The organism is Erythrobacter aurantius (genome assembly GCF_023823125.1).
GTDB lineage: Bacteria > Pseudomonadota > Alphaproteobacteria > Sphingomonadales > Sphingomonadaceae > Erythrobacter > Erythrobacter aurantius.
Genome location: NZ_CP090949.1, coordinates 1,255,151 through 1,309,098, shown reverse-complemented (window position 1 = coordinate 1,309,098; position 53,948 = coordinate 1,255,151). Strand labels below are relative to the sequence as shown.

General features: G+C 62.6%; 58 protein-coding genes, 3 tRNA genes and 2 riboswitches (2 of these 63 running past the window's edge). Of the genes, 26 read left to right on the top strand and 35 right to left on the bottom strand.

The features are described 5' to 3' along the window. On the bottom strand, positions 1–2 hold a 2-nt sliver of the coding sequence (locus L1K66_RS06205) for a hypothetical protein (protein ID WP_252260091.1). The gene continues 343 nt to the left of window position 1, outside the view; just 2 of its 345 coding nucleotides fall inside the window; its start codon straddles the left edge of the window (only 2 of its three bases are visible, at positions 1–2); its stop codon lies off the left edge, out of view. Further along, the gene (gene clpX, locus L1K66_RS06200) at positions 2–1,264 is read right to left on the bottom strand and encodes an ATP-dependent Clp protease ATP-binding subunit ClpX (RefSeq protein WP_034952219.1); all 1,263 of its coding nucleotides are present in this window, start codon (positions 1,262–1,264) and stop codon (positions 2–4) included. Before clpX ends, L1K66_RS06205 begins: the two co-directional genes overlap by 1 nt. A gap of 126 nt (positions 1,265–1,390) precedes the next feature. Here clpX and L1K66_RS16435 point away from each other — a divergent pair, with 126 nt between their 5' ends. After that, positions 1,391–1,516, top strand: a complete 126-nt coding sequence (locus L1K66_RS16435; RefSeq protein WP_256471493.1) for a hypothetical protein — start codon at positions 1,391–1,393, stop codon at positions 1,514–1,516. 11 nt (positions 1,517–1,527) lie between these two features. On the opposite strand, the gene clpP is transcribed toward L1K66_RS16435, so the two are convergent. Further along, entirely contained in the window at positions 1,528–2,232 is a 705-nt protein-coding gene (clpP, locus tag L1K66_RS06195; protein WP_252260090.1) for an ATP-dependent Clp endopeptidase proteolytic subunit ClpP, read from the bottom strand. A gap of 74 nt (positions 2,233–2,306) precedes the next feature. Continuing rightward, the gene (locus L1K66_RS06190) at positions 2,307–3,653 is read right to left on the bottom strand and encodes an acyltransferase family protein (RefSeq protein WP_252260089.1); all 1,347 of its coding nucleotides are present in this window, start codon (positions 3,651–3,653) and stop codon (positions 2,307–2,309) included. Between the two features lie 174 nt (positions 3,654–3,827). Here L1K66_RS06190 and L1K66_RS06185 point away from each other — a divergent pair, with 174 nt between their 5' ends. Then, the gene (locus L1K66_RS06185; RefSeq protein ID WP_252260088.1) at positions 3,828–5,360 is read left to right on the top strand and encodes an amidase; all 1,533 of its coding nucleotides are present in this window, start codon (positions 3,828–3,830) and stop codon (positions 5,358–5,360) included. A gap of 21 nt (positions 5,361–5,381) precedes the next feature. On the opposite strand, the gene tig is transcribed toward L1K66_RS06185, so the two are convergent. Beyond that, on the bottom strand, positions 5,382–6,944 hold the full coding sequence (tig, locus tag L1K66_RS06180) for a trigger factor (protein ID WP_252260087.1): 1,563 nt from the start codon (positions 6,942–6,944) through the stop codon (positions 5,382–5,384). Between the two features lie 66 nt (positions 6,945–7,010). Continuing rightward, positions 7,011–7,095: transfer RNA gene (locus tag L1K66_RS06175), tRNA-Leu, on the bottom strand. A gap of 133 nt (positions 7,096–7,228) precedes the next feature. On the opposite strand from L1K66_RS06175, the gene L1K66_RS06170 reads away from it, so the two are divergent. The 3 genes from L1K66_RS06170 to L1K66_RS06160 are packed head-to-tail and all read left to right on the top strand — an operon-like array spanning position 7,229 to position 9,510. Then, positions 7,229–7,534, top strand: coding sequence for a DUF3297 family protein (locus L1K66_RS06170; protein ID WP_034953168.1), 306 nt, complete (start codon positions 7,229–7,231; stop codon positions 7,532–7,534). A gap of 51 nt (positions 7,535–7,585) precedes the next feature. Next, positions 7,586–9,034 (top strand): ribosome biogenesis GTPase Der, encoded by a 1,449-nt coding sequence (der, locus tag L1K66_RS06165; RefSeq protein ID WP_252260086.1) that lies wholly within the window; start codon positions 7,586–7,588, stop codon positions 9,032–9,034. After that, entirely contained in the window at positions 9,031–9,510 is a 480-nt protein-coding gene (locus tag L1K66_RS06160) for a DUF2721 domain-containing protein (protein WP_084155563.1), read from the top strand. The genes der and L1K66_RS06160 overlap by 4 nt, the downstream gene beginning before the upstream one ends. Positions 9,511–9,513: 3 nt before the next feature. Here L1K66_RS06160 and L1K66_RS06155 read toward each other — a convergent pair whose 3' ends face one another. Continuing rightward, complete coding sequence (locus L1K66_RS06155) at positions 9,514–10,095, bottom strand: NAD(P)H-dependent oxidoreductase (protein WP_252260085.1); 582 nt, start codon at positions 10,093–10,095, stop codon at positions 9,514–9,516. A 66-nt stretch (positions 10,096–10,161) separates the two neighbouring features. On the opposite strand from L1K66_RS06155, the gene L1K66_RS06150 reads away from it, so the two are divergent. Then, a complete protein-coding gene (locus tag L1K66_RS06150) occupies positions 10,162–10,749 on the top strand; it encodes a TetR/AcrR family transcriptional regulator (protein ID WP_252260084.1) in 588 nt (195 codons plus the stop codon). A 77-nt stretch (positions 10,750–10,826) separates the two neighbouring features. Here L1K66_RS06150 and bfr read toward each other — a convergent pair whose 3' ends face one another. After that, positions 10,827–11,309 (bottom strand): bacterioferritin, encoded by a 483-nt coding sequence (gene bfr / locus L1K66_RS06145; protein ID WP_252260083.1) that lies wholly within the window; start codon positions 11,307–11,309, stop codon positions 10,827–10,829. 161 nt (positions 11,310–11,470) lie between these two features. Then, the gene (locus tag L1K66_RS06140) at positions 11,471–11,674 is read right to left on the bottom strand and encodes a (2Fe-2S)-binding protein (protein ID WP_252260082.1); all 204 of its coding nucleotides are present in this window, start codon (positions 11,672–11,674) and stop codon (positions 11,471–11,473) included. Between the two features lie 145 nt (positions 11,675–11,819). On the opposite strand from L1K66_RS06140, the gene L1K66_RS06135 reads away from it, so the two are divergent. Then, positions 11,820–12,584: a hypothetical protein gene (locus L1K66_RS06135; RefSeq protein WP_252260081.1), complete on the top strand. Its 765-nt coding sequence runs from the start codon at positions 11,820–11,822 to the stop codon at positions 12,582–12,584. On the opposite strand, the gene L1K66_RS06130 is transcribed toward L1K66_RS06135, so the two are convergent. From L1K66_RS06130 to L1K66_RS06120, 3 genes are all read right to left on the bottom strand, one after another. Then, a complete protein-coding gene (locus L1K66_RS06130; RefSeq protein ID WP_252260080.1) occupies positions 12,573–13,862 on the bottom strand; it encodes a DUF418 domain-containing protein in 1,290 nt (429 codons plus the stop codon). The two genes, L1K66_RS06135 and L1K66_RS06130, sit on opposite strands and share 12 nt — an antisense overlap. 86 nt (positions 13,863–13,948) lie before the next feature. After that, a complete protein-coding gene (locus L1K66_RS06125) occupies positions 13,949–15,064 on the bottom strand; it encodes an SPOR domain-containing protein (RefSeq protein WP_252260079.1) in 1,116 nt (371 codons plus the stop codon). Between the two features lie 46 nt (positions 15,065–15,110). Beyond that, the gene (locus L1K66_RS06120) at positions 15,111–15,248 is read right to left on the bottom strand and encodes a hypothetical protein (protein WP_252260078.1); all 138 of its coding nucleotides are present in this window, start codon (positions 15,246–15,248) and stop codon (positions 15,111–15,113) included. Between the two features lie 112 nt (positions 15,249–15,360). Between L1K66_RS06120 and L1K66_RS06115 the strand changes: the two genes are divergently transcribed. The 3 genes from L1K66_RS06115 to L1K66_RS06105 all read left to right on the top strand — a co-directional run bounded on the left by L1K66_RS06115 (position 15,361) and on the right by L1K66_RS06105 (position 18,218). Then, a complete protein-coding gene (locus L1K66_RS06115; protein WP_252260077.1) occupies positions 15,361–16,086 on the top strand; it encodes a ParA family protein in 726 nt (241 codons plus the stop codon). Between the two features lie 15 nt (positions 16,087–16,101). Continuing rightward, a complete protein-coding gene (locus L1K66_RS06110) occupies positions 16,102–16,671 on the top strand; it encodes a type II toxin-antitoxin system HicB family antitoxin (RefSeq protein WP_252260076.1) in 570 nt (189 codons plus the stop codon). A 65-nt stretch (positions 16,672–16,736) separates the two neighbouring features. Beyond that, positions 16,737–18,218 carry an SPOR domain-containing protein gene (locus tag L1K66_RS06105; RefSeq protein ID WP_252260075.1) on the top strand — a complete coding sequence of 494 codons (1,482 nt, stop codon included), beginning with the start codon at positions 16,737–16,739 and terminating at the stop codon, positions 18,216–18,218. Positions 18,219–18,297: 79 nt separating this feature from the next. Here the strand turns inward: L1K66_RS06105 and L1K66_RS06100 are convergent, their stop codons facing one another. Both L1K66_RS06100 and L1K66_RS06095 read right to left on the bottom strand, forming a co-directional pair. After that, positions 18,298–19,533: a dihydroorotase gene (locus L1K66_RS06100; protein WP_252260074.1), complete on the bottom strand. Its 1,236-nt coding sequence runs from the start codon at positions 19,531–19,533 to the stop codon at positions 18,298–18,300. Continuing rightward, the gene (locus L1K66_RS06095) at positions 19,530–20,546 is read right to left on the bottom strand and encodes an aspartate carbamoyltransferase catalytic subunit (protein ID WP_252260073.1); all 1,017 of its coding nucleotides are present in this window, start codon (positions 20,544–20,546) and stop codon (positions 19,530–19,532) included. Before L1K66_RS06095 ends, L1K66_RS06100 begins: the two co-directional genes overlap by 4 nt. A gap of 152 nt (positions 20,547–20,698) precedes the next feature. On the opposite strand from L1K66_RS06095, the gene sppA reads away from it, so the two are divergent. Next, positions 20,699–22,594, top strand: coding sequence for a signal peptide peptidase SppA (gene sppA / locus L1K66_RS06090; protein WP_252260072.1), 1,896 nt, complete (start codon positions 20,699–20,701; stop codon positions 22,592–22,594). A 110-nt stretch (positions 22,595–22,704) separates the two neighbouring features. Beyond that, positions 22,705–22,779, top strand: a tRNA-Val gene (locus L1K66_RS06085). Positions 22,780–22,896: 117 nt separating this feature from the next. On the opposite strand, the gene L1K66_RS06080 is transcribed toward L1K66_RS06085, so the two are convergent. The 4 genes from L1K66_RS06080 to L1K66_RS06065 form a co-directional block, all read right to left on the bottom strand. Beyond that, the gene (locus tag L1K66_RS06080) at positions 22,897–23,421 is read right to left on the bottom strand and encodes a hypothetical protein (protein ID WP_252260071.1); all 525 of its coding nucleotides are present in this window, start codon (positions 23,419–23,421) and stop codon (positions 22,897–22,899) included. Positions 23,422–23,534: 113 nt separating this feature from the next. Then, complete coding sequence (locus L1K66_RS06075) at positions 23,535–24,023, bottom strand: hypothetical protein (protein ID WP_252260070.1); 489 nt, start codon at positions 24,021–24,023, stop codon at positions 23,535–23,537. 42 nt (positions 24,024–24,065) lie between these two features. Next, a complete protein-coding gene (locus tag L1K66_RS06070) occupies positions 24,066–24,668 on the bottom strand; it encodes a hypothetical protein (protein WP_252260069.1) in 603 nt (200 codons plus the stop codon). 134 nt (positions 24,669–24,802) lie between these two features. Then, a complete protein-coding gene (locus L1K66_RS06065; protein WP_034953154.1) occupies positions 24,803–25,594 on the bottom strand; it encodes a hypothetical protein in 792 nt (263 codons plus the stop codon). 233 nt (positions 25,595–25,827) lie between these two features. Between L1K66_RS06065 and L1K66_RS06060 the strand changes: the two genes are divergently transcribed. After that, a complete protein-coding gene (locus L1K66_RS06060; RefSeq protein ID WP_252260068.1) occupies positions 25,828–26,916 on the top strand; it encodes a helix-turn-helix transcriptional regulator in 1,089 nt (362 codons plus the stop codon). Positions 26,917–27,080: 164 nt separating this feature from the next. On the opposite strand, the gene L1K66_RS06055 is transcribed toward L1K66_RS06060, so the two are convergent. The 4 genes from L1K66_RS06055 to L1K66_RS06040 all read right to left on the bottom strand — a co-directional run bounded on the left by L1K66_RS06055 (position 27,081) and on the right by L1K66_RS06040 (position 30,141). After that, a complete protein-coding gene (locus tag L1K66_RS06055; RefSeq protein WP_252260067.1) occupies positions 27,081–28,046 on the bottom strand; it encodes a hypothetical protein in 966 nt (321 codons plus the stop codon). A 138-nt stretch (positions 28,047–28,184) separates the two neighbouring features. Next, positions 28,185–28,802 (bottom strand): hypothetical protein, encoded by a 618-nt coding sequence (locus tag L1K66_RS06050; protein ID WP_252260066.1) that lies wholly within the window; start codon positions 28,800–28,802, stop codon positions 28,185–28,187. A gap of 83 nt (positions 28,803–28,885) precedes the next feature. Continuing rightward, positions 28,886–29,623: an anti-sigma factor family protein gene (locus L1K66_RS06045; protein ID WP_252260065.1), complete on the bottom strand. Its 738-nt coding sequence runs from the start codon at positions 29,621–29,623 to the stop codon at positions 28,886–28,888. After that, positions 29,620–30,141 carry an RNA polymerase sigma factor gene (locus L1K66_RS06040; protein WP_034952165.1) on the bottom strand — a complete coding sequence of 174 codons (522 nt, stop codon included), beginning with the start codon at positions 30,139–30,141 and terminating at the stop codon, positions 29,620–29,622. Before L1K66_RS06040 ends, L1K66_RS06045 begins: the two co-directional genes overlap by 4 nt. A 225-nt stretch (positions 30,142–30,366) precedes the next feature. Between L1K66_RS06040 and L1K66_RS06035 the strand changes: the two genes are divergently transcribed. Continuing rightward, the gene (locus L1K66_RS06035; RefSeq protein WP_252260064.1) at positions 30,367–31,773 is read left to right on the top strand and encodes a S8 family serine peptidase; all 1,407 of its coding nucleotides are present in this window, start codon (positions 30,367–30,369) and stop codon (positions 31,771–31,773) included. A gap of 72 nt (positions 31,774–31,845) precedes the next feature. Here the strand turns inward: L1K66_RS06035 and L1K66_RS06030 are convergent, their stop codons facing one another. The 3 genes from L1K66_RS06030 to L1K66_RS06020 all read right to left on the bottom strand — a co-directional run bounded on the left by L1K66_RS06030 (position 31,846) and on the right by L1K66_RS06020 (position 35,340). Continuing rightward, positions 31,846–33,666 carry a glycosyltransferase gene (locus tag L1K66_RS06030; RefSeq protein WP_252260063.1) on the bottom strand — a complete coding sequence of 607 codons (1,821 nt, stop codon included), beginning with the start codon at positions 33,664–33,666 and terminating at the stop codon, positions 31,846–31,848. An 11-nt stretch (positions 33,667–33,677) separates the two neighbouring features. Beyond that, positions 33,678–35,048, bottom strand: coding sequence for a tetratricopeptide repeat protein (locus L1K66_RS06025; RefSeq protein ID WP_252260062.1), 1,371 nt, complete (start codon positions 35,046–35,048; stop codon positions 33,678–33,680). A 218-nt stretch (positions 35,049–35,266) separates the two neighbouring features. Beyond that, positions 35,267–35,340 (bottom strand) — tRNA-Gly (locus L1K66_RS06020). Positions 35,341–35,878: 538 nt separating this feature from the next. On the opposite strand from L1K66_RS06020, the gene L1K66_RS06015 reads away from it, so the two are divergent. From L1K66_RS06015 to L1K66_RS06000, 4 genes are read left to right on the top strand one after another with little or no spacing between them, the layout of a single operon-like run. Continuing rightward, entirely contained in the window at positions 35,879–37,372 is a 1,494-nt protein-coding gene (locus tag L1K66_RS06015) for a CoA-acylating methylmalonate-semialdehyde dehydrogenase (RefSeq protein ID WP_252260061.1), read from the top strand. A gap of 18 nt (positions 37,373–37,390) precedes the next feature. Further along, complete coding sequence (locus tag L1K66_RS06010; protein ID WP_252260060.1) at positions 37,391–37,825, top strand: hypothetical protein; 435 nt, start codon at positions 37,391–37,393, stop codon at positions 37,823–37,825. A gap of 10 nt (positions 37,826–37,835) precedes the next feature. Then, positions 37,836–38,135 carry an I78 family peptidase inhibitor gene (locus tag L1K66_RS06005; RefSeq protein WP_252260059.1) on the top strand — a complete coding sequence of 100 codons (300 nt, stop codon included), beginning with the start codon at positions 37,836–37,838 and terminating at the stop codon, positions 38,133–38,135. Further along, positions 38,132–38,524, top strand: a complete 393-nt coding sequence (locus tag L1K66_RS06000; RefSeq protein ID WP_252260058.1) for a RidA family protein — start codon at positions 38,132–38,134, stop codon at positions 38,522–38,524. Before L1K66_RS06005 ends, L1K66_RS06000 begins: the two co-directional genes overlap by 4 nt. Here the strand turns inward: L1K66_RS06000 and L1K66_RS05995 are convergent. Beyond that, a complete protein-coding gene (locus tag L1K66_RS05995; RefSeq protein WP_252260057.1) occupies positions 38,521–38,940 on the bottom strand; it encodes a hypothetical protein in 420 nt (139 codons plus the stop codon). The two genes, L1K66_RS06000 and L1K66_RS05995, sit on opposite strands and share 4 nt — an antisense overlap. A 138-nt stretch (positions 38,941–39,078) precedes the next feature. Between L1K66_RS05995 and L1K66_RS05990 the strand changes: the two genes are divergently transcribed. From L1K66_RS05990 to mmsB, 6 genes are read left to right on the top strand one after another with little or no spacing between them, the layout of a single operon-like run. Then, positions 39,079–40,224, top strand: a complete 1,146-nt coding sequence (locus L1K66_RS05990) for an acyl-CoA dehydrogenase family protein (RefSeq protein WP_252260056.1) — start codon at positions 39,079–39,081, stop codon at positions 40,222–40,224. A 10-nt stretch (positions 40,225–40,234) separates the two neighbouring features. Further along, positions 40,235–40,630: a VOC family protein gene (locus L1K66_RS05985; protein ID WP_252260055.1), complete on the top strand. Its 396-nt coding sequence runs from the start codon at positions 40,235–40,237 to the stop codon at positions 40,628–40,630. After that, a complete protein-coding gene (locus tag L1K66_RS05980; protein ID WP_252260054.1) occupies positions 40,630–41,685 on the top strand; it encodes an enoyl-CoA hydratase/isomerase family protein in 1,056 nt (351 codons plus the stop codon). Before L1K66_RS05985 ends, L1K66_RS05980 begins: the two co-directional genes overlap by 1 nt. Then, a complete protein-coding gene (locus tag L1K66_RS05975; protein WP_252260053.1) occupies positions 41,682–42,476 on the top strand; it encodes an enoyl-CoA hydratase-related protein in 795 nt (264 codons plus the stop codon). Before L1K66_RS05980 ends, L1K66_RS05975 begins: the two co-directional genes overlap by 4 nt. A 6-nt stretch (positions 42,477–42,482) precedes the next feature. After that, positions 42,483–42,764 carry a hypothetical protein gene (locus L1K66_RS05970; protein ID WP_252260052.1) on the top strand — a complete coding sequence of 94 codons (282 nt, stop codon included), beginning with the start codon at positions 42,483–42,485 and terminating at the stop codon, positions 42,762–42,764. Then, a complete protein-coding gene (gene mmsB / locus L1K66_RS05965) occupies positions 42,761–43,627 on the top strand; it encodes a 3-hydroxyisobutyrate dehydrogenase (RefSeq protein ID WP_252260051.1) in 867 nt (288 codons plus the stop codon). Before L1K66_RS05970 ends, mmsB begins: the two co-directional genes overlap by 4 nt. On the opposite strand, the gene L1K66_RS05960 is transcribed toward mmsB, so the two are convergent. Next, a complete protein-coding gene (locus L1K66_RS05960; protein WP_252260050.1) occupies positions 43,614–44,351 on the bottom strand; it encodes an Nmad3 family putative nucleotide modification protein in 738 nt (245 codons plus the stop codon). The genes mmsB and L1K66_RS05960 overlap by 14 nt on opposite strands. Positions 44,352–44,441: 90 nt before the next feature. Here L1K66_RS05960 and L1K66_RS05955 point away from each other — a divergent pair, with 90 nt between their 5' ends. Together L1K66_RS05955 and L1K66_RS05950 are read left to right on the top strand one after the other, a co-directional pair. Next, positions 44,442–45,239 (top strand): NTP transferase domain-containing protein, encoded by a 798-nt coding sequence (locus L1K66_RS05955; protein ID WP_252260049.1) that lies wholly within the window; start codon positions 44,442–44,444, stop codon positions 45,237–45,239. Between the two features lie 22 nt (positions 45,240–45,261). Next, positions 45,262–46,542, top strand: coding sequence for a lipopolysaccharide biosynthesis protein (locus L1K66_RS05950; protein WP_252260048.1), 1,281 nt, complete (start codon positions 45,262–45,264; stop codon positions 46,540–46,542). On the opposite strand, the gene L1K66_RS05945 is transcribed toward L1K66_RS05950, so the two are convergent. From L1K66_RS05945 to L1K66_RS05910, 8 genes are all read right to left on the bottom strand, one after another. Then, entirely contained in the window at positions 46,539–47,636 is a 1,098-nt protein-coding gene (locus L1K66_RS05945; RefSeq protein WP_252260047.1) for a DUF6624 domain-containing protein, read from the bottom strand. The genes L1K66_RS05950 and L1K66_RS05945 overlap by 4 nt on opposite strands. After that, complete coding sequence (gene gcvPB / locus L1K66_RS05940) at positions 47,633–49,204, bottom strand: aminomethyl-transferring glycine dehydrogenase subunit GcvPB (RefSeq protein ID WP_407931979.1); 1,572 nt, start codon at positions 49,202–49,204, stop codon at positions 47,633–47,635. The genes L1K66_RS05945 and gcvPB overlap by 4 nt, the downstream gene beginning before the upstream one ends. Next, entirely contained in the window at positions 49,204–50,577 is a 1,374-nt protein-coding gene (gcvPA, locus tag L1K66_RS05935) for an aminomethyl-transferring glycine dehydrogenase subunit GcvPA (RefSeq protein ID WP_252260046.1), read from the bottom strand. The genes gcvPB and gcvPA overlap by 1 nt, the downstream gene beginning before the upstream one ends. Before the next feature lie 51 nt (positions 50,578–50,628). Continuing rightward, positions 50,629–51,000 (bottom strand): glycine cleavage system protein GcvH, encoded by a 372-nt coding sequence (gcvH, locus tag L1K66_RS05930; RefSeq protein ID WP_252260045.1) that lies wholly within the window; start codon positions 50,998–51,000, stop codon positions 50,629–50,631. A 3-nt stretch (positions 51,001–51,003) separates the two neighbouring features. After that, positions 51,004–52,161, bottom strand: a complete 1,158-nt coding sequence (gcvT, locus tag L1K66_RS05925; RefSeq protein ID WP_252260044.1) for a glycine cleavage system aminomethyltransferase GcvT — start codon at positions 52,159–52,161, stop codon at positions 51,004–51,006. Between the two features lie 50 nt (positions 52,162–52,211). Beyond that, positions 52,212–52,323: riboswitch (glycine riboswitch) on the bottom strand. A 1-nt stretch (position 52,324) separates the two neighbouring features. Next, positions 52,325–52,420: riboswitch (glycine riboswitch) on the bottom strand. Between the two features lie 115 nt (positions 52,421–52,535). Then, on the bottom strand, positions 52,536–52,907 hold the full coding sequence (csgH, locus tag L1K66_RS05920; RefSeq protein WP_252260043.1) for a curli-like amyloid fiber formation chaperone CsgH: 372 nt from the start codon (positions 52,905–52,907) through the stop codon (positions 52,536–52,538). A gap of 10 nt (positions 52,908–52,917) precedes the next feature. Continuing rightward, positions 52,918–53,784 carry a hypothetical protein gene (locus tag L1K66_RS05915; RefSeq protein WP_252260042.1) on the bottom strand — a complete coding sequence of 289 codons (867 nt, stop codon included), beginning with the start codon at positions 53,782–53,784 and terminating at the stop codon, positions 52,918–52,920. After that, on the bottom strand, positions 53,670–53,948 hold the end of the coding sequence (locus L1K66_RS05910) for a hypothetical protein (protein ID WP_252260041.1). 390 nt of this gene lie beyond the right edge of the window; the window shows 279 of its 669 coding nt (coding positions 391–669); its start codon lies off the right edge, out of view; it ends in the stop codon at positions 53,670–53,672. The genes L1K66_RS05915 and L1K66_RS05910 overlap by 115 nt, the downstream gene beginning before the upstream one ends.

Here is a 53,948-nt window from a genome sequence, read left to right as displayed (position 1 = left end):
ATCAGGCCGCTTCTTCCTTCGCCTCGCCACCGTGGACGCGGATCGGGTCCTTCTTGCCTTCGACCACTTCGGCATCGACGACGATTTCGGTGACGCCTTCCATGTCGGGCAGGTCGAACATCGTGTCGAGCAGGATCGCTTCGACGATGGAACGCAGGCCGCGTGCGCCGGTCTTGCGCTTGATCGCGCGTTCGGCCACCGCCTTCAACGCTTCGTCGGTGAAGGTCAGCTCGACGTCTTCAAGCTCGAACAGCTTCTTGTACTGCTTGACCAGCGCGTTCTTAGGTTCGGTCAGGATCGTGATCAGTGCATCGACGTCGAGATCGTGCAGCGTCGCGATCACCGGCAGACGACCGACGAATTCGGGGATGAGACCGAATTTCAGCAGGTCTTCCGGCTCGCTCTTTTCAAGCAGTTCGCCAACCTTGCGCTTTTCCGGGTCGGCGACATGCGCGCCGAAGCCGATCGAACGCTTCTGCAGACGGTCGGCAATGATCTTGTCCAGACCGGCGAAGGCGCCGCCGCAGATGAACAGGATGTTGGTGGTGTCGACCTGCAGGAATTCCTGCTGCGGATGCTTGCGACCGCCCTGCGGCGGGACGCTAGCCGTGGTGCCTTCCATCAGCTTGAGCAGCGCCTGCTGCACGCCTTCGCCCGACACGTCGCGGGTGATAGAGGGATTTTCCGCCTTGCGCGTGATCTTGTCGATTTCGTCGATGTAGACGATGCCATGCTGCGCCTTTTCGACGTTGTAGTCGGAGGCTTGCAGCAGCTTGAGAATGATGTTTTCGACGTCTTCACCCACGTAACCCGCTTCGGTCAGCGTGGTGGCATCGGCCATGGTGAAGGGCACGTCGAAAGTGCGCGCCAGCGTCTGCGCCAGCAGAGTCTTGCCGGTACCCGTCGGGCCGACCAGCAGGATGTTCGACTTGGCCAGTTCCACCCCGTCGGCCTTGCCGCTGTGCTTCAGGCGCTTGTAGTGGTTGTGAACCGCGACCGAGAGATTGCGCTTGGCCGAATTCTGGCCAATCACGTAATCGTTGAGCGTGGCGAAGATTTCCGAAGGGGTCGGCACTTCGCCTTCCTTCTTGCCGGCGATCCCGGCCTTGGTCTCTTCGCGGATGATGTCGTTGCACAGCTCGACGCATTCATCACAGATGAACACGGTGGGGCCGGCGATAAGCTTGCGCACTTCGTGCTGCGACTTCCCGCAGAAGCTGCAATACAGAGTGCTCTTGCTGTCAGATCCGCTCAATTTGGTCATTCCTGTAATCCTCGAATCCGGCGGCGGATTGTGGGCATCCTACCGCAGGATTCGCTAACATTATCCTCGCCGCCAGATGAATCAACTCGCGAGGCACGGTTTTTTGGCTCCGGTTAAGTGGTTTTCGTGCACCACTTGCAAGCATCGCCGGGCGTTGTTCACGCCAGCGTCCCGATCCGGGGCGGATGGTACGACGCGCATGAACGCGCCGCCACTGGCGCTATTGGCCAGCGTTATTCCGGCCAGGCTTAATCCGGCCAGCCTTATTCAGGAGCGCCGCCCGAACCTTCTTCGCCGTCCGATTCCTCGGTTTCGGGGCGGGTTTCGAATACCTTGTCGACCAGGCCGAATTTCTTGGCTTCTTCCGCTTCGAGGAAGGTATCGCGGTCCATCGCCTTTTCGATCTCTTCAAGGCTCTGGCCGGTGTATTTGACGTAAAGGTCGTTCATCCGCGCCTTGATGCGCAGGATTTCGCGGGCCTGGATTTCGATATCCGAAGCCATGCCGCGCGCACCGCCCGAAGGCTGGTGGATCATGATCCGCGCATTGGGGAGCGCGACGCGCATGCCCGGCTCACCAGCAGCCAGCAGGAAGCTGCCCATCGAAGCGGCCTGCCCCATGCACACCGTCGACACGCGCGGCTTGATGTACTGCATCGTGTCGTGGATCGCCATGCCGGCCGTCACCACCCCACCGGGTGAATTGATGTACATGCTGATCGGCTTGGACGGGTTTTCGCTTTCGAGGAACAGCAGCTGGGCCGTGATCAGCGAAGCCATGCCGTCTTCGACCTGACCGGTGACGAACACGATGCGTTCGCGCAGCAGGCGGCTGAAGATGTCGAAGCTGCGTTCACCCCGGCTGGTCTGCTCCACCACCACGGGCACCAGCGCGCCGGTAAGCGGATCGCGGGTGAACTGGCCCTGGGTGCCATAGGTTTCGCCGGAATTGCCGAGCAGATCGATCATGGGGTCTTTTTCCTCGTCCTTGAATTGCACGCCTATGTCGGACGCAGCCGCGCAGACTTCAAGGGGATTAACCTTCAGCTTGGGGAAAGCTTGCCACTGGGGCGCGATTTCGCGGCGGGGTTCGAGAAAAACGCCGCGAGCAGGCCCGGCTGTTTCCTCACCTGTTCGACATCGGTCTTGCCATTGGCGAGCAGGCGCCAGATCGCGAAACGCCGCACCAGCAATTCGTGGATCGCCACCACCGTTCCCGCCGCCGCCAGCGTCAGCACGGTGAATTCGACCCAGATCGGCCAGTCCACCTGCACCAGCATCTGGCCGTAAATGTACACGAAGCAGTGGTGGAACAGGTACATCGATAGCGCGCAATCAGCCAGCCACGTGGTGCGCGGTCCGCCTGCGCTGAAATAGCGATGGAAGAATTGCAGGATGAACAGCACGATTGTCCAGATCGCCAGCTGATTGAGGAACAGCAGCGTAAGCCGCGTGGCGAAGGTGCGATCCGGGCCGAGGTCGACCCCGATCGACGCCGTCAAATCGCGGACGAAGGGCAGGATATAGCCCTGATCAGCCATCGGATAAGGCTGGAGGATCAGCGCCGCCGCCGCCGCATAGGGCATCCACCAACGCCACTGTGTCAGCGCCTCAAGCAGGCGCGGCGACAGAGCCGCCATCACTCCGATCACGAAGAACGGAAATTCCGCTGTCAGCTTGTACCAGCTCTGGAAGCCCGGCGCGATGAGGTCATAGCTGCCCGGTACAAGGCTAGCCGAGGCGTAATTGGCGGTGTTGGCAAAGCCCAGGAGCAAGAGGCCGAACGCGAAGGGCAGGCTGCCCCGGATCAGCCCGCCGAACCGGTCTGACAGCGCCACCGCAAACCCGCGCACCCGCGATGACTTGGGGATCGCCACCTGCACTGCCGCAGCCAGCAGGAACATCGGGATCAGGCTGACGAGGAACCACAGGTGCAATTGCCACGTGCCACCGGCCCAGACCTCGACAAAGGCAGGGCTGGCGATCCAGTCGAGCATCGACCCTTCGCCCCCCGCATCGCCCCAACGCAGGTAATGCTCGATCATGTTGAATGTCAGCGCGAAAAAGATCAGCGGCACCGCCGTCCGCAGGAAACGGTTCCACAGGAAATCCGCCGGAGTCCTCCGCGTCAGCAACAGCACGGCGAAGAACCCACCGACAAAGAAGAATGTCGGCGTCACGAACAGGTGGATGCCGAAAATCAGCCAGTCGAAGAAATCAGCTCGGTCGGTGTTGGCGGTGATCCACGGACGCGCCGGGGCATAGACGGTGCCCGCATGCAGCGCGACCGAAAGGAACATCAGCACCGAACGCGCGCCATCGATATCATGGTAATGTTTGCGTTTCTGGCCGGTGGCGGCACTCGCGCAAATTTCCGTTGCTGTCGTCATCGTGCGGGGTCTGCTGTCATCCGTTCGAGGGAGTCGTCCGGTTGTGACGGATACGGGTTAAGGCGAGCTAGACAATGCACCCACTCGCCGCGTCCAATGCCGGGACGCCAATCCAGCAAACAGTTAACACGCGCGCTCTTGCCATCTTTCGCGGAATGCGCAGTGTATCGCCCTATGACCAAGACATCGCTGATCGCACTCGCCGCCCTGACATCCACCGCGCTTGTCACCACCACTGCCCATGCGCAGGACAGTGCGCCTGCCTCCCAGATGCGCGATTCCTTCGCCGAAACCATGGCGGTGACGGATTACATCCTGCGCATTCAGGCGCTGGACGATGCCGGGCCGCAGCTGAACGCCGTGATCGACTACAATGTCGAAGCCCCTGTCGAAGCGCGCCGCCTCGCCTCCACCGGGATCCTGCGTGGACGCAGCGTGCTGGTGAAGGACAATATCGAGACGCGCGAATTCCCGACCACGGCGGGCAGCCTTGCCCTTGCCAACAATCGCACCGGGCGCGACGCGCCGCTGATCGCCAATCTGCGCGCGGCGGGCGGCGTGGTGCTGGGCAAGACCAACCTGTCCGAATGGGCCAATATCCGTTCCGAGGATTCGACCAGCGGGTGGAGCGCCATCGAAGGGCTGACCCGCAATCCGCACGCGATCGATCGCAACACCTGCGGTTCGTCATCAGGCAGCGGCGCTGCAATCGCGGCAGGCTTTGCCTGGGCGGCAATCGGGACGGAAACGAACGGGTCAATCACATGTCCGGCATCGATCAACGGGATCGTCGGGTTCAAGCCGAGTGTCGGGATCGTCAGCCGCACGCATGTCGTCCCGATCTCCAGCACGCAGGACACCGCCGGGCCGATGACCAAATCGGTTTACGACGCGGCGCTGCTGCTGTCCGCGATCGCCGGGGAAGACCCTGAGGATCCGGCCACAATCGGCGTGCCGCGCGTTGCCGATTACACCGCAGGAATCGGCGAATTCTCGCTCGCAGGGGTGCGGATCGGCGTGATGCGCAACCAGATGGGCAGCAATGCGCAAGTGGTGGAAGTGTTCGAACAGGCACTGGCCGATCTGGAAGCCGCAGGCGCTGTGTTGGTCGATATCGAATTCGAACCGAACCGCGAAATGTACGGCGATAGCTACACCGTGCTGAAATACGAACTGCGCGAAGAGATGGGCAAATACCTCTCTTCGATCCCGGCAATGGAAGGGCAGGACACCCCGCGCAGCCTTGCCGATCTGATCGCTTTCAATGAAGCCAACGCCGCCACCGAAATGCGCTGGTTCGATCAGAGCATCTTCCTAGAAGCCGATGCGACGACCGACCGCGAAGCCTATGAGAAGGCGCGGGAGAATGCCGTCAGGATCGCGGGCGAGGAAACGCTCGACGTGCTGCTGGCGGACAACAATGTCCAATTCCTCGTGGCGCCCACGCGCGGCCCGGCATGGATGAGCGATCTGGTGCTGGGCGATCATTTCAACGGCTCGATCGGCTTCGGATCACCCGCCGCCATCGCGGGCTATCCGCATCTCACCGTCCCCATGGGCCATGTCGAACGGCTGCCGGTGGGCATCAGCTTCTTCGGCGCGAAGTGGGCCGATCACGAGGTGCTGAAACTGGGCGCGGCATACGAAAAGGCCCGGACAGCAACGCTGCCCGAGCCCTCGTTCCGTCGATGGCAACCGGGCGACTGACGCCCGGCCCCATTAAATTGTTTACTTCTTGGCCGCAGGCTTCTTGGCAGGAGCCTTCTTTGCCGGCGCCTTCTCGGCTGCCTCTGCCTTGGGCGCGGGCTTCTTGGCCGGTGCTTTCTTGGCAGGGGCCTTCTTCGCCGCAGGCTTGGCTTCCGCTTCGACTTCGTCAGTCTTGGCTGCAGCCTTCTTCGCCGGGGCCTTCTTGGCCGGAGCCTTCTTCTTGGCCGGCGCCTTTGCCTTCGCGGCTTCGGCTTCCCCTTCCGCTTCGATCGCGGCCTGAAGCTCTTCGATCGTCACTTCACGTGTCGTCACTTCGGCCTTGTCGAACAGGAAGTCGACAACCTTGTCTTCGTACAGCGGGGCGCGCAGCTGAGCAGCGGCCATCGGTTCCTGCTGGATGTACTGGACAAACCGGTCACGGTCTTCGGGGCGGTACTGCGAGGCAGCCTGCTGGATCAGCATCTGCATTTCCTGACCCGTCACTTCGACGCCGTTGGCCTGGCCGATTTCGGACAGCAGCAGGCCCAGACGGACGCGACGTTCGGCGATCGCCTTGTAATCGTCCTTTTCGTCCTCGATCTGCTTGAGCGCTTCGGCAGGATCTTCCTCGCGTGCGGCTTCCTGCTGAAGCTGCGCCCAGATCTGGTCGAATTCGGCTTCGACCATGGTCGCCGGCACTTCGAAATCGTGGCCTGCAGCCAGCTGATCGAGCAGCGAACGCTTCATCTGGGTGCGGGTCAGACCGGCGGTCTGCTGTTCCAGCTGGCCCTTGATGATCTCTTTCAGCTTGTCGAGGCTGTCGAGACCGAGGTTCTTGGCGAAATCTTCGTCCACCTTGGTATCGGTTTCAACCTTCACCGCTTTCACGGTGATGTCGAAAGTCGCTTCCTTGCCCGCGAGATGTTCAGCCTGGTAGTCTTCCGGGAAAGTGACCGTGATGGTCTTTTCATCACCGGTCTTCACGCCCACCAGCTGCTCTTCAAAGCCCGGAATGAACGCACCCGAACCGATCACCAGAGCGGCGTCTTCGGCCTTGCCGCCTTCGAATTCGACGCCGTCGAGCTTGCCGACGAAATCGATGATCAGCTGGTTGCCTTCAGCCGCCTTCTTGGTCTTGGCAGCGTCCTTGTAGCTCTTGTTCTGACCGGCGATGTTCTGCAGCGCCTCGTCGATCTGCTCGTCCGAAACGGGGACGACCAGCTTTTCGAGCTTCAGACCGTCGGTCGAAGGGGTTTCGACAACCGGCAGCACTTCGAGTTCAAGCGTGACTTCGGCGTCCTTGCCCTGTTCGTAGCCTTCGCCAAGCGAAATGGCAGGCTGCATCGCGGGACGCAGTTCCTCGTCCTTCATCACCTTGTCGGTCGATTCGCGGATCATGTCGTTCAGCGTCTGCGCGTGCAGCTGCTCGCCATGCATCTTCTTCACGAGATTCGCGGGCACCTTGCCGGGACGGAAGCCGGGCATTTTCACCTGCGGCGCGATCTTCTTGATCTCGGCGTCGATCTTGGCCGAAATCTCGTCGGCGGTGATCGTGATGAGATAGGCGCGCTTGAGCCCTTCGTTGACGGTCTGCTTGGTTTGCATGAGAGTTAAACTGAAGCCTTCTTGAGCGAATTTGTCGGATGTCCGGTTCCTGCCACGGGGGGAAACTGGTGCGGGCGAAGGGACTCGAACCCCCACATCTTGCGATACCAGAACCTAAATCTGGCGCGTCTACCAATTTCGCCACGCCCGCATTCCCCGAACGAAGCCGCGCGGGACACCGTAGGCCTCCCGCGCGCATTAGCTGGGGCCTGTATCGCCGCTTGTCGCAAAGGGCAAGTGGAACGCGCTTGTTTACGACTCTATCCGGCATTATGGGCGCGGCCATGACAGAAGAAACCACCCCCGCTCCCGCCGCTGGCGGCGCCGACGTTCCGCCCGATCACCTTTCGGTCAATCCGCGCAGCCCGGCTTTCGATGCCGAAATCCTGCAACGCGGAGTCGGCATCCGGTTCAAAGACCGCGTGCGCACCGATATCGAGGAATATTCGATTTCCGAAGGTTGGGTCCGGGTGCAGGCAGGCAAGACCGTCGATCGCAAGGGCAATCCGCTGACGATCAAGCTGACCGGCCCGGTGGAGGCATGGTTCGAAGATCTCGGCGACAATCCCCCGGTCGCGAAGAAGGGTTAGAGCGGCGTTCTGCTTGCCAAGTGGCAGGTGAGCGGCCACTTGAATGCAGAAATGAAACCGCAGGTCATCATGGTCGGTCGCCCCAATGTGGGCAAATCCACGCTGTTCAACCGGCTGGTGGGCAAGAAGCTCGCGCTGGTTGACGATCAGCCAGGCGTCACGCGCGACCGGCGCATGGGCGATGCCGAGATCGCGGGGATGAAGTTCACCATCGTCGACACCGCCGGGTGGGAAGACGAGGACGAGCTGACCCTGCCCGGCCGGATGCGCAAGCAGACCGAGGCTAGTCTTGAGGGGGCAGACGCGGCGCTGTTCGTGGTAGACGCCCGCGCCGGCCTCACCCCGCTCGACAATGAGATCGCCCGGTATCTGCGCGAGCATCAGGTGCCGATCGTGCTGGTCGCCAACAAGGCCGAAGGCAGCGCCGGCGAAGCGGGCGTGCTGGAATCCTATTCGCTCGGCTTTGGCGAGCCGGTGGCGCTTTCCGCGGAGCACGGCGAAGGCGTGGCCGACCTGTTCGGCGCGCTCTGGCCGATGATCGGGGACAAGGCCGAAGCCGCCGAAGCGGCCGAGGAGTTTGCCGAAAGCGAGGAAGAAGAGGCCGAAAATTCGCGTGGCCCCCTGAAACTCGCGATTGTCGGACGCCCGAATGCGGGCAAGTCCACCCTGATCAACCGGCTGCTGGGCGAGGATCGCCTGCTGACCGGGCCGGAAGCCGGGATCACACGCGATTCGATTGCGATCGACTGGAAATGGACCGATCCCAAATCAGGCGAAGTGCGCGACATCCGCCTGATCGACACTGCGGGAATGCGCAAGAAGCGCAACGTCACCGAAAAGCTCGAAAAGCTTTCGGTTGCGGACGCCCGCCGCGCGGTGGATTTTGCCGAAGTCGTCGTGCTGCTGCTCGATGCGACGCAGGGGCTGGAGCATCAGGACCTCAAGATCGCCAGCATGGTGCTTGAGGAAGGGCGCGCCTTGATGGTCGCGATCAACAAGTGGGACGTGGCTGGCGAAAACACCGCCGAAACACCCTCGGGCATTTTCAACGGCATCAAGCAGGCGCTGCACGATGGCCTTGCGCAGGTTCGCGGGGTGCCGCTGTTCTCCGTCTCGGCAAAGACCGGCAGAGGGCTGGACACCATGCTGGGCGCGGCGTTTGAATTGCGCGAAAGCTGGTCGCGCCGCGTGCCCACCGCCGCGCTCAACCGCTGGTTCGACGATGCGCTGGCCGCCAATCCGCCGCCCGCACCCGGAGGCCGCCGGATAAAGCTGCGCTATATCACGCAGGTTGGCACCCGCCCGCCCCGCTTCGTCATCTTTGGTTCGCGGCTGGACGATCTGCCCAAGAGTTACGAACGCTATCTCGTCAACGGCATCCGTGCCAAGCTTGGCTTTGACGCGGTGCCGGTGCGGGTGACGCTGAAATCGCCGAAGAATCCCTACAACGCCAACAAGGGCGGCGGGGGCAACTACTCGACCGGGTCGGACAAGTCGTGATCGCAAACCTGATCGCCGCCGATCCCATGCTGGCGCTTGAGATCATCGAGCGCACCGCCTCCACCCCCAGGGTGCGGCAGGCGCTCGAATTGAGCCTTGCCCCCGCATTTCTGCTGGTCGGTATCGGCAGCATCATGAACGTCATGATGGCGCGCCTCACATGGCTCGCCGGGCGCATAGAGCGTTTGGCCGAGCCGAGTGAAGGCGCGTGCAACATATCCCATGCCAACGAATTGGCCTGGCTTCGCAGGCGGCGCAAGCTGGCGCGCCTCGCAATCAAGTTTTCGACAGGTGCCGCCGTTGTCATCAGCTTCGAAATCGCGGTGCTGTTCCTTTCCGCCTATATCGAACCGCGCATCGGCACCTTTGTCGCGGTGCTGTGGATCGTGACTGTCAGCCTGCTGATCACTGGCCTCATCTACTTCCTGCGTGAAACCCTGTTGGCAGCGGACGGCCCGAAGACCGACGGCGTTTAGGCTTCAGGCGGCTGCTTTGGCGCCCATCTGCGTTGCCAGCCCCAGCCATTTGTCTCGGGCTGCAGCATCCGACAGCTTCACCGATCCCAACTGCCTGATGAACCGCGGCCTGATGCCGCAGAACTGGTAGACCGCCTGCTTGATCGTGCGGCGGGCGGGCTTGTTGTAAAGCCATGTATCGACCCATGTCGGCGTATCGGCGGTGATGATCGCATCACCCGTTTTGCCTTCCAGCAGCTTGTCCCAAGCCATGCCACGCGCCTTGTACTTATAGGCAAAGCCCGGCGTCAGCGCCCGGTCGAGCACGCTCTTGGCCAGCGTCGGCATCGCGCCCCACCACAAGGGGTGAACGATCAGCACGCGATCTGCCCATGCGAGATTGGCCTGCCACTGTTGAAGTGACGGCTCGAGCGCGGGGGCATCGCCATAACCGCGAAACTCGCTCGAAAATTCCATCTCGCTCAGATCCATCCGACGCACTTCTGCCCCGGCCGCCTGCGCCGCCTGCTGATAGGCATCGGCCAGCGCCGCGCTGAATGATCCCGCCCGTGGATGGGCCACCCATACAAAAACCCGTTCGCTCATCGTGATTCACCTTTTCTTGACACTGTGTAAAGTTGACACGGCGTCAATTGGAGATAACTTGACATCATGTCAAGCGAAAAACTCAACGCCACCCGCAACCGCATTCTCGAAGCGGCGCAGCGCATTCTCGAAGGGGAGGATCCGGGCAAAAGCCGGATGAACGATATCGCCAAGGCAGCCGGTATCAGCCGTCAGGCGCTCTACCTTCATTTTCCCAGTCGCTCGGAATTGCTGGTCGCCACCGCGCGCCATCTCGACGCAGTTCATGATGTCGATGCACAGCTTGCCGCCAGCCGTGCGGCACAATCGGGTGTCGAACGGCTGGACGCCTTTATCGAGGCTTTCGGCAATCACATCCCCAAGGTGTGGGGCGTGGCCCGGGCCTTCATGGCGATGATGGACAGCGATGAAGCGGCGCGTGACGCATGGCATGACCGGATGCAGGGCGTGCGCCACGGATGCGCCGCTGCCGTCGCCAATCTCGAACGGGACGGACAGCTTGCCGATCACTGGACGCATGATCAGGCGACCGACTGGCTCTGGATGCTGCTGTCGATGCGCAACTGGGAATTGCTGGTGCGCGAATGCGGGTGGTCGCAGGGGGACTACATCACCCAGATGCAGCGCAGCGCGCGCGAAGTGTTGATCGGCTGAAGCAGAAAGGGCGGAGCATCGCTGCCCCGCCCTTCCCAAACCTTTCGGTACGACCCTTCAGGCTCTGAGGAAAAACCTTAGTCTTCGCCCGCTGCCTTGCTTTGCAGCTGGACGTAGTTTTCTAGGCCCATCCGCTCGATCATGTCGAACTGGGTTTCGAGGAAGTCGACGTGCTCTTCCTCGTTATCGAGGATATGCGCGAACAGATCGCGGCTGACGTAATCGCGCACGCTTTCGCAATAGGCGATGGCATCGCGCAGCAGCGGGATCGCGTCTTCTTCCAGCGCCATGTCGGCTTTCAGGATTTCGAGCACGTTTTCGCCCACGCGCAGGTTGTGGATCGCCTGGAAATTGGGCAGGCCGTTGAGGAACAGGACCCGCGCAGCGAGTTTGTCAGCGTGCTCCATTTCCTCGATCGATTCCTTGCGCTCATAAGCGGCCAATTTGGTCACGCCCCAATCGTCGAGCACGCGGTAGTGCAGCCAATACTGGTTGATCGCGGTCAGCTCGTTGGTGAGCGCCTTGTTGAGGAATTCGATGACTTTCGGATCGCCTTTCATGGCGTGATACCCCTTGGATTTGCAGTTTGAGCCAGATCAAAGCGCTGGCCATGTCAGGGGACTAAATAAAGCCTTGCCCCCTTGCCTGACAAGAGGGTGGCGGAATTATTTTCGTTTAGAATCAGTTGTTTGCGATCCGCTCGCAATAGCGGCTTGCTAGTTTATATTGCGACTTTTTCGCAGGTGAAATGCCCTGCGCTAAGCGCACGCTCCTGATCGATAATTTGCCCCGCCTTTCCAAGGCATTGGCCGCAATTGGGACGTTTGCCCAGCGTCGCATAGGTCGCTTCTGCATCGCCACCCGAAGTCAAGGCAGCCTTGCGCAGGTCATCTTCGCGGATGGCATTGCAAATGCAGATATACATGGCGTCGGGAATCACTCCTGCGAGGCGTTTGCAAGAACAAGATATGCGAATTAATCGCAATAGCAAGCGGAAAGCGCATGGTAGGCGATAGACGCTCCACCCGAGCCCTATGGCGCTCGCGCAGGTTTGCGATATAGACGGCGTAATGGGACGCAGCAGCAACGGCACAGCGCGCGGCATAACGCGCCATTTCGCACTCTCGGCAACGGCTTTGGCGGGCGCGTGCGCTCTGATCTCCGGATGCGGCCTTAGCCCAGAACAGGAAGCCGACGCGATCGAACAGGGCATACTGTCCTCCCCCGGAAGCGAGGATTTGTGGGCGACGATCAAGACCCATTACCCCGATGACTTTGCCGATCTTGTCGGGCGCTTGAGGGCGCTGGACAATCAGGAGCGCGCCGACGCTACCCGCACCGAAGCCGTCGCTGCGGAGTGGCTGCGCGACTTCTTCGCCCGCATCGGCACGGATGCGGTGAAGGCTCCACCCAAGGCGATGCTGGTCTGGAGCGCGACCGAGGGTGAGCTTTACTCCGCGTTGCAGCGCGCATCGCAGGATCAATGCGCGGCCATGACAATGGGCGAATGGGTCTATGTCGATGACAAGCAGGGCGCGGTCGCAGCCGCGATCACCCGGCGCAATGCGGCAATGGTGCGCGCCGCAGCCGCCGGGCGCGACACTCCCGAAGCCTATGCCGCGCCGGACGAGGCCGATTTCGAGCAATTGGGCAAGGCGATATCGGCCACCGGAATTGCCCCGGATCTGCAGGCGGCATTGGGATCGGACGCGGCGATGGAGGCACTGCCGCCCGAAGACCAGTGCAAGGTCGGCGTTGCCGTCTACACTGGGCTGACGGCGCTGCCCGACGATCTCGAGCCGCGCGTTGCCGCCTACATGCTGTCACCGCTTTAGCGGAAACGCCTTGCGATAGGTGAGGCAGCGCCACAGCCATTCGAGCGGACCATAACGATACCGCTCCAGCCACGGCTTCGACCAGGCCAGCATCAACACCCACATCGTGAAAGTCAGCAAATAGAGTTCGGGACGGTTGAGCTTCCCAAACAGGCCCAGCGCCCAGCCGTGCATGATGAACAGCATGACGATCGAGGTGCCAAGGTAATTGGTGAAGGCTGCCCTCCCCGCCGCGCGCACACGGTCCGCCAGCGCCCCCGTCCAGCCCGGCGAATAGGCCACCAGCAACGCGGCAATGCCCAAAACCATGAATATCCTTGGCAGGGGGCTCCACCCGACGAAGGCCGCCAGCGTGGCGTAAAAGGTAAAGCCGCCTTCTCTCACGAACAGCCCAATCGCCAGATGCCCCAGCGCGCCGCCTATAAAGCCGATCCATCCCCACAGCTTCATCTTGCGTTGATCGAAACCGCCACTGAAAAAGCCGAACCGGTACAACGCCACACCCAGCAACATCAGCGGCAGGGTCTCGAACCCGAACAGGAAGGTGTTTGCGATCGGATCGATGCTATGTTCGCTCACACGGTGCGCGACAAAGCCGGAATAATCACCCGATTCGAGCAGCGCAGTTTCGACCTTGCCGTCATCCAGCTGCTGCTGCTGGGATTCGATCATGTCCGGACGCATTTCCGCCATTGGCCCGCCTTCATCGCCAAGCGGTGTATCGGCGACGAGGTAGGGTAGGCTCATGAAAGCTGCGTAGAACAAAACGCCGAAGAAATAGCCGATCAGGCCGGTCCACAGCTGCGACTTCGCACTCCATTTGAGACAGGGGACGACGAGGAACCCGATAATGGCGTAGTAAAGCAGGATGTCACCGAACCAGATCAGGAAGAAATGGATTGCCCCGAACAGGGCAAGGATGAACAGCCGCCACATCTGCAACCAGCGCGTACCGCCACGCGCCCATGTGCGCTCCATGAAGAGATACAGCCCCGCACCGAACAGGAGGGTAAACAGCCCGCGCATCTTGCCATCAACCAGGACAAATTGCGCAATCCACATCCAGCCATCCGGGTCGTCCGCAGGGGTCAGGAAAGCTTCGGGCCACATATAGGCATTCATCGGCTGGCCAAAGGCAACGATATTCGCCGCCAGAATGCCCATCACCGCCAGCCCGCGAATGAAATCGAGCGTTTCGATCCGGTCCTTGGCAGCGACCGGTGCAAAGTCGGGTGTCGCGGCCTGATCGGCTGCACCGTCCGCGATGGCTTCGTTCATGTATGATCCCCCTATGCCAGCTAGCCCGGCCAACCTAGCAGCCGCGCGCCCGAGGGGAAGTGATTATCGCGACCGTGGTCGAGCGGTCATGGCGCCTTGACGATGCAGCCCTGCCCTTGCCGCTTCAACGTGTCGCAGGCCGCCTGCGCTTCGGCACGGCTGCCAAAGCCGACGGCCAGCAAGCGGGTGACGTTGCCACTGGGAACCAGCGACTTGCGCGTTCCGGCGAGCGCCGGATTGGATTGCAGGCGCGTCCACAGGCGATCGGCATTGCCCGCAACGCCGAATGCGCCGAGCTGCACCTGCCAGTTGCCCGAAGCCCGCACAGGAGCAGAAGCGGGTGCTGCGACGGGCGCCGGAGCGGGTGCGGGAGCAGCCGCAACCATGCGCTGTGCGGGTGCAGGCGCGGGCTGCACCTGAACCGGCGTTCGTGACTGGCGTTCAACCTGACCGGCCACGCGCACCGGCCTCTGATCGGCCGCTGCGGAGCGGGTCACCGCTGGCTGTACCGGAGCGGGAGCGGGAGCCGAAACCGGAGCAGAAGCAGTAGCCGCTGGCGATGCGCCCAGATCCAGTGCGGCCAACTCCGCCGAACGACGCTGCGCGGCCTGTTCCTCCATCGAACGGGCAAGGGTCTGGGCCTGCTGACGCTGGCTTAATGGGACATAGCTGTCCATCTGCTGCAGCGCGGTTGCCGCCTGCGGCAGACCCGCGCCATTCGCCAGAGTAAGCAAGGCATAGGCGCGCACCCAGTCCTTTGACGCGAAGTCGGCGTTGAAATGCGCAAGCCCCAGAACATATTGCGCGCGCGGATCGCCGCGATCTGCCGCTGCGGAGATCAGCGGCATGGCTTTGTCCTGCTGCCCCTGCTGGAACAGCAGCAGTCCGTAATTGTCGGCTGCTTTCACATGACCACGCGCGGCGGCCTGTTCGTAAAGGGCGCTGGCCCGTTCCATGTCCGCTTCGACCCCGCGTCCGAGGCGATATGCCTGAGCGAGATTGAACAGCGCATCGGCATCACCCGCCTGTGCCGGCCCCTCCCATTCGGCAACCGCAGTAGCGTAGTCGCCCTGGCTCCATGCGTCGACCCCGGCCTTCACATCGGCGGCGGCAGGAACGGCTGCAAAAGCGATTGCACAGGCACCAAGACCGGCAGCAAGCCGGGTGGCAGGGCGGGCGAAAGAAAACGCGTTACGGGCCATCAGATTAGCGCTCCTGTGTGGCAGCGTGCGAAAAGAGTGACGAGGATCATAGTGAAGAAGTGGTTAGCATTTCGTTGCACAGCCCCTGCAATGACCATGCACGCCCTTCGCCCAGCCGTTTGCGACGGCTCTGCGCGGCGCAAGTCTCGGCAAGATCGAAGCGCGGCAGGTGCTTGAAACGCATCAAAAAGGGCGAGCCCCGCATTAACTCAAAATTAGGGGTATCCTGCGATCCAGAGGTTCATCCGGTCGCATTAAGGCGACGATTACAGGTCTATAACCAGGGGGACCGAGCGTTGCGTGTACTCGCTTTGGCATCGCAGAAAGGCGGATCAGGGAAAACCACCCTTTCCGGGCATTTGGCCGTTCAGGCCCAGCGCGCAGGCGCAGGGCCGGTCGTCCTGATCGACATCGACCCGCAAGGCTCGCTGGCCGATTGGTGGAATGAACGCGAAGCCGAATATCCGGCCTTTGCGCAAACCACCGTATCGCGGCTTGCCGCCGATCTTCAGGTGCTTCGCCAGCAGGGCTTCAAGCTCGCGGTCATCGACACGCCGCCTGCAATTACCATGGCAATCCAGTCGGTGATCAGTGTCGCCGAGCTGATCGTCGTTCCGACCCGTCCGAGCCCGCACGATCTGCGCGCCGTCGGCGCAACGGTCGATCTTTGCGAACGCGCGGGCAAGCCGCTGATCTTCGTGGTCAACGCGGCCACGCCCAAGGCCAAGATCACTTCCGAAGCCGCCGTCGCGCTGTCGCAGCACGGCACGGTGGCACCGGTAACCTTGCATCACCGCACCGATTTCGCCGCATCGATGATTGACGGTCGGACCGTCATGGAAGTCGATCCCGAAGGCCGCAGCGCCGCCGAAATCACCGCACTGTGGAAGTACATCTCGGACCGGCTCGAAAAGAATTTCGGCCGCACTGTGTTCGCCGCGCCCGGAACCGGCGTGAACCAGGCACAGGCAGGCGGCGTGCATCGCCCCGTTGGCGGCTTTGGCCGCCGGGTGGCCCAGTAAGGGGGCTGCACCGCGATGTCCGAAGCCAGCTTTGCCTCGCTTGGACCGACTTTGCTCGCCCGCAAAGGTGGCGCAAAGCCCGCCATGCGCCCGCAACTCGCCCCGCTTCCCGAAGTCGTGGCCGAAGACCAGCTCGAAGACCTCGGCTGGAACGACATGGGTCATGATGACGCAAGCCAGACTGACAATGGTAGCGCGGATGTCGTCTCGATCCTGAGCAATGCGGCCACTCCTGCGGAACTGCCGCAAGGCGAAGAAAGCCCGCTGGTCGTGCGGCAACAGCGCAATCTGGCTGATCAACTTCTGGCGAATGCGGCAATCGGCCAGGACAATGAAGATCACGAAGCCGAACTGATCCAGAGCAAGCCCGCACCAGCGCGCAAACAGGCATCGCGCAATTCGCGTCGCGCCGCCTTCACGCTGCGGCTCGACACCGAACGTCACCTCAAGCTGCGGCTCGCAGCGACGATCCAGGGCGTCAGCGCACAGGCGCTGGTAACCGAGGCGCTCGATGCCTTGCTCGCCGGGATCGAGGATCTCGACACCATCGCCCAGCGCCTGAACGGGCGCATGACTAGCAACTGACAACTAATTGTTAACCAAACTCGATCAAAACGCTGACAATCATGGTTAATTTAGGGGAAACGACAATGGCCCGCGATAATCAAGGCTTTACCAACAGCCGCAGCAGTGGCCCGAAGATGGCCCTTTTCATCGGCACCGCGCTGGCAAGCCTCGCGCTCGCCGGTTGTGCGGCATCGGCGCCGCCCGCGGAAGTGTCGTTCACCAAGGCTCAGGCCGCGCTTCAGAATGGCAAGGTGGACAATGCCGTCGCCCACGCCGAAGCCGCTGTGCTGGCCGAACCGCGTAACGCCGGTTTCCGTGCGCTGCTGGGTGCATCCTATCTTGAGGCAGGCCGTTTCCAGTCCGCCGCAACCGCCTTTGGCGAAGCGATCGAACTGGGTGACAGCGATCCGCGCACCGTTCTGAGCTATGCCCTTGCACAGGTCGCCATCGGCAACAACACCGCTGCGCTGCAAACTCTGCAAGCCCATGAAAGCGCGATCCCCGCCGCTGATCTGGGCCTTGCGATGGCGCTCGCGGGTGCTCCGGAACGCGGCGTGCATTACCTCGTGAACACGGTGCGCAATGGCGACACCAGCGCCAAGGCCCGCCAGAACCTTGCCTATTCCTATGCGCTCGCAGGCAATTGGCCGGCTGCGCGCGTCATGGCTGCCGAAGACGTTCCGGCAGACCAGCTCGATGCGCGCCTCACCGAATGGGCCTCCACTGCTCGCCCGGAAGACCACATGGTCCGCGTAGCGAAGCTGCTGGGCATCAGCCCGATTGCCGACGGCGGCCAGCCGCAGCATCTCGCGCTCGCCAATTTCCCGAGCCAGCAAGTGCTCGTCGCCGAAGCCGAAACCGGCAGCAGCGATGCCGCTCCGGCCGAGTTCGCCGAAGCCAAGCCGACTCAAAGCGAAGCAATGGCCTTTGGCATTCGCGACATCGATACCGTCTATGTCGAGGACAAGGACGAAGATGCCGTAGAGACGGTTGACCCGACCCCGCGCGCCGCCAGCCCGGTGCGCGTGGCTGAGGCCGCTCCGGCGGTAACCGCGCCGGTGCGCAGTTCCGCTCCGGCCCCTGTGGCAACGCCGGTTGCCGCTGCCGCTCCTTCGCGTGGCGCACCGCGCTTCGTCTCCAACGCCGTGGTGCAGCAAGTTCCCGTGTCCGCGCCGCGTCCGGCGCAGGCCGCTCGCCCGCAGCCCGTTCGCGCTCCTGCACAGGCACGCGCCGCAGCGCAGCCGATGGCTGTCGCGACCGGGGCGGATGCAACCCACCTCGTCCAGCTCGGCGCCTTCGAAAGCCGTGCTGTGGCGGAATCCAAGTGGCGCGAATTCCAGCGCCGCTTCCCGCAGCTTTCCAAGCATGACGTTGTCATCACCGAAGCCAAGGTCAACGGTCGCACGTTCTTCCGCGTCGCTGCGGCAGGCTTCACTTCGCGCACCGCCAGCAGCATGTGCGGAACCGTAAAGTCTTCGGGCCGTGGCTGCTTTGCCTATGCCGCATCGAACCCGCCCGCAGGCGCGGTCGACAACGGCGTTCGCGTGGCCGCACGTTCACGCTAACCCGCAAACCAACTTCAGCGAGACTGCCCTCGGAGCGCCCCCCGCTCCGGGGGCATTTTTTGACGCGTGGATCAGCCGCTCAAAGCGGGATTTCGACCCCGCCCTTGATCAGAGCCTTGACCCGGCCCTGCACACCCTGCCTGTCGAACGGAGTGTTGTCGGCTGTCGCCTCCATCATGCGGCGATCCACAATCCACGGGGCATCCGGATCGATCACCGCGATATCGGCTTCTCGTCCCGGTTCTATCGCGCCCGCGTTCACCCCGAGCAATTGCGCGGGGTTTGCGGCCAGCAGACGAAACGCGGCAGCGGTGTCGATCAGTTCTTCGCGCACGAGGTTGAACACCAGCGGCAGCAAGGTTTCGGCCCCTGCCATGCCCGGCTCGGCATCGGCGAACGGCAGACGCTTGTCTTCCGGGCCGCGCGGATCGTGACCGCTGGCGATGACATCCACCGTCCCGTCGGCAATCGCCGCGCGCGCAGCCTGCCTGTCCGCTTCACTGCGCAAGGGCGGTGAAAGCCGGGTGAAGGTGCGAAAATCGGCGGTGGCGAGATCGGACAGCATGAAATGCGCCGGGGTGATCCCGCAGGTGACCTTGATCCCCTTGGCCTTGGCCGCCCGGATCAGGTCAAACCCGGCGGCGGTGGTGACCTGGCGGAAATGCACGCGCGCGCCGCTCATTTCGGCAAGCGCAATGTCCCGCGCCAGCGCAAGCGTTTCGGCTTCAGCCGGGGCGCTCGGCAAGCCAAGGCGGGTCGCGATCTCTCCTGCAGTGGCAGCGGCACCGGCGGCAAGCCCATCGTCCTCGGCATGGCAGACGACCACCAGATCAAGCATGGCCGCATATTGCATCAGCCGTAGCATCACGCCGCTGTCGCCGATCCAGCGCCGCCCTGTGGCAACTCCGCGCGCACCCGCATCACGCATCAGCGCGATCTCAGCGAGTTCGCTACCCTCAAGCCCACGAGTCGCCGCGGCGAGCGGGTGAACCCACAGGTCGGGCTTGCCGCTCTTGGCGATATAGTTGACGCGGCTCGGGTAATCGAGCGGCGGCGACTGGTCGGGCATCAGCGCCGCACGCGTGATCCCACCGAAATGGAATGCCGGTTTGTCGACCTTGAACACCCCGAAATCGACAATTCCCGGAGCGACAAGCTTGCCCTTTGCATCCAGCACGGCGTCACCGTCCTGTGGCATCACATCGGACCCGGCAGCAGCGATCAGGCCATCGACCAGCCGCACCGTGCCCTGTGCCACGCCATCGCGGGTGACGATCTGGCCACCGGTAATCGCAAGTGGCTGCGTCTGCTTCATGCCCAGCCCTCCACACCACGCGCCTTGCGCGTCAGCACGTCGAGACACGCCATGCGGATCGCCACACCCATTTCCACCTGTTTGGTGATGATCGAGCGATCAACCATGTCGGCCACTTCGCTGTCGATCTCCACCCCGCGGTTCATCGGGCCGGGATGCATCACCAGCGCATCGGGAGCAGCCCGTTGCAAACGCGCTTTGGTAAGACCGTAGAGGTGGTGATACTCGCGCGCCGAAGGGATGAACTGCCCTGACATGCGCTCCGACTGGAGCCGCAGCATCATGACTACATCGCTGCCATCCAGCGCCGCGTCGAAATCGTGGAACACTTCCGCACCCATCGCCTCCACCCCGGCGGGCATCAGCGCAGGCGGCGAACACAGGCGCACGGTCGCGCCCAGCGCCTGCAGGCACAGGATGTTCGAACGCGCGACGCGGCTGTGCAGGATATCGCCGCAAATGGTGATCCGCCGTCCGGTGAAATCCTCACTCGCCTCGCCCCGCCAGGCAAGCGCCTCGCGCAGCGCCAGTGCATCGAGCAGAGCCTGTGTCGGATGTTCGTGCTGCCCGTCCCCGGCGTTGAGCACCGGGCAATCGACCTTGTCCGCGATCAGTTGCGTCGCGCCGGAGGAACCGTGGCGGATCACGATCGCATCGGCGCGCATGGCGTTCAGGGTGATCGCGGTGTCGATCAGCGTCTCGCCCTTCTTCACGCTGGAGGTTGCCGCCTGCATATTGACGACATCGGCCCCCAGACGCTTGCCCGCGATCTCGAAACTGAGCAGCGTTCGGGTCGAGTTTTCGAAGAAGGCGTTGATGATCGTCAGGCCGGAAAGCAGGCCGACGTGCTTGGTGCTCTGGCGGTTCAGATCGACCCATTGTTCCGCCTGCGCCAGCAGAAAGAGGATCTCGTGCCGTTCAAGCTGGGCGATACCGGTGAGGTCGCGATGCGGAAACGCCAGACGCCCCGCCGGAAAGCGCGCATCCGTCTGATTGGGAGTTGCTGTGTTCATCAATGCCCCGAAAGCTCCATCGCCCTTAGTCGAGCCGCATCCAACGCTCAACCCATCGAAGTGCCCTTAGACATGGAAGTTTGGCACAAAGCGCCCTAGACCATGCTGAAACAGTCGAAACCACACCATCAGAATACAGGAAAAGTCGCCCTATGAGCTTCCTCGGCAAGGCATGGAAAGTGATCGTCGGGATCAAGGACGCGCTGGTGCTCGTCTTCATGTTGCTGTTTTTCATCGCCCTGTTCGGCATCTTGTCAGCCTCTCCCAACCCCGGTCAGGTGCGCGACGGTGCGCTGTATATCGATCTGTCGGGCTATGTGGTTGAGGAAAGCTCTCCGATTGACCCGATCGAGACGCTGCTGGCAGGCGAAGCTCCGCCGACCGAATATCAGGTGCGCGATCTGGTCCGCGCGCTTGATGCGGCAGCGGGCGATGAACGGATAAAGGCGGTGGTGATCGACATGACCGGCTTTGTCGGCGGTGGTCAGGTCCACTTGCAGGAAGTCGGTGAGGCGATGGACCGGGTGCGCAAGGCGGAAAAGCCGGTGCTGACCTATGCGCTCGGCTATGCCGATGATCACATGCACCTTGCCGCGCATGCAAGCGAGGTGTGGGTCGATCCGCTGGGCGGTGCGCTGATCGCCGGTCCGGGCGGCAGCAACCTTTACTATGCGCGCCTGCTCGAGCGTCTGAACGTCAATGCGCGGGTGTACCGCGTGGGCGAGTTCAAGTCGGCGGTGGAGCCCTATCTGCTAAACGGCCCCTCCGAAGCGGCGATGGAGAACCTTCGCAGCCTGTATGGCGCGATGTGGGAAGAATGGCAGGCCAATGTGAAGAAGGCCCGGCCCGATCTTCAGCTTGAGCGGGTGACGCGCGATCCGGTGGCCTGGGTTCAGGCATCTTCGGGCGATCTGGCGAAGGCCGCGCTTGAGGCGGGTCTGGTCGACAAGCTGGGCGACCGTGTCGAATTTGGCACCCGCGTTGCCGAAATCGCCGGTGAAGACCGCTGGAACGAAAAGCCGGGCGCTTACGCGCGCAGCGATTTCCTGCCCTATCTCGCCGATGTCGGCCCGGGCACGGGCAGTTCCTCCAACACAATCGCCGTCGTCACCGTGGCTGGCACCATCGTCGATGGCGATGCCGGGCCGGGCACTGCGGGTGGCGACCGGATCGCCGGGCTGCTCGACGATGCGCTCAGTGACGACGGGATCAAGGGTCTGGTCGTGCGGGTCAACTCGCCCGGTGGATCGGTCACCGCATCGGAGGAAATCCGGCGCGCGATCGAGCGGTTCAGGGCCAAGGAAATTCCCGTCGCCGTATCCTTCGGCAATGTCGCGGCCAGCGGCGGATACTGGGTGGCAACGGCGGGGGATCGCATCTTCGCCCAGCCCGAAACCATCACCGGTTCGATCGGGGTGTTCGCGGTTATCCCGACCTTTGAAGGGGCGGCGAACGAAATCGGCGTCAACGCTGCCGGTTATCGCACCACGCCGCTTTCGGGACAGCCGGACCTGATCGCGGGCCTGACCCCGGAACTGGATACCATCCTGCAAGCGGGTGTGACCGATACCTATTCCGACTTCCTTGAGCGCGTCGCCAAGGCGCGCGGGATGACGACCGAAAAGGTCGATCAGATCGCGCAAGGCCGCGTGTGGGACGGCGGTGCCGCGCGGCAACTCGGGCTGGTCGATCAGTTCGGTGGCCTGTCCGATGCCTTGCAATGGGTGGCGGGTGAAGCCGGGCTGGAGGAAGACGACTGGAGCGCGCGGTTCCTCGGCAAGCAGGAAGCCAATTACGATTCGTTGATCCGGCAATTGGTAACCGCCTCCGTGGCGCCTGCTGCACAAGCGCGCAGCGGCGATCTGTTCGCGATGGCGGCGCGGCAACGCGAAGTGCTGCTGGGCCAACTGGTCGCCGATGCGAACCGGCTTTCCGGCGCCCAAGGGGTGCAGGCCTATTGCCTTGAATGCCCTGCCCTTCCCCAGCCGGCTCGCCGCAGCGATACGCGCTCGCTCATGCAATGGCTGGGTGCGTGGATTTCCGGGTAAGCCGCGCACGCGAGATGCCGGGTAGATAGAGGCTTGCAATAGAGCCCGCACCGCAGTAGTTGCGCGCCCCTGTCCGTGAAACGGCAAAAAGGTCGTTTCCGCCAAAGGACGGGCGCGTAGCTCAGTGGTAGAGCACACCCTTCACACGGGTGGGGTCGCAAGTTCAATCCTTGCCGCGCCCACCATTTTTTCGATGACTTGGAACAGATGGCCTGCGTTTCCCTGCAAACGCGTGGCCGATAATGTCTCGATCATCTCCGGCAGAGACACGATACTTACCGATAGCCGTCTGGTCTGGCGGCTCAGTCCAGTGCAACGCGCTCCTCACGCAGCACCCTGCCTTTGCGCCCGGCTTCGGCGACAAGCGTGTCAGCTTCCCTCAGGACCGCGATGAAGTCCGCATAATCTTCGTCCATGCAGCCCGAGTTCCACGCGATCTCGGTTGTCGTCGCGCCCTTGGTCAGACGGATGGTCCCATACGCCAAGTCGGTCATGAAGTTGTCGCAGTCGTTCGCATCGGGCGCGGGCTGAGGCAGACGGGCGAGTACGCTTTCGAGCGCGCCATAGAGTCGCGCGTCTACATCGATTTCGTGCCAGACAAGCGTGTAGCTGCCGAGCGGTTCGCCCGCTTCCTTGCGCGCCTCGGTCCAGCTTCCTCCGACACCCGGAGCCATCCGCCACGAAGTCACGGTCTCGCCCCAGCTCTTGACCTCGAAGGCGATGAAGTCCCAGCGCGGCTCCGGCGCACCTTCCTGCGCATGAGACTGCGCCGCTGCCGCAAACGCAAGCAGGGCCGCTGCGGCCATCCGGGTGTGTCCAAGTTTCATTCTGATGCTCCGATCAAAGCCGGATCGAAGGAGTGCTGCTGGGCAAGATCGCGCTGTTGAATTCCGCGATCAGCGGGATCAGCCCAGTTGCAACCTTCCCCAAGACGCAATCCTCATCCGCCCTCTATGAGTGCATCGACGATGACGTAGGTTTCCGGCCCGAAACTGATCGTCACCTCGTCTTCCTTGCGGCTGACCTCAAAGTCCCAACCAGCCGAGCCGTCGGCTTGGGCGCTATCCGCGCCATAAGGGGTGGTTCCCTGGAAGAAGATCGCGCGCTTGCGCCCATCGGGCTTGAACACTTCGACCAGAGTGGTGCCGTCTTCACCCCAATTGCGCTTGACGCCTGCATTGCAGCGCATTTCGGGAGCAGCGCCGTCGAAACCGCAGGGCAGGATCGTGGTCGCGCTGTATTCGTCCCCCGGCGAGATAGGGTCGGGCATATCGGGCGGCGGTGGAGGCCCGTTGTTGGCATCTGCGACGACTTCGCCTGTCTTCGCTCCTTCCGCAGCGCTTACACCCGCTTCATCGCCCTGCGCTCCTCCGCACGCCGCGAGACTTCCGGCAAGCAAGCCGACCACGACCAATCTGTTCTTTCTCATAATCGCCTTCTCACCTTCTTCCTGCGTCATCCGGCACTCTAATCAGAGCGCGCCTTCGCTTCCGGTATACATCACCTCGCCGACAGTGCCGTCCCGATAGGCGAGGCAACGCCACGGCGCTTGGGCGCCATCGACATTGACGTAGATTGCGATAGCCGCTTCTGATTCCTCGATGCGGTTGGTCCCGGTCACGCGCGCTCCGGTCTCTTGCGCAACCCTGTCGCTGCAGCGGGTTTCGAGGCTGTTCGGCCCGCGGATCGCGACCTCCCTGGGAGTGGCGGGAGTTGCCTCAACGGGGGCATTCTCACCCAAACCGACATTGGCATCGCCCATCGCGATCGAGACCAGCCGCACGCCTTCGATATTGCCGACGATCTCCCCGCCGAGCGCTTCGGCAGAAGCCTCGTCCGGACAGCCGACGAGCAGCGCGCTATCGTCGAGATAGTTCGAGGTCGCTGCGCTTTCACCGAGCCGCCGGCACGCATCGCCTGCGTTTGGATACCCGTCACCGAAAGGCGCGAGGCTTTCGGGAATGACGGTGACAGCGGCTTCAGCATCGCCCTCATCTGTTGCATCATTCTCTGCGCCACCGCAGGCCGACATGGCGAGAATCGCAGCCGAGCAAATCATCACTCGCATCATCATTTCCAATCTCCAGTCAGTATCCGTTCGGGCCTTGGCTGATCACGGGTGCGGGAAGCGGCGTGGACGAAGCGCAGACCATCTTCGCTGCGTTCGCCGTCGCTTCCCTCACCGTCACGATCATGCTGCCAAGCCGGTCAGCGACAATTGGGGTGCTGGCCTATGTCGCGCAGGTCATAGAAGCGCCCGTCGGCGATCGTGACCTGAACGCATTGGCGGGATTCCGGCCGCCATTGGATCGAATAGCGTGTGTTGCCGCTGGTGAAGTTGTCGACCTGGCGGAAGCCGCGCCGCTCGAGTTCGCTCATCCCGCCTGCAGCGCGCGCGTTCTGCAAATCGTCGAAGCGCGCGACCTGAGCGTATCCTCCGCGACGGTGATGATCGCGAAGGTTCGCCTCGCGCTCTTCGGTGCCCTTCTCATAGCCGTGGGCATAGGCATCATCGCGATTGTAGTTGTGATAGCCCGCATGATGGAGCCCATCGCGATAGCCGCGATCGAATTCGGCGGTCTGGGTCTCGTCGTAGTCACGCCCTTCCCGGTGATGCGACTTACCACCCGCGAGCAAAGCGCCGAGCAGAACTGCGCCCACGCCGATGGCTGCTGCCTCTCCGCCGCTGATGCCGCCCGAATGGCCGCAATCCTTGTTCGGCGCATCGTTGATCGTCATCACCTGGCCGCTGCGCTCTGATGTCTCGACGACAATGCAGTTGTCTCCCCTTTCCTGCCACCAATAGCTGTTGGCAAAGCCGCCGCTGGTGCGGTGGCTGCTGACATGGCGAAAGCCGCGGTCGTAAATCGTGCGTTCGACTTCGGCCGCGTTGCGTCCGTTCAGGTAGGTCAGGTCATTTGCCTTCTCAGCCAGAGCAGGGGTCGCAACAAGCGCACCACACGCCGATGCGGAGACAAGATAGCGGGCAATCGAGTTCATTGTAGTCTGCTCCCATTTTCCCGGCCGATCCAGACCGGGGATGTTTCCCGGGACTGAGCCGGCACTGTCATCGAACCCGCTCACCGTGTCGTTCCCGGCTGCTTCCGGAAACACTTCGCAAACTAAACAATGCCGACAATGAGATACATCGACACCTTCTGCCACTAATTTGACATTTCATGCCAATAGTACACTAATCTGCCTCAAGCATTCTTCGTGGTCGGAAACGCTTCGTGAATATCGCCGCCCCTCTCGGATTCGATGCGTGCATTGCAGAACTTTCGCGCAAAGATCCCTTCAAGGCCTTTTCCAAGGTTCCCACGGGTATGCTCTCCTTTTGGGCGGAGAGTATCGGCTGGCCCGACTGGCTTTTGGAGGGCACGAGCCATGCCGGAAGCAAACAACTGCCACGCCGGATCCGCATGGTTGACGACCTCAAGGCCACCGCCAACCTGATCGAACGGATCGGGGAGGAACGCCTCGTGGAGATGATCTTCGAGTGGGGAAGGTTTCCGGGCGATACCGCCGTGCTCTCCGCACCCGATCTCGGATCGGCGCTTTCGTTCTTCAGCGCCAACGTCAACCGAACCAATCCACCGATCAGTCTCGCACTTTGCGACAACGCTGACCCGGTACGGCTCTCTATGGCAATCGATCCTGACATCGCACCCTTCAGCCCCATTTACGAAAGCACGCTGATCGCCGTCGTCCTTGCCGTGGTGCGATCCTTCATCGAACTCAGGAAGGAGGGGCGGGATATTCTCGGCAAGGTGACGGTCGGCATCGTACGATCCTCGCCAGTGTGCGCTGGCAGATTTCCCTGCAGGATCGTGCGGTCCTCGCAGGAGCCCTTCATCGATATTCCGAAGGAAGCGCTTACCCGCACCAACCCAGGCTTTAATCCCGACTTTTGGGAAGGCATCCTGAGGCAGGGTCAGACCGACGAGAGGCCCACAAACGCGGACATCCCCGAGGTCATCCACGCGGTAGAAGCGGCGGTGACGGCATCGTTAAAGGAACATGGCCGGATCCTGCAATTTGCAGAGGTGGCCCGGTCACTCGACCGTTCGCAGCGCACTCTCGCACGCAATCTAGCGGGGTCGGGGTTCAGCTATCGTTCCATTGTTGACCGGGTCCGCCTCACCATGGCGCAAGACCTGTTACTGCATCGAAGACTTGCCGTTCACGAGGTTGCCAAGCGGCTCGGATATGGCGACGACACTGCCTTCGTGCGCTCGTTCCGGCGGCATTTCGGCGTGTCACCCGCGCGTTGGCGCCGCAATGAACTTCTGGCGCTGTCCAAGGGAAATACCACTGCATAAGCGGCAATGAAGGGAGTGGGTGAAGCTATCGGCCAACTTCGTGAGGAATAGGTAAGGCAATCGCTGTCACCCGCCCGATATGCGCGAGCAGAAGTTAAACGCCCCGCACGACCCATGTCATGCGAGGCGTTCAGGATTGCTGCGTACCGGCAGAGCCCGGGCGGTCAGAACCGCTTCCCGATGGCCATCCCTGCGAAGAAGTCCGCGCTGCTGTCGTTGAAGCCCGTACCGGCGTAGGTGGTCAGGCTGAAACCTTCACTCAGGCGGAAGCTGGCCCATGCCGAAGCCTCGCTTGATGCCTGCCGTCCGGCAAAGGCCGATTGCTGCCAGAAGTAGTCCGCTCCGATATAGACACCGTCCGTCGCCCTTACGCTGGCACCACCACCCGCGCCCCAAGTTGATCGCAGGGTGGAACCTTCGGGTTTTCCGGCAAGGCGGCGGCGACCATGGACATACAGGGTCGCATCGCCGATTTCCTGAACGAGATCGGCGCTAAGCGTAACATCGACTTCGCCTGTGCCCAGCCGCTTGGTCCGCGATGCTGTTGGCAGCTTTACTGCAACTGCCGGCTCGAAATAGGTGCCCGATGCGAGCTGGATAGAATAGAGCGCAGACACGTTCACATCGCCGAAACCGCTGCGGCTGTTGTCCGGGCCGGCAAAGCCGTCTTCATCGACGATATCGTCATCGTCGATCACATCGTCGTCGAGCTCGTCCTCGACCTCGATGTCCTTGGAGCCGGAACCCGAACCCGAATTGCCGCTATCGCCACCACGTCCGCGTCCGCGCCCGCGACCTTGTCCGCCGCCACCGCTGTCACCGAAGAACGCGTCCCGGCCTTCGGGCGTGGCGAGCAGCGACCCCGGACCTTCGATCATGACCCACGGAACCGAAACACGGAGCCTGAGACCGTCCTTCTTGTAAGTCAGGCTGACCGGGATCCCGATGACTTCGGTGTTCTCGAGTTCGCCATAGTCGCCCGAGGAATAGCTGAGACCGGTATTCATCCGGATGCTGCCCGAACTGCCGGTGTTTTGGTCTTCGTCACTTTGCTGCGCCATTGCCGGCGTGGCCGCTACGAACAGGCCGACTATCGCGGCACCGACGGCGCTCTTCATGGAATTCTTCATTTTCGACACCCCGTTTGCGTATTCTGATCCCGCTTATCCCGGCGGGAGATTTGAAAAATATTTCCGAAACTTGCAAGGCAGCCCCGGCCCGGTTGTTCCAAACCGGGGCTACCCGCGACCCGATGGGCTCAGGCCCCGTCAGAGAGAATTGTCTCCTCCCCGCCCGCGACCTTGGCCGCGCCCACGCCCACGACCCTCGCCAGGGGTGTCGGCGGCAGAGCCGCTGTCATCGACGCGGCCCATCGAGTCGTCAGCACTCCGTCCGCGATCGCGGCCACTGCGATCGTCGCCCGGTCCGTCGTCCGCGCCACGGCCGCGGCGATCGTCACCGGGGCCATCGTCAGCGCCACGACCACGGCGCATGTCGCCAGGTCCATCATCGGCACCACGACCACGGCGCATGTCGCCCGGCCCATCATCAGCACCGCGTCCACGGCGCATGTCGCCCGGCCCATCATCGGCACCGCGTCCACGACGCATGTCACCGGGGCTATCGTCTGCACCGCGACTGCGCGTGCGATCCTCGAATTCACGATCCCGACCGCGATCGCGCACCCTGTCGCGATCGTCAAAACCGCGGTCATCTGATTCCCGGCTGCGGCGAATTTCGCGCTCGGGCGATTCACAACCGCGGCAGTCGCTCACGCCTGCCGAACGGTCTTCGCGGCCCGCTTCGGCCGCCACCGGGCCGGACAGCACCACTGTCAGGCACAGGCCAGCGAAAGCGAATGCCGAAGCTCTTGTCTTGCCATTCATAGCTTGCTCCATCTGTCTTTCTTCGTTGTCTCAAGGACGAAGCGACTACGGAGCGCGGAATGCTTTATTCCGGGGAAGCCAATTTATTTTCCTGACCAACCGCTGACGATGATTTCACGTTCACGGTCGATCGGCAGCGGGTCCCCGGCATCAAGCCTTGCATAGGCGGCGTCCAGATTTTCGGACGCTCCCCCAGAAGCCAACGCGATTTCGCTGCTGTCGGGCATTTCGACGGCATCATCGCTCCAGCCCTCAATCACCCACCCGCCGGATGATCGACAGGCGATCCCAGACGATGAGGACGCATTGGATGCCCTGTATTCGAACTCACGACAGAAGCGGCCATCCCCGGCTTCGAATGTCAGGATCGGAGTCAGTGTAGCTCCGTTATCGAGCGCGGCCATCTGCCCGGAAGGCGTTGCCTCAAGAGCATCGCCCATGACCGGACCTCCACCACCTGGCAGTGTGTGTGTCATGACAAGCGCAAGGCCAGCCGCAATTGCCGCGCCTGCGCGAACGCCCCAGCGGTTCCAGAATGGCGGATTGTCGTTGGCCGGCGCGGGTGGTGCCGGGTGATGCGGCGACCCGGCTTTGGCATCGGCAAGCCCCATCCGCTCAAGGAACGCTGGGTCAAGCGCGCCATCGGTATCGAGAGACATGGCCTCCCTAAGCAAAGCGTCGTTTTCGCTCAAGCGGGCGACATCTTCGGCCAGCGAGGCATCGGCTTCCATTTCGGCTTCGAATTGCTCGCATTCCGCATCGCTCATCGCGCCGTCGAGATAGGCGGCAATGCGCATCTCGCGTTCGGTATTGCCGGTCATTGGCTGTCCTCCCCGTGGACATGACGGTCGATTGATCGACGTGCCCGTGAAATGCGGCTCATGACCGTCCCGATCGGGATATCGAGCGTTTCCGAGGCTTCCTTGTAGCTCATGCCATCGAGTACCACGAGCGTGATGAGCGTCCGCTGATCCTCCGGCAAGGCGGCCAGCGCGCTGCGTGCCCGCGCAAGATCCGAACGCCCTTCGACTTCGCGCACGCCGTCGCTGCCGATCATGTCGAACGCTTCGATGACATCGACCTCATGTCCGCGCGTCCGAAGCTTGCGGTTCTCGTCGATCCAGATGTTCTGAGCGATCTTGTACATCCAACTATCCAATCTAGAGCCGGACACGAACTGATCCGCGCGTGCCAGGGCTCGCTCGACGGTTGCCTGGCAGATATCGTCTGCAACGTCCTGCCTCCGCGCGAGCGCAAGGCAGAACCGCCGCAGCCGTGGCAAGACCTCGATCATCTGCCTGCGCAGATCGCCTTGTCCCGTTTCGCCAGTTTCCGTCATCCCACTCCCCGAATACGGATTCGCTGCGCGTTTATTCCCGAAGCGGCAAAACAACACAAATTCCGGTCAAGATACCGCTCGAATGCGGAATATCTCTCGGCGTTGCCCGTTGTTGATCGATGGCGTACACCTTGGAAACACGCAAAGATGTTTGAATACAAATCTCTTTCACGCCGCCTTGCGAGTGGCATTTGTGCAGCTGCCCTCGTTGCAGGCTGCGCTGGCTTGCTCGCGGCCGAACCGGGCAGCTCTCAGGACAGGGTGCGGGAGGACGACGGTGACCGGACGGCGCGTGCGCTTGAACGTGCCGAACGTGACGCCGCCCGGGCTGCCGAGCGCGCGGCACGGGACGAGGCGCGCTACGCCGAAGACCGCGCACGTATTCTTGAGCGGGACAGTAACGATCCCGAACGCCAGCAACGCGAACTGGCAAGGCTGGAAGAGGATCGCGCCGAAACCCTCGCCAAGGCGCAAGAGGAAGCAGCCAAAGATGCCGAGGATTTCGCCAAGGAACTGGCCAAGGCACAGGAAGACGCGGCGAAAGATGCCGCCGAACGGGCAGAAGATGCCACCGAATACGGTAGCAGTTCGGACATGCGCGATCTCGCGGCCGATGAATTGCCCGATTATGACGAGCGCGGATTTCCGGTGCGGCGCGGGGAAATCGTTGGTCTCAGTCTTGGCGAAGCTGCGCTCGAGAGGCTGAAGGAATCCGGGTTTGAGGTATTGTCGCGGCAGGAATTGCCTGCGTTGGGCAGTTGGCTGCACCGCCTGCAAGCGCCCGCAGGACAAGACGCTTCGACAGCATTGCAGATTGCGCGCGGCGCAGAGCCTGATGCTGTGTTCGACTACACCCACTATTACGGCCTGCAATACACGCCGGCAGGAGCTGGTGCATCTTCGGCACAGGGATCGCTTCCGCGAAAAGAGGGACGGCTCACGATCGGAATGATCGACACGGCAATCGTGAGCCACCCGACTTTGAGTGACGTGTCGGTGGAATCGCGGGATTTTGCCTCAGGCGATACCGCCCCCAAGGCTCACGGAACTGCTGTAGCTTCAATCCTTGCGAGCGAGGGAACCAGCAAGCTGTATGTGGCAAACATCTTCCGAACGGGAAGGACAGCCCGGCCTTACACTTCAGCCGATACTATCGTTGATGCTCTGAACTGGATGGTCTTGCAGAAAGTGCCCGTCGTCAACATGAGCCTGGCCGGCCCACGCAATGCGATCCTCGATCGATTGATCGAGCAGGCGATCGGGCGCGGTACGCTGATTGTTGCTGCCGCAGGCAATGGCGGGCCCTCGGCACCTCCAGCCTATCCTGCAGCCTTGCCACCGGTGATCGCGGTGACCGCGGTTGACCGTCGCGGACGGGTGTACCGCTATGCCAACCAGGGCAATTACATCACGGTTTCTGCGCACGGGGTCGACGAACCGGCTGCCAATGCGCTGGGCGGGATCACGAGATTTTCAGGCACAAGCTTTGCCACACCCCACGTGGCTGCATGGATGGCGCGATGTCAGCAGCGATACTCGGCGCAATCCTGTGCCCGGCGTTTGCGCCGATCAGCCCGTGATCTGGGTGCGACAGGTTATGATCCCGTCTATGGCCACGGCCTGATCGAATAGTCGGTCTGCAGAACAACGAAAGGCGGCGAGGCCAGTAACCTCGCCGCCTTTGCTGTTGCGACCCTCGGGCTGTCAGAAGTGGAAGCCAAACCCGAACAGCACCGGCTGGAGCCCGAACAGGCTCGCGCTGCCCAGGAAGACACTACCGACAATCATCGCGAACGGGATCATCGTCATGATGCGGAGCGCCTTCTGATCCCAGCCGAGGCCGTGGAGGTAGGGCTGCATAAGAAATGCGAGGGCCAATCCGGCAAAAGCCGGCTGGAAGCTCACAAAGGCGGCGGCCAGAAACAATGCGCCGGCAATGATCTCGAAGCTCCACGTGGCCATTGAGTCAGGGTGCGTTTCCGAAAGATATCGGTTCACGGCCGAGCCTTCCTTGCTCGCCTTGTTGGCGAGGCCTTTGACGTCGCCCGTGACAAGGAAGCGAGCCTTTCCTGTCAGCGCATAGCCGGCCACGCAAACTGCCGAGAGCGGGCTGAGTGCAGCATAAAGGGCTGTGCTGCGCGACAGGAACCGCCACAGGCGCAACGGCTGGCGCCAATGCTCGAGAATGAAGCAAAGGATTGGGGCGAACAGGGTCAGCACCGTCATGGCGAAGAAATCGGGCGTGAAGATGCGGGTTAGCTCAGGCGGCAAAAGCCGGACCGGAACAGCCAGTTCCCGGCCAGCGACAACCCAGGTGATGTCCTGCTGCTGCCCGAGGACAAAGGGCATGCCCAAGCCGGCGAGCAACATGAAAATGAAGAAGAAGAATGTCAGCGGCAGATTGGCCGTCGGGAACAGGATATCCAGTTTCTCGATCAGCGGGATCCTGCGCGACCGGAGCAAAGGCATTGTCCATTTGTGCAGGAATTCGCAGGTACCGCGTGTCCACTTCACGTGGCGGACGCGGAATGAACGCACCGTCTCGGGAAAGGCCTCCGTGCACACGACATCTTCGGCGAAAATTCCATAATAACCACGCTCGCGGATGGAGATGGCATAGGCAAGGTCCTCACTGACGATCTCGTCAAAGCCGCCGACTTCTTCCCAGCACCCGCGCCGCAGCAGCGCGCCATGCCCCAGGAACATCACGAAGCCGAACTTGTTGCGCAGCGGCTGATACCACTTCCAGTGCACATCAATGCCGATCCGCATGTCTTCCTGAAGCTGCGTGCTGGTTTCCTCTTCGCAGCGGTGATTGGCCTGTACGAAACCGCACTCGGGATCGTTCTGGAGATAGGGGACCAGCCTGCGCAAGAAACCGACAGGCAGGATTTCATCAGCGTCGACAACCGCGAAATACGGTTCGCGGACATGATGCGTCAGCGCATGATTGAGATTGCCCGCCTTGAACCCGGTGCGCTGTTCACGCCGGATCACCTTTACCTTCGCCGGATTTTCGGCCGCGAAGGCATCGACAATGTTCTGGTATTCGGGATCGCTCGAGTCATCGAGCAGGTAAAGCGTGAAGTTCGGGTAATCCACTTCAAGGCAGCTTTGCGCGCTTGCCCTGACAAAGTCGTTGCACGTCGTATACAGCATCGCGACCGGCGGCTGGCTTGTCGAAAGAAGCGGTGCGGGCTTGGTCACGAAATTGCGATAGATCGATGCGAACACCACTACCCCCACATTGTAGAGGCCATAAAGCCACGCAATCGGGGTGAAGAACGCAAAATAGCCAAGGATGAATCGTGCCGTCCACGTTTCGGCGGACAAAACGAGATCCCACAGCCGCGGGCCGAACCACAGAAGGCTGGCTGCCCATGCGCCGAAGATGAATAGGAACAGCCACGGCTTGCGATCATCGGCAGACCAGACCTTGTCAGAGGTAAAGCCATCTTCCGAAGCGGACTCGATGAAACCGGCGTCGTCGGTTTGAGCGGGTTCTTGTATCCGTGTGAGAAACATATGCGCCTCCATCAATTGCGAGGCAGGCGCAGGGTCACGCCAACCAGAATGCGGGTGAAATCGACAAGCGGGGTTTCCTCGCGCGCGACGTTGAGGTGCACGCGGTGCCATCCGCCGATGCGGGCCGATGCGTTGCCGAAGATCGTGAAGACGCCGCCATCCGCGGCCGGGTTCACGCTGGAGACGTTTCCGCCGCCAACGCCCACGCCAATTGCGAAATCGCCGCTGTTGTATTCGCCATAGCCGACCGCGCGCCATTCATCGTCACGGCTTGCCCCTGAGCGCGCAAGGTATACGCTCGGTTCGAAAGACAGGTGCTGTCCCAGCCGGAAGTTGTGGCCTGCATAAACCAGCCGATCGGTGAAGCCTTCGCTGTGCGGGCTGATCTGTCCTCCCAGCTTGGTCGCGCCCAGGCCGGAGAGATAAACGCCTTCGACCTTGTAGACCTGTTGGTCTTCGCCCAGTGGCAAATCACGATAGCCGAATTCGACGCTGCCGATGAAGCTGTCCGAGAACTGGTGTTGCCCGCCAACGAAATAGGTGGTTGCGTTCTGGCCTGCTCTCGCCAGCACCGGATTGTCGAGTGACAGCCCGTCGTCGTAGCGGGCATGGACACGGGTTCGCGGGGTAATCCAGCTCGCCAGCTCGACAAGGCGCAAGCCGGCGTCTCCGCCTCCCGAAGTGTCGCCCGCCCAGACCGACAGTTCGGCAACAGCTGGATAGTCATAGGCGCGGCGCAATCCGCTGCGGGCTTCGGCATTCGAAGGATCGATTGCCTTTGCCTCGCGAAATGCCGCCGCAGACCGGCGTGCCTGACTTGCCGCGATGCGGGCGTTGCCTGCCCCGATCCATGGTTCGGCCCTGTCGGGAAACTCGTAAGCGATCTGCTGGAATGCATTTGCCGCCCGCTCGTTCTCGCCCGCCCAATAGGCGTTATAGGCGATCCCCTTCTTCGCGCCCTCGTTGTCGGGGGCAATGGCGAGCATCCGTTCAAAGTACCGCTCCGCCAAACCGTGCTTGCCGGACCACGCGGCGATGTATCCCGCAGCATTCAGAACGGCGAGATCGTCGGGCGCCCGGCCTAGCGCCCTGTTGATGTCCGCCTCGGCAAGCGCCCAGTCCTTTTGCCAGCCATAGGCCGTCGCGCGCCCGACCAGAGCATTCACATTGTCCGGATCGCGTGCCAGCACATTGCTCCAGGCGGCGATCGCCTGCTCCGCGCGGCCAGCGGCCATGGCCTGCTCGGCTTCGGGCTCTTGCGCAAAGGCGATTGCCGAGGATGTGAATACCACCAGCGCGACCGCGCTCATCAGGCCGAGCCTGATACTGGTTCTTCTCGCCTCACTCTTTGGCGGACGCTTGATCTCGATTGTTGCAGCCATCTGTGTCACCCCTTTTGACCGATTGTCTCGGGTGACTACGGGGGCGTGGTGCGATTATTCCGCCGCCTTCGATTTTTTTTGCAGATCCCGCATCCGGAAGGGGCCGAACCCGCTGCATGAGCGGCAGCGTATCGAGCGGGTAGACTCGCAGCGCGGAGCGCGAAGAGGGCCGCGCCAGCGGCCAACGGAACCGGAGCCCGCGCAGTGAGCGCAGCGAATGGAGCGGGTGAAGGGAATCGAACCCTCGTCGTCAGCTTGGGAAGCTGCTGCTCTACCATTGAGCTACACCCGCGCAGGTTCTGCCGCCGCATCTGTCGCGAATGCCCGCTTTCGTCAATCCACTTTCGCGGCAGGCCAGCCGAGTCACCCTCCGCATCCTCCGCCATTCTGGCCAGCCAAAGCCTACAGCGTGGAACAGGTGGAACACGGTCCAGAGGAAAAAACCTCCGTTGTGTCACCATTAGCGCGCAAAGTGTCACCTTTCCCCCCGAAGTGTCACCCGGATCGGCGTGAGTGTCACCTTTGGCCGGGAAAGTGTGACTATAGCCGCACCCGAAGTGTCGCCTTTCGCGGACGAAAGTGTCACCCGAAAGGCTATGCGCAGCGTGTGGATTAGGGGCGGGATGAAAGGCGACCATGCGCCCGATGGTAGCTCTGCGAGGCGGTGTAGGACAGCGGGGGGGGTGGTGCAACTGCGTAGAATTGCTTTCGGGTGGGTATGCCTCGCCCTCGCCCCCACACCACGCCCAGCAAATTAGGCAGTCCGCACCCCCTTGCCTCCGGCGCCGTGCAGCGTCATTGGGTGGTCGCAAGAGACAGGAGAATTCCCCATGCGTCAGATCGACCATTTCATCGTAGGCGACACCCCCGCGCCGACTCGCAAGGCCCAGATTTGGAACCCCTCTACCGGAGAGATCCAGGCTGAGGTCGCGCTGGGCGATGCCGCGCTGCTCGAACGCGCGGTGGCGACGGCCAAGCGGGTGCAGCCCGGCTGGGCGGCGACGAACCCGCAAAAGCGCGCGCGCGTCATGTTCCGCTTCAAGGAGCTGATCGAGGCGAACATGCAGAGCCTTGCCGAAATGCTTTCATCCGAACACGGCAAGGTGATCGATGATGCCAAGGGCGATGTGCAGCGCGGGCTGGAAGTGATCGAATTCGCCTGCGGCGTCCCGCAGGTCCTGAAAGGCGAATACACGCAAGGCGCAGGGCCGGGCATTGATGTCTATTCGATGCGCCAGCCGCTGGGCATTGGCGCGGGGATCACCCCGTTCAACTTCCCCGCGATGATCCCGATGTGGATGTTCGGCATGGCCTGCGCGGCGGGCAACGCCTTCATCCTCAAACCGTCGGAGCGCGATCCCAGCGTGCCGGTGCGGCTGGCCGAACTGTTTGTCGAAGCGGGCGCGCCCGAGGGGCTGTTGCAGGTCGTCCACGGGGACAAGGAAATGGTCGACGCGATCATCGACCATCCCGATATTCCGGCGATCAGCTTTGTCGGATCGTCCGATATCGCGCATTACATCTATCACCGCGGTGCCCAGAACGGGAAGCGGGTGCAGGCTTTCGGCGGGGCGAAGAACCACGGGATCGTGATGCCCGACGCCGATCTGGATCAGGTGGTGAACGATCTGGCAGGGGCGGCTTTCGGCTCTGCGGGTGAACGCTGCATGGCGTTGCCGGTGGTGGTGCCGGTGGGCGAGGACACGGCGGAGCGGCTGAAGGAAAAGCTGATCCCGGCGATCCATGCGCTTCGCATCGGCGTATCGACCGATCCCGAGGCACATTACGGCCCCGTCGTCACGCCCGAGCACAAGGCGCGGATCGAACAATGGATCACCACTGCGGCGGAAGAAGGCGCGGAAATCGTCATCGACGGGCGCGGCTTCACGCTGCAGGGGCATGAAAAAGGCTTCTTCGTCGGCCCGACCCTGATCGACCGGGTGACGCCGCAGATGAAGAGCTATCAGGAAGAAATCTTCGGGCCCGTGCTGCAGATCGTGCGGGCAAAGGATTTCGAGGACGCGCTGCGGCTACCTTCGGAACATCAGTATGGCAATGGCGTCGCAATCTTCACCCGCAACGGCCACGCCGCGCGCGAATTTGCGAGCCGGGTGAATGTCGGCATGGTCGGCATCAACGTGCCGATCCCGGTTCCGGTCAGCTACCACAGCTTTGGCGGGTGGAAGCGTTCGGGCTTTGGCGACATCGATCAATACGGGACGGAGGGCCTCGCTTTCTGGACCAAGAAGAAGAAGATCACCCAGCGCTGGCCCGATGGCGGCGGGGATGGCTCCAACGCCTTTGTCATTCCGACGATGGGGTGAAGCTGCTATGGGGCGATCATGAAACCGATCGCCCCGATTGCCGCCGCTCTCACACTCGCGCTCGCCGCCTGTTCGGGCGAGGCGGACGCGCCTTCGGATGGCGCGGATGTCGATCCTGCCGGGGTCGAGGCTCCCATGTATATGCCTGTCGTGATCCCGTCCCGGTTCCAGGGCGTGTGGGATTATGTCGAGGGCGCGTGCTTGCCCGAAAGCGACTTGCGGATGGAAATCGGCAGCGATGAAATCCTGTTCTACGAAAGCATGGGCAAGCTGACCGGGATCGAGCTCGAAGGCGAGAATTCGATCGTGTTGATGCTCGCCATGGAAGGCGAAGGCGAGCGGTGGGAACAGAAACTGCGGCTTGCCTTTGGAGAGGATGGCAAGACCTTGATGCCGCAGTTTTTCGATGGCGATAGGGTGTATGACCCCATGCCGCGCCAGAGATGCAACTAGGAGAAGCCCGATGATCCGATTGATTGCCCCGAGTGTGACCGTCTGCCTCGCGCTTGCGGGATGCGCAGGCAGCTATGCCGCTCCCGAACCCGCGCGGCCCGCGCCCGCCATGTGCGATGCGGCGGCGGTGCAATCCTATGTCGGCCAGAAGGCGAGCGGTGAAACCGGCGGGGCGATCCTTGCGGGGAGCAAGGCGCGCGCCCTGCGCTGGGGCCCGCCGAACAGCGCATGGACCATGGATTACCGCGAAGACCGGGTGAACGTGCGCTATGACGCAGGGATGACGATCACCGCGATCACCTGCGGATGAGTAAGCGCAGGCGCGCCACCTCCGGCTCACCGTTCGAAGCGCAGTTCGGCTTCTGCCGCGCTGTGCGGGTGGGGGACCGGATCATCGTCGCGGGCACAGGCCCGGTCGAACCCGATGGCACGACCACTCCCGGAGGCGCCGCCGAGCAGGCCGAACGCTGCTGCGCGATCATCGCTGCCGCGATTGAGGAACTGGGCGGTTCAGCCAGCGATGTCGTGCGCACGCGTATGCTGCTCACCGATTTCGACGATCAGGCGGCCGTGGGCGAAGTCCACGCGCGCTGGTTTGGTGAAGCCCGCCCTGCCGCAACCATGGCCGGGGTGGCATGGCTGTGCCGCCGCGAATGGAAGGTCGAGATCGAGGCCGAGGCTGTGATTTCGAACGGCTAGGCGACGATCTTGAGCCGCGGCGGTTGATCGCGCCACTCAGCCAGCGCATCCTCCATCCGTTCCATCAGCTGCAGCGTGTCCTGCGTCTGGTCGAGATCGTCCTTTGACACCAGCACCCGCACTTCGTCCCCGCCCAGAGCAATCGCGATCGTCGGCAGCGCGATGCCGTGATCGGGATAGGCAGCGGCGAAATCGTCGCGGTGGTGGAACGCCACTTCGAACGGCAGCTCGGCCAGAAAGCGTTTCCACTCCGGATGCATCGACACCGCGCCAAAGGTGATCGCGCAAAGCGAACACGGGTAGGTCGCGGGCGAGGCGATCTTCCACAGCGTATCTCTCAACGCATTCAGCAGGCCGCCATCGGCATTGTAGACGATCAAAAGGCGCGCGCGGGCCGGGATTGCGGAAGTTGTCATGAGATTTGATACGTTTGAAAGCCCGATCCGGTTACAGCATTGCGGCAGGAATGTCGCGGGCAATGCGATCATTGCCTATCAAACAAACGAGGCGGCACGCTCTTTTCTATGCCTGCGCCACGGGCTAAACCGCTCGCCATGACAGGACAATTTCAACTCACCGAAGACCAGCTCGCGATCCAGGAAATGGCGCAGCGTTTCACCGCCGACAACATCACCCCCTTCGCGGGCGAATGGGATGAAAAGCACCACTTCCCCAAGGACGTGATCAAGCGCACGGCAGAGCTTGGCTTTGGCGCGATCTATGTTTCGGAAGAATCGGGCGGGATCGGACTTGGGCGGCTTGAAGCCGCGCTGATCATGGAGGCGATGGCCTATGGCTGCCCCACCACATCCGCCTTCATCTCGATCCACAACATGGCCGCATGGATGATCGACCAGTTCGGCGGGCAGGAGCTGAAAGACCGCTACCTCCCCGATCTCATCACCATGGACAAGATCGCCAGCTATTGCCTTACCGAACCGGGCAGCGGATCGGACGCGGCGGGATTGAAGACCAGCGCGGTTCTGGATGGCGACCATTACGTGCTGAACGGCACCAAGCAGTTCATTTCGGGCGGCGGGGTCAACGACATTTACGTCACCATGGTCCGCACCGGCGATCACAAGACCAAGGGCATCACCTGCCTCGTGGTGGACAAGGACACGCCCGGCGTCAGCTTTGGCGCGCCCGAGAAGAAGCTCGGCTGGAACGCCTCCCCCACCGCGCAGGTGATTTTCGAAGATGCGCGCATTCCGGTGGCAAACCGCGTGGGCGATGAAGGCGAAGGCTTCCGTTTCGCGATGATGGGCCTTGATGGCGGCCGTCTGAACATTGGCGCGTGCTCGCTCGGCGGGGCGCAGCGGTGCCTGGATGAAGCCGTGGCCTATACCAAGGATCGCAAGCAGTTTGATACGCCGGTGGCTGATTTCCAGAACACCCAGTTCATGCTCGCCGACATGGCCACCGATCTGGAGGCGGCGCGCGCGCTGCTGTATCTGGCGGCGGCCAAGGTGACCGACAATGCGCCCGACAAATCGCGCTTTTCCGCGATGGCAAAGCGACTGGCGACCGACAACGGATCGAAGGTGGTCAATGATGCGCTGCAATTGTTCGGCGGATACGGATATTTGAAAGACTACCCCATCGAACGCTTCTGGCGCGATCTCAGGGTCCATTCGATCCTCGAAGGCACCAATCAGGTCATGCGCATGATCGTGGGCCGGGATTTGCTGCGGCAGTGAGGCGGCGCGCATGAGCCGCGAAAGCATTGCCATGGCTGCGCTCGTCGTCCCCGATTACGACGCCGCCATCGCTTTTTATGTCGGCGCGCTTGGCTTCACTCTTGTGGAAGACACCGAGATGGGCGGTGGCAAACGCTGGGTCGTTGTCGCGCCTTCTGGTGGCGGTGCAAGGCTGCTGATCGCCAAGGCTGCCGACGATGCGCAGCGCGCCGCGATCGGCAATCAGGCAGGCGGGCGGGTCGCTTTTTTCCTCCAAACCGATAGCTTCACCGATTGCCATAACCGCTTTACGGCAGCAGGGGTGACATTCCATGAAGAACCCCGCCACGAGCCCTATGGCACCGTTGCGGTGTTCAGCGATCCTTTTGGCAATCGCTGGGACCTGATCGAACCGAAAGCGAATTGATGACCGACGACGTTCTCACCCGCACCAACGGCCCCATCGGGCATATCTCGCTTAACCGGCCCAAGGCGCTACACGCGCTGACGCTGGAAATGTGCCACGCAATGTCCGCTGCTCTCACCGAGTGGGAAAAGGACGATGCGATTGCGGCGATCATCATCGATCATCACGACGGGCGCGGATTTTGCGCCGGCGGCGATATCGCTTTCCTGCGCAATTCGGCGCTGAACGATGGCGGTGTCTCTGGCCGAAAGTTCTTCCACGACGAATACCAGCTGAACCATCAGCTGTTCACCTATCCCAAGCCTGTGGTCGCCTTCATGGACGGGGTGACGATGGGCGGCGGCGTGGGCATTTCGCAGCCGGCGAAATATCGCGTGGCGACCGAAAACACCCGCTTTGCCATGCCCGAAACCGGCATCGGCCTGTTCCCCGATGTCGGCGGCGGCTGGTATCTTTCGCGGCTTGGCGGGCGGCTGGGCCAGTTCCTCGCGCTCACCGGCGCGCGGCTCGACGGGGCGGAGGCGCTGTGGACCGGCCTTGCCACGCATTACGTACCGCATGCCATGCTGGAGGATATCAAGGCGCGCATGCACGATCACCCGGATCGGATCGCGGGCATCCTGTCCGAGCCCGTGGGCACCCCGCCCAAGGCCCGGATCGAGGAAAACGCGGTGAAGATCGCGCGCCATTTTGCCAGCGATTCCTACGAAGACATCCTCGCCAGTCTCGAATCCGCCATCGAAGCGGGTGACGACTGGGCGCAAAAGGAACGCGACACGCTTGGCACCAAAAGCCCGCAGACCTGCAAGGTCGCGCTGCGCCAGCTTGCGACCAGCCTGACGCTGGACAGCTTCGCCGAAAACATGGCGATGGAATACCGCATCGCCAGCCGTGTGCTGACCCGCCCCGATTTCGCAGAGGGCGTGCGCGCGGTGATCGTGGACAAGACCCATGATCCCAAATGGAACCCGGCAACGCCCGAGGATGTGACCGAAGAATTGCTCGACGCGATCTTTGCGCCGCTCCCGGCCAACGAGGAATGGAAACCCCTATGAGCTACGAAACCATCACCGTCGAAACCGATGCCCGCGGGACAAAGGGCGTCACGCTGATGACGATCAACCGCCCGCAGGCGCTCAATGCCCTGAATTCGAAGGTGCTGGAGGAATTGATCGACGCATTCGCCGCCTATCAGGCCGACGCATCGCAGCTTTGCGCGGTGCTGACGGGATCTGGCGAGAAAGCCTTCGCCGCTGGCGCCGATATCAAGGAGATGAGCGAAAAGGCCGCTGCCGATTTCTATCTCGACGATTTCTTCTCCCCCTGGACCAGCGAAATCGTAAAGAAGACCCGCAAGCCGTGGATTGCGGCGGTCAACGGGTTTGCGCTGGGCGGCGGGTGCGAGCTGGCGATGATGGCCGATTTCATCATCGCGTCCGACAATGCGAAATTCGGCCAACCGGAAATCAAGCTGGGCGTCGCCCCCGGCATGGGCGGATCGCAGCGCCTGACCCGCGCCATCGGCAAGTCCAAGAGCATGGAAATGTGCCTGACGGGCCGGATGATGAGCGCCGAGGAAGCCGAACGATCGAACCTGATCGTGCGCGTGGTGCCGCAGGCCGACCTGATCACCGAAGTGCTGAAAACCGCCGCCACCATCGCCGCAATGCCGCCGATGGCGACGATCGCGAACAAGGAAATGGTGAACAGCGCGTTCGAAATGACGCTGGATCAGGGCCTGATCGTCGAACGCCGCATCTTCCAGATCCTCACCGCGAGCGAGGACAAGGCCGAAGGCATGGCGGCGTTCATCGAAAAGCGCGAAGGACAATGGAAGGGGCGTTAAACCGCCATGAACTGGTCACCCTTTCTCGAGATATTTGTCGGCCTGTTCCTGCTGCTGGGCGTAGCGCTGGGCCGGTTTACCGGGATAAGGGTGTGGTGGATCGGGCTCGGCATATTCCTGCTGGTCACGCTCGGGCTGATGGTGGCTGAACAGTCGACCCAATCGCGTGGCTGGAGCCTTAGCGGCGAGGATTTGTCGATCTATGCCCTGCTTGGCGGGTTCGCCGCGGTTCCGGCGCTCGCGACAGCGGCGCTCGGGCGCTTCCTAAAACGGAGAAAATCATCATGAAAATCGCCTTCATCGGACTCGGCAACATGGGCGGCGGGATGGCCGCAAACCTTGTGAAGGCGGGCCACAGTGTGCGCGCTTTCGATCTCAGCACTCCGGCGCGAGAAGCGGCAGAGGCAGCCGGGTGCGCAGCCTTCGACAGCGCCAAGACCGCTTGCGAAGGGGTGGATGCGGTCGTTTCAATGCTGCCCAACGGCGCTATCGTGAAAGCGGTCTATGAAAACGAGGTGATCGGCCACGCGCCTCACACCGCCGTCCTGATCGATTGTTCGACGATCGATGTCGCCACAGCGCGCGAAGTGGCCGACGCGGCCCATGCTCAAGGGTACAAGATGGTCGACGCGCCCGTGTCCGGCGGCATTGCCGCGGCGGCGGGCGGCACGCTGACTTTCATGGTCGGCGGCGAAGTCCACGCGTTTGACGCGGCAAAGCCCGTGCTCGAAGCGATGGGCAAGGCGGTGATCCATGCAGGCGCGGTGGGTGCGGGGCAGACCGCGAAAATCTGCAACAACATGCTGCTCGCCATCACCATGATCGGCACCGCCGAAGCGATGAAGATGGCGCAGAAGCTCGGCCTTGATCCGCAGAAATTCTACGAGATCAGCTCGCAAAGCTCGGGCTACAACTGGTCGCTCAACGCCTATACACCGATGCCGGGCGTGGGCGTGGAAAGCCCGGCAGACAGGGATTACCAGGGCGGCTTTGCGACCGGGCTGATGCTCAAGGATTTGCGGTTGGCGATGGAAGCCGCCGAAGGAGCCGGAGCGAACACCCCGCTTGGCGCCCACGCGCGCGAGATTTACGAGGAATTCGCCGAGGACAACGCGGCGCTCGATTTCTCCGGGATCATCAAGACCCTCTGATTTCGGCAAGCACCTTGTCGAGCCATGCGCGCGGTGCAGCCCTGCGTCCGATATCGGCGACAAATTCCTGGCCGCGTGCGACGCTGCGCAGCCGCTTTTCACCGTCGCCGCCCCTGATCCAGCGATCAGCGCGGTCGTGGTAGGACAGCCCCCCGCGCTTCAGCCAGTCGGGCCGTCGCCACAGGCTGGGCGGGCCGCCGGGCACCGTCAGGCGCAGGAAATCGCTGGCGCGCGTGGCGGTGCGCCCTTCCCCGCGCCAGATCACGTCATTGGCGCTGTGCATCGCCAGCGCATGCGGGTGCGCCATTTCGACCAGTTCTGCCGGTATTCCGGCGGATAGCGGGATGATTTCCTCGACCCGCAGATAGCCGAAGATGCGGTGATGCGGCTCCCCGCTTGCTTCCTCCGCAAACAGGCCGAAGAACAGGAAGACATCACCCACGCCCACGCCCTGCCCTTCGAGATGGGTTTGCGCGGCGCTGTGCTGGCCGAAGACGCAGGTGCCGTCAGAGCGGAACATCGGATCGTGGTGGCACAGGTCAGCCGCGTCCAGTCGCCCCTTGCTCGCCCGCACGGCATGATCGCCCAGCCCCAGATCGCCATAGCTGGTGGTGCTGGCCGTTCCCGCCGGGATCGGCAGGCTGACAGGGCGGCCATCGACGATCGGCGAAGGCCCGCCGCCCGCGCTGCTGTCGAAACCCTTGCGTGAGAAAACGATCTTCATTCAGCCCCTTCTGCCCGGCAGGAAAAAGTTGCACAAGGCGCACCCTTCCTTGCTTTGCGCGCAGGGCAGTTTGCGGCTAAAGGCGCGCCCATGACACAAGAGACAAAGGTTACCGCGCTGGTGATGGCGGGCAAGCGTTCGGGCGTGCTCGATCCGCTGGCCGAAAAGGCGGGCGTTTCGCAAAAGGCCGTGGTGCCGGTGAACGGCGTGCCGATGGTCGAGCGCGTGGTCCGCGCGGTCGCGGAATGCCCTGAGGTCGGCGCGATCCGCATCGTCGCGCACGAGCCCGATGAAATCGCCGCCCTGCCCGGTGTTGCAGCCCTGATCAAAGAAGGGCGCCTGACCTTTGCCGAAGGCAAGTTCAACCTTGTCGACAGCGTCTTTTCAGGGGCGGAAGGCGCGGAATTCCCGCTGCTGATCACCACCGCAGACAACTGCCTCGTGACCCCTGAAGGCTACACCGAATTCGTGACGAAATGTATCGCCGCCGGGGCTGATGTCTCGGCCGGTCTGGCGCGCAAGGAAGACGTGATCGCGGCTGATCCTGTCGGGCAAAAGCGGTTTTACGAATTCCGCGACGGCGGCTTTTCCAATTGCAACATGTACTGGATCGGCAATCGCGATGCGCTGGGCGCGGCGGAAATCATGCGTCAGGGCGGCCAGTTCATGAAATTCCCGAGCCGCATCATCAAGGCGTTCGGACTGATGAACCTAATCCGTTTCCGCCTCGGCACCGGTTCAAAGGAAAAGCTGTTCGAACAGGTCTCCAGACGGTTCGGCTTCAAGCTGGTCCCGATTGAGCTTTCCGACGGGCATTACGCCATCGATGTCGATGAGGAACGCTCTTTCGGCGTGACCGAACGTATCCTCAAACGCCGCGAAGGCTGAAGCTGGGACGGCTCCGCGCACGATGAAGCGCCTTTTCACCAATATGGGCTGGCTGCTCGGCGGGCGCGGGATCAACGCGGTGCTCAGCCTTGTCTATCTGGCGCTGGCGACGCGTTCGCTGGGGCTGGAGAATTTCGGTTATTTCGCCGCCATCGTCGCATTGGGGCAGGCGGTGACGGGCATCGCCAATTTCCAGACATGGCAGTTCATCGTCCGCTGGGGCGCGAATGGCGACGAAGCAAGCGAGGAGAACCTGCGCGACGCAACCGGCTTTGCAATCGCGCTCGACATGATTTCGGTGGCGATGGGCACCGTCATTGCCGCCTTCGTGATGTGGACGGCGCATTACTGGCTGCCGCTTCCGTCCGATCTGCTGTGGCTGACTTTCGGCTATTGCGTGGTTTCGCTGATTTCGATCCGCGCGACGCCCACCGGCCTGCTGCGGATGAATTTCAAATATGCCACCGCCACCGCCGCCGAAGCGGTGCAGCCGATCATTCGCGCCATCGGCGCGGTGCTGGCGTGGCTGTTCATGCCGACCGTCGCCGGCTTCATCCTCGCCTATGCCGTGTCCGAAGTGGCGGTGGCCGCAGCCCTGTGGTTCGCCGCTGCACGCGATCAGCGGATTGATCTGACCGCGCTCAGCCTCACGCGCATTCCGGAAAAGCACCCCGATGCTTGGCGGTTTGTGTGGTCCACCAATCTTTCGGGCAGCCTGACGATTGCGGGCAAGCAAGTGATGATCCTGCTGGTCGGCACCTTTGGCGGAGCCGCCCTGCTCGGCGGTTTCCGCGTCGCCAGCCAATTGGGACAGGCGCTGATAGCGCTGGCTCAGACCGTGTCGAAAGCGATCCTGCCCGAACTGGTGCATGCCAAGGACGACGCCATCGTCATGGCGCGGAGGATGGCCAATATCGCGCTCGTCGGCGGCGTCATCGCCGTGCTTGTAGCGCTGTTCTTCGGACGCTGGGGCCTGGCCCTGATTGCCGGGGAGGAATTCGGTGCGTTCTATTGGGCGATGGTGATTCTGGCGATTGCGGGCGCAGTCGAACTGGTCGGGGCCAGCCTTGAATCGCTGCTGGTGTCAGCCGGTCGCGCGGGCACGGCCTTCATCGTGCGCGCAGTGCCGACCGTGCTTGCGCTGCTGCTGCTGGATGTCGCGATCGACTGGAACGGGGCAAAGGGCGCGGCCTTTGCGATGTTGGGATCAAGCAGCCTTGCCGTCATCGGTTTCTATGTCGCGATCCTCAATCTCAGCCAGATCCGGCTCGTGGTAGAGCCCGAGGCAAAAGCAAAGGACTAGCAGTCGAGCTGCCAGTCGAGGCGTTCAGCCAGCGGCTGAAGCCCCATCCCGGGTCTCCGCGCATCAAGCCCGGCGGCATCTTCGACCGGGTCCGTAACCAGCCGCCCGTCAACGCAGCTTTCCAGCGTGCCGTAAAGCTGTTTGCCCGTGGTCAGGAAATGCACGAGGTCGAACAGCATCGCATAGTCGCGCTTTTCCACCTCGCCGCTGTCCAGCAACGGCTCCATCGCCCGCATGGCTTCGACCTGAAAGGCGAGGTTATTGGTGTTGTAGGCGATCTGCCAGGCCTTCGTCGCGGCGTAATTGCCGACGTCAGATATCCGCGGCCAGCCCTGCTCTGCGATCGTATCCTTGAGCAAACTAACATTCAGCGTCTCAACCAGGACAAGCTGCGAATAGACCATCGCATGCAGCACTTCGACCTCATCGGGAGACAGCCCAAGCTGGGGCTCGCGACCATATCCGGGTTCGGTCCATTCAAAGACGTTGAGCAGCAATTCCCAGCGCAGTGCATCGGCGATGATTTCGTCAGCGAGGCCCGGCGACGACACCGCCTGAACCGGTTCCGAACCGGCAGGACGCACGGTGAAGCCTGAAATCGCTTCGTCGCTGGTGGCAATCAGCGTCTGATAAACCAGCCGTGCAGCAGGCAGCGCTGCCTCGATCTCGGCATGGCTGGTCACTTCAGTGAAGGCGCGTTTCGGCGTTGGCACCTGGCGGCAGAGGTAGGGCGCAGCGACAAACGCCGGATCGAACCGGGGAATGCCAAGCGCCGCCAATTCCGCCCTCAGCCTGAATTTCGACACCGCCTCGCACTGTTCCAACCATTCGCTGAGCGCGCGCCATTCGGCCTGCTCCTGCGCGGTCGATTCCGGATAGGCGCCGCGCATATAGGAAAAGTCGCCCGGCTCGAAATCGAGCTCATAACCCCGGAAATGGACGAAGGCCCATTCCGGCGGCATCGGATAATTGATCTCGTCCGCCGGAGGGCCGGTATAGGGGGCTTCGACGTCAGGGTGAGGCGCATCTTGCGCCGCGATCAGCCATGGCCCGCAAAGGGCGGCGATCGCGGCGCGGAAGGCGTTTCGGCTCAAGCGTTTCGATCCGCTTCGTAGGCCAGCTTGGGCTTGCGCGCAGCGGCGGTTTCATCAAGCCGCCTGCGCGGTGCGTAATAGGGTGCCTCTTTCAAGGTCTGGTCCCCTGCCCGCGCGCGTTCGGCGAGTGATCGCATGGCTGTGATGAACTGGTCGATCGTCGCCTTGCTTTCCGTCTCGGTCGGCTCGACCAGCATCGCGCCGTGGACGACCAGCGGGAAATACACCGTCATCGGGTGATAGCCTTCGTCGATCAGCCCCTTGGCAAGGTCAAGCGTCGTCAGCCCCTCGGCGAAATCCTTGTCCCCGAACAGCGCCTCGTGCATGCACGGGCCGCTGGCCGCGAAGGGGGCGTGGAGCACGTCCTCAAGGCTGCGCAGGATGTAATTGGCGTTGAGCACCGCGTCCTCTGCCACCTGCTTCAGCCCGTCGGCACCGTGGCTGAGCATATAGGTCAGCGCGCGGGTGAACATGCCCATCTGGCCGTGAAAAGCAGTCATCCGGCCAAAGGTCTGCCCGCGGGTTTCCTCACGCGATTCCTCCTCGACCAGTTCAAACTCGCCGATCTCGCTCTTGCGCACAAATGGCAGCGGCGCAAATGGCGCGAGCGCTTCAGACAGCACCACCGGGCCGGAGCCGGGGCCGCCGCCGCCATGAGGGGTGGAGAATGTCTTGTGCAGGTTGATGTGCATCGCATCTACGCCAAGGTCACCCGGACGCACCCGGCCGACAATCGCGTTGAAGTTCGCACCATCGCAATAGACGTAACCGCCCGCCGCGTGGACGGCATCGGCGATTTCGCGGAAGTCCTTTTCGAACAGGCCGCAGGTGTTGGGATTGGTGATCATCACCGCTGCCACATCGGGGCCAAGCCGCGCCTTCAACGCGGCCACATCGACGCGGCCTTCGGGCGTCGCGGGGATGTCCTCGACCCGGTAATTGGCGAAAGCTGCGGTGGCGGGATTGGTGCCATGGGCGCTTTCGGGCACCAACACCACTTCACGCGCATCGCCGCGCGCCTCATGCGCCGCGCGGATCGCGAGGATGCCGCAAAGCTCACCATGCGCGCCGGCCTTGGGGCTCATTGCGACAGCAGGCATGCCGGTGAGCTTGCACAGCCATTCGCCCAGCTGGTGGATCACCTCCAACGCACCCTGAACGCTCTGCTGTGGCGCCATCGGGTGAATATCGGCAAAGCCGGGCAGGCGCGCCATCTTTTCGTTGAGGCGCGGGTTGTGCTTCATGGTGCACGAACCGAGCGGGAAGAAGCCCAGGTCGATGCCGTAGTTCTGGCGCGACAGGCGGGTGTAGTGGCGCACCGTTTCCGGCTCCGTGAGCCCGACGAGGCCGATCGCGTCATTGCGCGCCAGCCCGCCCAGCCGGTTCGGCGCAGACGGATCGAGTTCCGGCAGGTCAACGCCGGTCGTTTCAGGATGGCCGATTTCGAACAGCAGCGGCTCTTCGAGCATCAGCGCACGGTTGCCGGTGGTGGTGGCGGGGCCGTTGTGCATGCCGTCTTCGGAAACGACCATTTCAGGCTTCCAGCCGGATTTGTTGGGCGCGTTCATTATGCGGCCTCCTTCACAAGCACTTCGAGCTTCGCGGCGAATTCCTCGATATCGTCTTCGGTGGTCGTTTCGGTCACCGCCACCAGCAGCGCCTGTTGCAGCGCTTCGACACCGGGATAGAGCCGCCCGAGCGACACACCGCCCAGCACGCCGCGGCTCGCCAGATCGCGCACCACTTCGCGCGCGGGACGCCCGTCGAGCATCAGGGTGAATTCGTTGAAGAAGGCGTCGTTGAGCAGCTTCACGCCCGGAATCTTCGTCAGCCGGTCCGCCGCGAGGCAGGCAAGGCGGTGGTTTTCCGCCGCCAGTTCGCGCAGCCCCTTTTCACCCAGCAGCGTCATGTGGACGCTGAAGGCCAGCGCGCACAGCCCGCTGTTGGTGCAGATGTTGCTGGTCGCCTTTTCGCGGCGGATGTGCTGTTCGCGGGTGGACAGCGTCAGCACGAAGCCGCGCTTGCCCTCTGCATCCACGGTCTCGCCGCAAAGACGGCCCGGCATCTGGCGCACGTGCTTGGGATCGCGCACCGCGAACAGGCCGAGGTACGGCCCGCCAAATTGCAGGCCGACGCCCAGCGACTGGCCTTCGCCCACGACGATATCCGCACCCATTTCGCCGGGCGAGCGAATGGCCCCGAGCGCGACGGGTTCGGTGTTGACCACCACCAGCAGCGCGCCCTTGGCGTGCGCGGCTTCGGCCACCGGGGTCAGATCGCTGATCCGGCCGAGAATGTCGGGATACTGCACCACCACGCAGGCGGTTTCATCGTCGATCCGCGCGATCAGCCCTTCATGGTCTGGCTCGGTCTGGATCGCGGGCTGTGCATCGGCGATATCGTCGCCGGTGAAATGCGCCATGGTCTTCACCACCTGCGCGTAATGCGGGTGGAGCGCGCCCGATAGCACCGCGCGCTTGCGCTTGGTCACGCGGGTCGCCATCGCCACCGCCTCCCAGCACGCAGTCGATCCGTCGTAGAGCGAGGCGTTGGCCACCGCGCAGCCATACAGGCGCGCGACCTGCGTCTGGAATTCGAACAGCACCTGCAACGTGCCCTGAGCGATCTCCGGCTGATAGGGCGTGTAAGCCGTCAGGAATTCGCCGCGCTGGATGATCGTGTCGACGCTGGCGGGCACATGGTGGCGATAAGCTCCTGCCCCCAGGAAGAACGGCACCTCCCCTGCCACCATGTTCTTTGCCGCGAGCTTCTTCATATGGCGTTCGACCGCCATTTCGCTCGCGTGCATCGGCAGATCGCGGATCGGCCCGTCAAGCTGCGCCACGGCGGGCACGTCAACGAACAGATCGTCGATCGAAGCCGCGCCGATTTTCGCCAGCATGTCGGCGCGATCGGTATCGGTGAGAGGGAGGTAACGCATTTCTATGTCTTTCCTTTCCCCTCCGTTACGCGGCGGAGGGGATTTCCCGGATCAAAGGTTGGCGACGAATTCCTTGTAGGCGGCTTCGTCCATCAGCCCTTCGAGCTCGCTGGCGTCGGCCACGGTCATGCGGAAGAACCAACCGTCTTCTTCGGGCGAGGAATTGACGAGTGCGGGCTCTTCCTCGAGCGCCGAATTGCCTTCGGTCACTTCGCCGCTGATCGGGGAGTAGACGTCGCTCGCCGCCTTGACGCTTTCGACCACGGCGGCATCGCCACCCTTGTCCAACGTCACGCCCACTTCGGGCAGTTCGACAAAGACGATATCGCCCAGTTGTTCCTGAGCATAATCGGTGATTCCGACGGTGGCGACATCGTCCTCGATCTCGATCCATTCGTGTTCATCGGTGAAGTAACGCGGCATTGGTCAGTTCCCCCTGTAATAGCGATGCGGGACAAACGGCATGGGTGATACGGTGGCAGGCAGCCGCTTGGAGCGGACTTCGCATTCGAGCGCGGTGCCTGCGGCACAATGGGCGCCATCGACATAAGCCATGGCGATCGGACGGCCGAGCGTGGGCGAGAAACCGCCGCTGGTGACGGTGCCGACCCTGGTTTCGCCGGCATAGACATCCGCGCCTTCACGTGCAGGCATTCGCCCATCGAGCAGCAGGCCGACCCGGCGCTGCGCCAGCGTGCCCGCTTCGGCATCGGCAAGCCGTGCGGAAACCGCCTTGTGACCGAGGTATCCGCCCTCAGCCCGGCGCTTCTTCGACAGCGCAAAGGCGAGGTCGGCGCTGACCGGATCGGTGTTGATTGTCAGATCATGGCCATAGAGCGGCAGCCCGGCCTCCAGCCGAAGGCTGTCGCGCGCGCCAAGCCCCGCCGGCCGCACCCGCTCGTCCGCCACCAGAGCATCGGCGAGATCGGCCGCGCGCTTTTCGTGAATCGAAATCTCGAACCCGTCTTCGCCCGTGTATCCGGCCCGGCTGACCCAGACATGGGTCCCGTTCCATTCGAACAATCCGGCGGTCATGAAGGTGAGGGCAGCGGTGCCGGGAATAATCGCCTCCAGCACTTCGCCGGCTTTCGGCCCCTGCAGGGCGAGCAGCGCGAAATCATCGAAATGGGTCAACGTGATTTCGTCGGGCAGGTGTTCGCGCAGATGGGCGATGTCATCCCACTTGCACGCTCCGTTCACAACCAGCGCGATGTGCGGACCGGTGTTGGTCACCATCAGATCGTCGATGATGCCGCCCGCCTCGGTCAGCAGCAGCGAATAGCGCATCTTACCCGGCTTCAGGTTGGAGATCGCCCCCGGCAGCAGCTTTTCCAGTTCGTGTGCCGCATTGTCGCCCTTCAGTGCAAGCTGGCCCATGTGCGAGACATCAAACAGGCTGGCGCTTTCGCGGGTCCAGTTGTGTTCGGCCACGATCCCGCCATGTTCGCCCGCGAACTGGATCGGCATTTCATAGCCCGCGAAGGGCACCATGCGCGCCCCGCGCGCGCGATGCCACGCGTCAAGCGGCAGCTTCTCCAGCGGCAGCTCTTCGAAAGCCTCTACAATATCGTGATCGTCGCTCAAAAATCAGTCCCCGAAACAGGTAAGCCAACGCGCCGCAACGACGCCTTGTTCCTGCCCCCTCTGTCGGGTGGACCTGAGAGCTTAGCCATGTGACAAAAACGCCACCGGGCCTTCCCCTTCGGTGGTCCGAAACCGAAGTCCCGGACGCTTTCCAGAGTGCCTATGGTCTATCGCGGTCCATTTGCCTGAGAGTTTCCGGGGCGGTTGCTCCTTCGGCGCCGAGTCCCCGCAAGGGGCCAGTCTCTCCCGCGAAAGACACCGGAATCACTTCCGGCAGACAATCCCATGTTGCGGATGCGAAATGGCGCGTCAATCACGCCGTGGGGCAAAGTGGAAATAATTGTGCGAAAAACGCGCTGTCGCCGCGTTCGGGGTCAGTCCAAGGCGCAGTCGCCCGCTGTCAGCGTATATCGCGCGCCGCTCGCTTCGCTTACCGAAACGGTCGCGCACCAGCCGTCACCGACATTGGTCTTCAAGGTGGAGAGCACCTGCCTGTTGCCCGCCGCAATGCTCGTGCTGCCGCGATGGCGGGCGTGCGAGCTGCCGGTGAGTTCGATCTCATATTCGACCTGTTGCGTCACCGGCGAATTGGCGATCAGCTCGACTTCGACCCGGTCTCCGCTCTCAATGACATTGAGCGCCAATGCGCGGGTGTCGGATGATGAGGCACCCGCGCCCGATGCGCCGCCGGCTGCAATCGCGAAGGCCGGGGTTATCAGGGCAAGGCGCCGGGCAAGATCGCGCATGGTCACGCCCCTAATTGCCCCCGCCAAGCTGTTGGACGATGGCGTTCACCACAGCCTGCGTCTCGGGCGAAAGATCGCCGGTGGGATCGCCGGTCTGCGCGGTAGCCTGCGCATCGTTGAGCGTCTGGGTGCCCAGGGCAACCGAAGCGATCACCTGATTGGAGAAATCACCCGAATTGGACGCATCGCGAGCCAGCCGGGCAATCGCCGCTTCGAGCGTGGCAAGACGATCGGCATCGAGCCCGCCGCCAAGCAGGCTGTCTTCCGCCGATCCGCTGGTGTTGCCGGCAAATTCGGCAGAGCGCGTTTCGATGCGTCCGGCGCACAGTTCCTCGATTGCCGGAATGTTCGAAACGCGTTCGCAAATGTCGGTGCCTTCGACAGCGTCGAGCAGCACCTGCCGTTCGGCATCGCTCAATTGCGCCAGCGCGCCAGAGGCCTGCCCTTCGGTAAGCTGATCGACATCCTGCCCAGCATCGCCGCTGCGCGAAACCTGCGTCAGTTCGGATTGCTGGCGCGCCTTTTGCGCCTGCTCGATCTGCTGCTGTTCGAGCGCACGCGCACGGCGCGCCGCGGCGACGCTTTCAGGCGTGATCTCGTCCGGGAAGTAAACCTTGGACGAATTGTCCTGCGCCTGCTGTTCGACAAAGGCGGATTCGCCGCGCGGGACTTTGTTGGGATTGTCCTGAGCCAGAGCGGGCGCGGACGCGAAAGCAAGGATCGCGATCAGGGCGCCATGCGCGGCAAGGCGGGCTTTCGGGATCAGTTCTGCCCCCCGTTGACGACGGAGCCGACACCGGTCTGGAGGATGAACATCTGCTGGTTGCCGGTCTGCTGCACAATCGTGCCCGAAAGGCTGCTGCCCTGTTGGACCCATTCGAGCCGGTTGCCCGAGTTGAGCTGCGTCGCGATCATGGAATTGTCGTCGCCATCCTGCGTCAGGCGCGCCTGATTGTCGTCGCCATCCTGCACGAGCGCGATGGAATTGTTGGTGCCGTTCTGGAAGATGGTAGCCGATCCCAGCAGCCCGGTGTTGTTCTG

Bases quoted from the DNA above. Each gene is read 5' to 3' on its own strand.
- clpX (WP_034952219.1), bottom strand. From the start codon at position 1,264: ATGACCAAATTGAGCGGATCTGACAGCAAGAGCACTCTGTATTGCAGC.
- clpP (WP_252260090.1), bottom strand. From the start codon at position 2,232: ATGATCGATCTGCTCGGCAATTCCGGCGAAACCTATGGCACCCAGGGC.
- L1K66_RS06190 (WP_252260089.1), bottom strand. From the start codon at position 3,653: ATGACGACAGCAACGGAAATTTGCGCGAGTGCCGCCACCGGCCAGAAA.
- L1K66_RS06185 (WP_252260088.1), top strand. From the start codon at position 3,828: ATGACCAAGACATCGCTGATCGCACTCGCCGCCCTGACATCCACCGCG.
- tig (WP_252260087.1), bottom strand. From the start codon at position 6,944: ATGCAAACCAAGCAGACCGTCAACGAAGGGCTCAAGCGCGCCTATCTC.
- L1K66_RS06170 (WP_034953168.1), top strand. From the start codon at position 7,229: ATGACAGAAGAAACCACCCCCGCTCCCGCCGCTGGCGGCGCCGACGTT.
- der (WP_252260086.1), top strand. From the start codon at position 7,586: ATGAAACCGCAGGTCATCATGGTCGGTCGCCCCAATGTGGGCAAATCC.
- L1K66_RS06155 (WP_252260085.1), bottom strand. From the start codon at position 10,095: ATGAGCGAACGGGTTTTTGTATGGGTGGCCCATCCACGGGCGGGATCA.
- L1K66_RS06150 (WP_252260084.1), top strand. From the start codon at position 10,162: ATGTCAAGCGAAAAACTCAACGCCACCCGCAACCGCATTCTCGAAGCG.
- bfr (WP_252260083.1), bottom strand. From the start codon at position 11,309: ATGAAAGGCGATCCGAAAGTCATCGAATTCCTCAACAAGGCGCTCACC.
- L1K66_RS06140 (WP_252260082.1), bottom strand. From the start codon at position 11,674: ATGTATATCTGCATTTGCAATGCCATCCGCGAAGATGACCTGCGCAAG.
- L1K66_RS06135 (WP_252260081.1), top strand. From the start codon at position 11,820: ATGGGACGCAGCAGCAACGGCACAGCGCGCGGCATAACGCGCCATTTC.
- L1K66_RS06130 (WP_252260080.1), bottom strand. From the start codon at position 13,862: ATGAACGAAGCCATCGCGGACGGTGCAGCCGATCAGGCCGCGACACCC.
- L1K66_RS06125 (WP_252260079.1), bottom strand. From the start codon at position 15,064: ATGGCCCGTAACGCGTTTTCTTTCGCCCGCCCTGCCACCCGGCTTGCT.
- L1K66_RS06120 (WP_252260078.1), bottom strand. From the start codon at position 15,248: ATGCGTTTCAAGCACCTGCCGCGCTTCGATCTTGCCGAGACTTGCGCC.
- L1K66_RS06110 (WP_252260076.1), top strand. From the start codon at position 16,102: ATGTCCGAAGCCAGCTTTGCCTCGCTTGGACCGACTTTGCTCGCCCGC.
- L1K66_RS06105 (WP_252260075.1), top strand. From the start codon at position 16,737: ATGGCCCGCGATAATCAAGGCTTTACCAACAGCCGCAGCAGTGGCCCG.
- L1K66_RS06100 (WP_252260074.1), bottom strand. From the start codon at position 19,533: ATGAAGCAGACGCAGCCACTTGCGATTACCGGTGGCCAGATCGTCACC.
- L1K66_RS06095 (WP_252260073.1), bottom strand. From the start codon at position 20,546: ATGAACACAGCAACTCCCAATCAGACGGATGCGCGCTTTCCGGCGGGG.
- sppA (WP_252260072.1), top strand. From the start codon at position 20,699: ATGAGCTTCCTCGGCAAGGCATGGAAAGTGATCGTCGGGATCAAGGAC.
- L1K66_RS06080 (WP_252260071.1), bottom strand. From the start codon at position 23,421: ATGAAACTTGGACACACCCGGATGGCCGCAGCGGCCCTGCTTGCGTTT.
- L1K66_RS06075 (WP_252260070.1), bottom strand. From the start codon at position 24,023: ATGAGAAAGAACAGATTGGTCGTGGTCGGCTTGCTTGCCGGAAGTCTC.
- L1K66_RS06070 (WP_252260069.1), bottom strand. From the start codon at position 24,668: ATGATGATGCGAGTGATGATTTGCTCGGCTGCGATTCTCGCCATGTCG.
- L1K66_RS06065 (WP_034953154.1), bottom strand. From the start codon at position 25,594: ATGAACTCGATTGCCCGCTATCTTGTCTCCGCATCGGCGTGTGGTGCG.
- L1K66_RS06055 (WP_252260067.1), bottom strand. From the start codon at position 28,046: ATGAAGAATTCCATGAAGAGCGCCGTCGGTGCCGCGATAGTCGGCCTG.
- L1K66_RS06050 (WP_252260066.1), bottom strand. From the start codon at position 28,802: ATGAATGGCAAGACAAGAGCTTCGGCATTCGCTTTCGCTGGCCTGTGC.
- L1K66_RS06045 (WP_252260065.1), bottom strand. From the start codon at position 29,623: ATGACCGGCAATACCGAACGCGAGATGCGCATTGCCGCCTATCTCGAC.
- L1K66_RS06040 (WP_034952165.1), bottom strand. From the start codon at position 30,141: ATGACGGAAACTGGCGAAACGGGACAAGGCGATCTGCGCAGGCAGATG.
- L1K66_RS06030 (WP_252260063.1), bottom strand. From the start codon at position 33,666: ATGTTTCTCACACGGATACAAGAACCCGCTCAAACCGACGACGCCGGT.
- L1K66_RS06025 (WP_252260062.1), bottom strand. From the start codon at position 35,048: ATGGCTGCAACAATCGAGATCAAGCGTCCGCCAAAGAGTGAGGCGAGA.
- L1K66_RS06015 (WP_252260061.1), top strand. From the start codon at position 35,879: ATGCGTCAGATCGACCATTTCATCGTAGGCGACACCCCCGCGCCGACT.
- L1K66_RS06010 (WP_252260060.1), top strand. From the start codon at position 37,391: ATGAAACCGATCGCCCCGATTGCCGCCGCTCTCACACTCGCGCTCGCC.
- L1K66_RS06005 (WP_252260059.1), top strand. From the start codon at position 37,836: ATGATCCGATTGATTGCCCCGAGTGTGACCGTCTGCCTCGCGCTTGCG.
- L1K66_RS06000 (WP_252260058.1), top strand. From the start codon at position 38,132: ATGAGTAAGCGCAGGCGCGCCACCTCCGGCTCACCGTTCGAAGCGCAG.
- L1K66_RS05995 (WP_252260057.1), bottom strand. From the start codon at position 38,940: ATGACAACTTCCGCAATCCCGGCCCGCGCGCGCCTTTTGATCGTCTAC.
- L1K66_RS05990 (WP_252260056.1), top strand. From the start codon at position 39,079: ATGACAGGACAATTTCAACTCACCGAAGACCAGCTCGCGATCCAGGAA.
- L1K66_RS05985 (WP_252260055.1), top strand. From the start codon at position 40,235: ATGAGCCGCGAAAGCATTGCCATGGCTGCGCTCGTCGTCCCCGATTAC.
- L1K66_RS05980 (WP_252260054.1), top strand. From the start codon at position 40,630: ATGACCGACGACGTTCTCACCCGCACCAACGGCCCCATCGGGCATATC.
- L1K66_RS05975 (WP_252260053.1), top strand. From the start codon at position 41,682: ATGAGCTACGAAACCATCACCGTCGAAACCGATGCCCGCGGGACAAAG.
- L1K66_RS05970 (WP_252260052.1), top strand. From the start codon at position 42,483: ATGAACTGGTCACCCTTTCTCGAGATATTTGTCGGCCTGTTCCTGCTG.
- mmsB (WP_252260051.1), top strand. From the start codon at position 42,761: ATGAAAATCGCCTTCATCGGACTCGGCAACATGGGCGGCGGGATGGCC.
- L1K66_RS05960 (WP_252260050.1), bottom strand. From the start codon at position 44,351: ATGAAGATCGTTTTCTCACGCAAGGGTTTCGACAGCAGCGCGGGCGGC.
- L1K66_RS05955 (WP_252260049.1), top strand. From the start codon at position 44,442: ATGACACAAGAGACAAAGGTTACCGCGCTGGTGATGGCGGGCAAGCGT.
- L1K66_RS05950 (WP_252260048.1), top strand. From the start codon at position 45,262: ATGAAGCGCCTTTTCACCAATATGGGCTGGCTGCTCGGCGGGCGCGGG.
- gcvPB (WP_407931979.1), bottom strand. From the start codon at position 49,204: ATGAACGCGCCCAACAAATCCGGCTGGAAGCCTGAAATGGTCGTTTCC.
- gcvPA (WP_252260046.1), bottom strand. From the start codon at position 50,577: ATGCGTTACCTCCCTCTCACCGATACCGATCGCGCCGACATGCTGGCG.
- gcvH (WP_252260045.1), bottom strand. From the start codon at position 51,000: ATGCCGCGTTACTTCACCGATGAACACGAATGGATCGAGATCGAGGAC.
- csgH (WP_252260043.1), bottom strand. From the start codon at position 52,907: ATGCGCGATCTTGCCCGGCGCCTTGCCCTGATAACCCCGGCCTTCGCG.
- L1K66_RS05915 (WP_252260042.1), bottom strand. From the start codon at position 53,784: ATGGGTCCAACAGGGCAGCAGCCTTTCGGGCACGATTGTGCAGCAGAC.